This window comes from Kribbella sp. NPDC020701 (assembly GCF_055562215.1).
In genome coordinates this window covers 1-47566 of sequence record NZ_JBVHFT010000035.1, presented here as the reverse complement: position 1 = coordinate 47566, position 47566 = coordinate 1, and the positions used below count along the sequence as shown (strand labels likewise).

Genomic DNA, 47566 nt, shown 5'->3' with positions numbered 1-47566 from the left:
TGTCCAAGGGGGAGACACGCACCCGAACCACACGCCTCAACCTCGATGTCTGAGACGGGGCAGGGTGCCAACTCGAACCTCGAAGCCGCTGATTTGCAGCCGAGACTGAACCGTTGAGTGGCATGGGCTCGCGAAAGGGATTGTGACCTGCAGGTTTGTTAAGTCGGCCTACGCATCGCAGCGTGTGGTTGCGCGACGTTACCTGTTGATTGGGGTGCGTAAAGGGAGACCGCCTGCGGCCACGGCTGCCGATGTGGTGGCAATGAGCCGATGGGTCTGCTGCTGACGCCGATCCGGACAACTCGGCAGACCGCCACCAATGCCCGGAGCTCAGCGGCGGGAATACATGCGCAGTCATGTTGTTGAACTGCATGCGCAGTCATGCACTTGGCGGACGCGCCTGGTAGGAGGACGAGATGCAGTTCGGAGTGTTCTCGGTCGGCGACATCGCGCCGAACCCGACGAACGGATACACCTATAGCGAGGCGGAGCGGATCGACAACATCATCCGGGTGGCCCGGAGAGCCGACGAGGTCGGGCTCGACGTGTTCGCGCTCGGCGAGCACCACAACCCGCCGTTCGTGCCCTCGTCCCCGACCACGCTGCTCGGGTACATCGCCGCGCAGACCCAGCGGATCCTGCTGACTACGTCGGTGACGTTGATCACGACGAACGACCCGGTGAAGATCGCCGAGGACTACGCGATGCTCCAGCATGTGGCCAAGGGCCGGATGGACCTGATGGTCGGTCGCGGCAACACAGTGCCGGTGTACCCGTGGTTCGGCAAGGACATCAGGCAGGGCGTCGCTTTGGCGCTGGAGAACTACAACCTGCTGCATCGCCTGTGGCGCGAGGACGTGGTCGACTGGGAGGGGCGTTTCCGCACTCCGTTGCAGGGCTTCACCTCAACCCCGCGTCCGCTGGACGACGTACCGCCGTTCGTGTGGCACGGTTCGATCCGTACGCCGGAGATCGCCGAGCAGGCGGCGTACTACGGCAACGGCTACTTCGCCAACCACATCCTCGCGCCGAACTTCCACTTCAAGCCGCTCGTGGACCTGTACCGGCAGCGGTTCGAGCACTACGGCCACGGAACCGCCGACCAGGCGATCGTCGGCCTCGGCGGGCTGTCGTTCATCGCCAAGCGCTCGCAGGATGCGGTGAACACGTTCCGGCCGTACTACGAGAACTACCCGATGTTCCGGGGCTCGCGGCTCGAGGACCACATCGCCGCCACCCCGATCACCGTCGGCAGCCCGCAGCAGGTGATCGACAAGGTGCTCACCTTCCAGGAAGGGTTCGGCGACTACCAGCGGCAGCTGTTCGCGGTGGACGGGATCTCGCTGCCCGTCGAGCTCGCCCTCGAACAGGTCGAGCTGCTCGGCACCGAGGTCGTTCCCGTGCTGCGCAACGAGATGGAGTCGCGGCGGGCGCCGAACGTCCCCGATGCGCCGACCCATGCGTCGCTCGTGGCGGCGAAGTACGGCGATGCCGAGCCGCGGCAGCCCCGGCCGAACCCGAACCGCGGTGACAACCTGTCTGGCACCTCGCCGTACCAGGACAGCGACCCGGACGTCGAGGCGAACTTCCCGGCGGCGTTCTGATGGTGAGCACCACCAAACTGGCGAACGAGGCCTGGGAGGCGATGTTCCGCGCCCAGGCCACGCTGGCCCGTGAGTTCGAGTACGACGGTGAGTGGGGTGACCTGCTGCCCCGCGAGTACGGCGTTCTGTACGCGCTCTCGCAGGCACCGGACGGACTGCGGATCATCGACCTGTGTGACGACGCGCTGCTAACCCAGGCCGGCGTCTCGCGGCTGGTCGCCCGGCTCGAGCGGCGGGGCCTCGTCGAACGCGGCGGGGACCCGCACGACGGGCGGGCCTCCCGGATCCGCCTCAGCGCCGAGGGCGTCGACGTACAGCGCCAGGTAGGCCGGGCCCACGCCTGGCACGTGGCGACCGCGATGACCCGTGCGCTCGACCGCACCCAACTCGAGACCCTCCGCGACCTCGGCCTCGCCCTGACCGTGAGCGCCGAGGCCGCAACCCAGCACACCACCGAAAAGAGCTCCTCATGAACGCCTCCGGTACTGCGGACGCCGTGACCGTTGCCGTGATCAGTGCCGGCGTCAGCGACCCGTCCTCGACCCGGCTGCTCGCGGATCGGATCGCCCAGAAGACCATCGACACCCTCCGTGCGGCGGGAACCCAGGTCACGGTCAGCGTGATCGATCTCGCCCCGATCGCGGTGGAGATCGCGCGGTCGATCGTATCCGGCCTCCCGGACGAGAAGGTCCAGGCGGCCATCGAGCGGCTCGCCGCGGCCGACGCGATCATCGCCAGTACGCCGGTCTACAAGGCGGCGATCAGTGGTCTGTTCAAGTCGTTCGTCGACCTGATCGACAACGACCTGCTGGTGGCCAAGCCGGTCATCCTGGCCGCTACCGGCGGCACAGGCCGGCACGCCATGGTGGTCGACGACCAATTGCGGCCGCTGTTCGCGTTCCTCCGCGCCATCCCGCTGCCGACGTCGCTGTACGCGGCACCCGAGGACTGGGGATCGGCGGAGCTCGGCCGGCGGATCGGCCGCGCCGCGAACGAACTGACGATGCTGCTGCGCAGCGGCGCGACGCGGCGGATCGCCGACGAGAACTGGGACGGCTACCAGCACCAGTTCGCCGGCAACGCGACCCGCTCGGAGCGATCCGTCGCGGACGTCGACTTCGACAGCGACCTCATGCGCCTCGCCGCCGGCGGCAGACCAGACTGATTTGGCACCGCCCACGATCGGTGCGCGGCATCGACGAGACGTCAGGCCGGCTACCGGCGAAGACCGGGTGGGCCAGCCGATCGCGCTGAAGGCGGGCGAGAGTAGCCCGCCCAACGACTTCGATCGGGCTCTCAGACTTGTGATTCATCTCCTTCTCTTCCTGATGCCCAGGTGGCATCCGGATTTCTTGCTCACGGAGGGTCAGGAGATCCAGGGCGTCTTGTAGGTCCCGGTGTCGCGGAGAGGGCGGTGAAGTCGTCGGCGGCCACTCTTCGGCGATCTTGCGGTCCTAGAGGCGGTAGACGTCGATTGCGTCCCACTCGACGTGAAGACCGGTCGCGGGGATGCCGATGATGGGTCCGGTCGGCGTGCCGCTGACCACCAGGCGAACGACCACCTTGTCACCCTGGCCGAAGATGTCCTTGACCTCGAGCGTGAGGTCGGGGATGGCCTGGATGAGCCGGTCATTCCTTCGGCGTTGCCGAAGGCAACGACCTTCACCCCGTCGACCGATATCACTCCACCCACCGACCGAAGGCGGCACGGTGAGAAGGGTCGGCAAATCCCAACGGCACCAGAGCGTCGCGCGTCTACAGCTGATTCCAGTGCCTACACCCCGCGCACCTGCGCTCGGCTACGACGACGGTTAGGCGTCCGGGGTGACCTGACGCCTGTCTCTTCGGAGTCAGGGATGATCTTGTGGATGGCGCGGCGGGCGCGCTCGCCGGCTGCCCGGTCGCGGTGCAACTGGATTGCCTGGTTGGTGCTGAGGGCCACGCCGTCGAGTTCGAAGACGAGCTGAGTCACGTCGGTGTCTACCGGCAGTTCCCCGGTCTCGATGGCAGCCTGGATCTCCGCCGTTTGCAGGGCATGCCAACCACTCGACGCGGACAGTACCGCCGTACGCACGCCCGGACGCCCCTCGAAGTCCGCGGCAGCAGCGATCAACAGACAGCCACCCGCCGCCACCTGCTGCGCTTCGAGATAGGAGATCCACGCCTCACACAACCGCAACCGCGGGATCCGCCGCACCCTGGCCGCCAGCACCGCCTTCGGGCTCGCCCTGCTCGGCGCGATCCTCGGCGTCGGCGTCGCGTACCTGTTGGTGGCCGCGATCCTGGCCGAGGACATCGGTCTGCTCACGCGGGAGCCGGTCGTCGAACTCGCGGTCACCGTTGTCGGCGTGCCGCTGGTCGCCGCGGCGGCCACTGGTTGCTGGCCGGCCGAGAGCCCCGAAACCTGAACAAGCGGCCGTGACAGTACAAGAGCAGCGAGGGCGTTCTTAGCCGATGGCCGCTGCCAGTGTGGTCGAGCCGCCGACCACCGGGACCGTGAGTGAGCTGTGGGCCAGGTCGAGGGTCAGCTTCGTGCCAGGCCGCGGCCGGATCGTGAAGTCGCGGTCGCTGGAGATGACCATCAACGCGAGGCGATTCCCGGCCGGTACGACAACGTCCTTCGGCTGCAGGTCGAAGTCGATCCCGTACATCCGGCCCGGCTTGGTCGGTATGTCGGCCCAATCGGAATTGCGGTTGGCCGGGTCGGTCCAGCCCCGCGTGAGGATCGTGCCGTTGCCTGCTGGTGAATAGCTCACCAGCGCCGCGGTCAGATTCGCTCTCGGCTCGCTGAACGCCAACTGCAGCGAGACTGTCGGCGTTCCGCTGATGCGGACGGGCTGCGTGAGTGGCGGCGTCTGGTAGATCAGTCGCACGTTCGAGGAGGCCGTGTTCGCTGAGGTGAGCGCGGCGATCGACGCGTCATCGGTCAGCGTCTCCGTCGGGCTCCCCGGAACCGATGGTGCGATTGTCAGTCCGCCGCGCAATGGAGCCCCTGGTGTGAGGTGCAGTGCGACCTCGCTCGAGGCGGGATCTGGCCATTCCGCGTACGGGGTCGGGTTCGCATTCCCACAGACGAGGCTGACGACTGTGCCGTCAGCGACCTTCTGGCCGGTCCCGGTGGCCACCGCTGACGCCAGTACCAGGTGCGTTGCGTCCGGGATGTCCGTGATCAGGCGCGTCGTGTTCGTGATCGTGCCGTCGGCGTTCGTTTGCGGGACCGTGAGCACGAAGCCGATCTGGAAGGGGCCGGTGTCCGCGACCGTCAGCGTCGCGGTGTTCGACTGATCGCCGGCAACCGTCGTCTGGCGAGGTGGGCAGGACGCGGCCTCGCGGACAACCCAGGAGCGCGGCAGCGACTCGACGCCGTTCGGTACGCCGTAGAGGTAGCGAGTGAACCAGTAGTTGATCAGCACATCGGGCGGCATTCCGCCATGACCGCCCTGGTGGAAGTAGAACATGTGCGGCACGTCGCGCTTCTTGAGTGCGGTGTAGAACTGCGCCGCGTTCTTCGTCATGACATTGAAGTCGTTGTTGCCATGGGCAAGCAGGGTCGCGGCGTGGACGTTGTCGACGTCCTTCATGTAGTTGCGCTCCTGCCAGAACCCACTGCGGTTGCCGGTGGCTCGATCGATGTGCGCCTTGAGGTAGTCGATCTCGGGCTGACAGATCGTGCGCGGCCCGGCCTCGTCGAGACGTGAGTACACGACGTCCGCCAGTACGTCGAGATCCTCACCCTGGAACGCGTTGTTGTTGCCCGTCGGGTTGGATGAGGAGTGTGGGGCCCGCACCATGCCGTTGGCGCGGTAGTAGTCGTACCAGTCGGAGATGGCAGAGATCGGCACGATGGCCTCGAGCCCCTCGACACCGGTCGTCGCCACGGCCTCCGGGATCGTCCCGTTGTAGGAAGTGCCGATCATGCCGACCTTGCCGGTCGTCCAGGACGCGGCCGCAGGATTGTTGCCGGTGCGCGTCGTATACGCGGCCACCCGGCCGTTGAGCCAGTCGATCACAGCCTTGGCGGCCAGTGTCTCGTTCGTACCACCCGAGGTCGGGCAACCGTCGGAGTGGCCGGTACCCGGTGACTCGGCGTGGACGACGGCGAAGCCGCGCGGCACCCAGGTCGACTCGTATCTTGTACTGATCGTGGGGCTGGTGTTGAAGGCCGGCCAGAGCGGTGTTGCCGGCCGCGTCGCCGGAGGTGCGCCGAGCTCGTGGTCGACGGCCCAGTTGCTGTACTCCGACGCCGTTCCCGCGTAGTACGGGCTGTCTTCGAAGACGACCGGCACCTTCAGTCCGTCGGTGAGTACCTCCTGCGGCGCGGTGAAGTCGGTGTGGATCCGGTCCAGCTTGCCGTCATGGTCACTGTCGAACGACGCCTGGACCCAGACCTCACCGCTGTACCAGTCGGCGGGGTTGGTCGAGAAGACGGCCTGCGCAAGGCCATCGACGAACGTCGGGACCGCAGGCGTCGGGGCCTCGGTCCTGAGATTGCGCGTCCCCTGCGCCGACGCAGGGCTCGCCGCTACTGCTGCCACTAGGGCGGTCGCCGCCACGGCCGCCAGAAGAAGTCGAGCTCTCATCGCTGCTACCCCTCTGCGTTCCCCAGCACGTCGAACCTCAGCATCATGCGGCGCCAGAGTCGGAACCGCAACAGTCTGGCCGTGGATGGCTGCGCGCTGTCACCAGGCCCTGCCGGGAGCCCCGCCGGCGCTGACTCGCCGTCGCCAGGGCCGCCGTGCGGCAAGCCGAGAACCTCAACTCATACGTCGTAGCACGGTCTCAACGGCGTCGATCAGCGGATCACCTTCGGTCCGCGGGTGCCGTGCGAGACCGAGCTCAACGTCCGGCAGGGTCGGCAGGGCGTTCGCGTCGTGGCAGGCCATGGCCGGTTCGAGGTTCGCGGGCATGACTGCCGCGACGCCGAGCCCGGCCCGTACTGCGGCGAGCACACCGACAAGGCTGTTACTTTCGAACGCCAGCCGCCAGCGCCGATCGGCACGTGCCAGCGTTTCCAGCACTGACGTGCGAAAGAAGCAGGGATCCGAGAACAACACCACCGGCAGCGGATCGGTAGCCACGTCCACACCCTGGCCGATTGCCCAGACCAGCGGGCGGCGTGCCGTCCAGCGCGGCGGCGCAGGTACGTCTGGGACCTGGTCGAGCACGAGTTGGACCCGGCCCGCGTCGTAGGCCTCCCGCATCGCGGCGGTGGACAAGTTGAGCACCTCCAGCGTTGCGCCGGGGTGCACTCGGGCGAGGTCGGCGAGGGCCTGCGGCAGCTGGGACACAGTGATGTCTTCGAGCAACCCGACGCTGCAGCGGCCGGTCAGCGCGCGCCCGGTTTCGGTGAGTGCCTGCGCGGAGAGCGAAAGAATGCGTTCGGCGTACGGCAGGAGCTCCTCGCCCGCCCGGGTCAGCAAGACGCCGGACGGCGATCGGTAAAGCAGCGGACGGCCGGTGGCGCTCTCGAGTTTGCGTAACTGCTGACTGAGCCCGGGCTGGGTAAGTCCCAGCGCGGCCGCGGCGCGGCTGATGCTGCCGAGCCGTACGGCGGTGACGAACGACCGCAGCAACGAGGTCTGAAGATCTCTGGCCATAAGCAATTGTTATGTCATCCCCAACAAATTGGCCACTTCCTATGGGCGTGATGGCTGATCTAGCGTCACTAGGTGACCGGATACCGACAGGTGCTCGCGGTGCCAGGGATGGCACCGCTACTGGGCATTTCGCTGCTCGCCCGGGTGGCGATCACGGCTGACGTGATGGCGCTGACGCTGTATGTCGTGCTGGGCCTCAATAGGAGCTATGCGGCCGCGGGTGGCGTCGCGGCGGCGACGACCTTGGGGTTGGCGCTGGGCGGGCCGCTGATCGGCCGCATCATCGACTGGCGGGGCGCACGGATCGTAGTGCTGGTCACGGTCGTAGTGCAGGTCGTGTTCTGGCTGAGCGTGCCGATCCTGCCGTACGGGATCCTGCTGGGCGCCGCGTTCGTGGCGGGTCTGCTGATGGTGCCGGCCCAGCCGGTGACCAGGCAGGCGATCGCCGCGATGACGACGGCGGCACAGCGCCGGCCCGCGTTCGCGCTGGAATCGGTGCAGGGCGAACTGTCGTACGTGCTAGGCCCGCCGATCGTGATCGTCAGCGCGGCGAAGGTGTCCCCTGGTGTGGTGGCGTGGGGTGTCGGCGCGGCGATCGTGGCGGGTGGAGTCGGGCTCGCCCTGCTCAACCCGCCGCTGCGTTCCGACGACGAGGTGGATGCCGACACGGTCGGCCGCCCTCGTCGCCGGGAGTGGTTGGGTCCGGGCATGATCGCTGTGCTGGTGATGGCGTTCGGCACCACGATGCTGCTCGGCGGCACCGACCTGGCCATCGTCGCCACGCTCCAGGAAGCCGGCCAGGTGTCCTGGGCCGCCGTGGTTGTGGCGGTGTATGGCGTGGCTTCCATCGTCGGCGGGCTGGTATACGGCGTGCTTTCTCGGCCGCTGCCCACGTGGCTGCTGCTCGGTTTGCTCGGGCTGGCGACCATTCCCGCCGGGCTGGCCCCCGATTGGCACTGGCTCTGCGTGGCCGGTGTCGGTGCCGGGCTGCTCACCGCGCCGACTCTTTCCACGGTCGCCGACGCGGTGAGTCGGCTCGCGCCCGCCAGCGTGCGCGGTGAGGCGACAGGCCTGCAATCGTCGGCGCTGAGCGCGGGTTTCGCGCTCGGCGCACCCATCGTCGGGATTTCGATCGACGTCTCCGTGCCGGCAGCGGGCTTCGCGGCGGCCGGGCTGGCCGGTCTTGCCGCCGCGCTGACTGGATTCCTGCTGTCCTCCCGCTCGCTCGCGCGAACGCGGTCCCCGGTCAGCGATCTCAGCCTCGCCGAGGCATCGGACCGTGATCCGCCCGGGCACCGGCGCCGCTGCGGTGACGAACAATGTACGAGCGCGGAAACGGGATTAGGCGGTAGCAAGTAGTCGCCAGCGCGGCCGACGCCTGAGCGAAGTGGTTCGGGAAACGGCCGCGACTCAACCCGGGTCAGACGAGCGGTCAGGACTGCGGCGCATCGGCGAACGGGAACGGCTTGCGGGACCGGGCTTGCAGTTGGTAGCGCTGGTGGAGCACCATCGCGATCGCGAACACGACGGCGGCCACCAGGATCGACGGCCACAGGGGCCCGCTCGCGATCGCGGCGACCGCGAAGCCGCCGACGGCCCCGAGCAGGACGCTGTTGATCACGCCGATCATGCCGACGGCGCTCAGCGCGACCTGCCAACGCGACCGTAGGTAGCCGTCGAGCGCCAACACAGCGGCGATGTCGTCGGTGGGGGCGGCCACGCCGAGGTAGCCACTGAGGCCCGGGGCCGCTTCGTGGTAGAAGCGCCGGATCCGGTTGATGCGCTGCAGGTAGAGCGTGTCCTCGATCGAGGACTGCAGCACACGCTCGAACGTGACCAGGCCGAGGAAGGACAGCACCGGGAACAGCACCAGGCCGAACGTCAGCAGCGTGCTGCGCGACGTCTGCCCGGCGAACGCGAGCGCGACCAGGCCGGCGGACACGGCCCCGAGGAAGATGCTGGTCCGCCCGTTGGACTCCGAGATGGTGGCCGACCGGGCCGTCTGTAAGTTGAAGTGCTCGGTAGTCATGATCGTGACGGCTGCCTGCGGGTTCTGGGGCAGCGACTCGTACGGATGTTTCATGGCACCCATCCTCGCCGACGCCAGCCGCTCACCGTTCGTTCGCCGGTCACTCACCGGGCGGGCCTCTGCGTTGCCGGAGAGATCAGGATCCACACCCGCCGTACGTTCGCGCCTGAGCCTGGCAGGCCGTGGAGCAAGGGCGGCGGCGCCGCTCCACCTGGAGTCGGAGCGTAGCTCGGGCCCGTGGGCTGATGCGGAACCGCTCCGGCGGTGGCAGCGTCTGCGCTATGGCGAGGCCCGAGGTAATGACTGCTGAAAGGGGTTCTCGATGATCACTGGAGTCGCCAAGGTCGTCGTCCCGGTCGACGATCAGGAGCGTGCAAAGCAGTTCTGGACCGGAGCAATCGGGTTCCACGTTGTCATGGACGAGGTCTACGGTGACGAGCGCTGGATTGAGGTCGAGGCGCCGGATCGCTCGGTAGTGCTCGTGCTGAGCCGCCGTCCCAGCGACGAGCCGAGGCGTCAGGTGCCGGACGCGCTGCCGCACTCGAATGTGTTCTTGACGTGCGAGGACATCGAGCAGACCTACGCCGAACTGACTGGCCGTGGCGTGCGGTTCCCCGCGCCGCCCGCGGAAATGCACTTCGGCGTGTGGTCGATGTTCGAGGACTGGGAGGGGACGCGGTTCGCGCTCGGACAGTGGGGATCGCGGTCAGCGTGAACGGCGTTATGGACACGACGGTTCGACGAATCTCCCTACGCAGTCCCCGGCCAAGGTCCTGAGCTCACACCGCCCGCCGATCCACCATGATTGGGGCGGCGGGCTCCGCCCCGCGGATGATGTCGATGTCGAGAGTCGCGCAGTACAGTCTGCTTGTGGTAGCGGGTTCCGCTCGGGCTTGGTTCGAAGCTGACGGGCTTCGCCGCGTTGTGCCGTTCTTCTCTCTGGCGTTTGGCCTCGTCGCGGCGATCACGCAGCCGTCGTCGGCCGCCGACATCGTGCTGGCCGCGGTGCCGGTCGCCGCTTTCGGCCTGTGGGCTTTCGCCCCCAAGGTGCCGCTCGCCGCCGTATCCGTCGGCGTAGTCGTCCCGGTGGTGGTGGCACAGCGCTCCGGACAGCTCGAGCCGGTGATGTTCAATGCCGTTCTGCTCGCTTTCGCGGCCGCGCGTTGGTCTCGGCCGCTCGGAGCGGCCGCGTCGCTCGGTGTGCTCGCGGCGGCCACGCCGGTGCTGGTGGCCCTGGTCCAGGATCCGATGGAGGTCGCGGTCGGTATCTGGATCGTGGCCATCGTCTTCATCTGGGTCGTCGGTCGCGCGGTCGCGCGCCAGGAGCGACTCGTGGTCGAGCTCGAGGGCCTCCGGCGGCAGCTGGCCGAGCAGGAGCTGCTGGCCGAGCGGCGTCAGGTCGCTCGTGACGTCCACGACTTCGTCGGGCACGGGTTGGCTGCCGTGATGCTCCAGGTCACGAGTGCCCGGCACGTGCTGCGCCGCGACTTGGCGTCTGCTGAGGAAGCGCTGCGATCGGCCGAGGAGGTGGGCCGCCGCAGCATGGAGGAGCTGCGGCGTACGGTCACGTTGCTCCGTCACGACGACGAGGCAGCAGTGGCACCGCCGCCGTCGACCGCAGAGATCCCTGCACTCGTCGACCAGGCCCGGGCCGGGGGCCTGGCCGTCGAGCTGCGAATGCGAGGAGACCTCGCTCGGATTTCGCCGGGGACAGGCGTCGCGCTCTACCGGATCGCCCAGGAGGCGCTGGCGAACGCCGCTCGGCACGCGCCGCGCGCCCAAACCGTTCTCGGGCTCGAGCTGTCGGACGGCGACGTACGTCTCGTGGCCGAGACCTCGGGACCAGTCGCCACCGCCGGGGCGACTGATCCCGAGCGGCCCCGGTACGGCGTGATCGGTATGAGGGAACGGGCGAGTGCGCTCGGCGGCGACCTCGTGGCCGGGCCGACGCCGCACGGTTGGCAGCTGAGCTGCCGGCTGCCGCTGAAGGTGGACAACGAGCTACCAGAGGGAGATCCGCGAAGGTCATGATCCGTGTTGCTCTCGTCGACGATCAGGCGATCGTGCGCGGTGGCTTGGCGCGGATCCTCTCGCCTGCGGACGGGTTCGAGGTCGTAGCCGAGTGCGCCGACGGCAGGCAGGCGGTGGCGGAGTTGCCCGGCGTGCGCCCGGACGTCGTCCTGATGGACATCCGGATGCCGGACCTGGACGGAATCGCCGCGACGAAGCGATTACGTGCCGCCGAGAACCCCCTCGTCGTCCTCGTGCTCACGACCTTCGGTGAGGACGAAGTGCTCTGGGGGGCGATCGAGGCCGGTGCGGCTGGGTTCGTGCTCAAGTCCTCGTCCGCCGAGGATCTGATCGCGGCGGTTCGTGCGGTCGCCGGCGGCGGGGCCTGGTTCGACGCGGCGGTCGCGCCGCGGCTGCTCGACCGGTACCGGCGTGTCGTTGCACCGGCGGCACGGGACGCGGCGCGGATCGACCTGCTCACCAACCGCGAACACGACGTCCTGCGATTGATGGCGCGCGGTGCCACCAATGCCGAAATCGCCGCGGACCTGCACATCGGCGAGGCGACGGTGAAGACGCGGGTCGGCGGCATCTTCGCCAAGCTTGGTGTACGCGACCGGCCTGCCGCGATCGTGTTCGCGTACGACCACGGTGTTGTCACTCCGGGCCGGACGCCGTAGGACGGCCTCCACCCATGGTCGGAACGCAGTTCGAGCCCGTGGGGCGATGCGGCACCGGACGGGCGTGCTTAGCGTCGGCGATATGACCGAGAACCTCGCGTGGGCCTGCAGCCGCCGGCCGTGGCTCGTGGTCGGGCTGTGGCTCGTCGTCATTGTCAGCGCCTTCGGGGTGGTGGCGACGCTCCTCGCGTTCGAGGGCGAGACAGAGATCACGAAGACGACCGAGTCCAAGGAGGCCGACCGGGTCCTCGCCGCGGGCTTTCCCCGCGAGGTGGCGAGCGGAGAGGCGATCAGCGAGGTCGTCGTGGTGAGGGCCGAGGACGGCAAGGTCGAAGCGGCTGCTCCGCGCGCGCGAGTCGTCGCACTCGCAGCTGAGCTGCGCGCGGCCGGGGCGAACCGCGTCGTCACCTACGGCGAGGACCCGCGGCTCGTCTCGCAGGACGGTGACTCGACGGTGCTCCAGGTCGCACTTGGCCGCGACGGGGAGGACGACGTCGACGATGTGGTCGATGCGGTTCAGCGCCTCGATGACGAGCCTGGCTACCGCGCGGCGGTGACCGGCAGCAGGACGGCGGACGCCGATGAGGACACTGCTTCGCTGGAGGATCTGAAGAAAGGCGAACTCTTCTTCGGCGCTCCGCTCGCGCTCGTCGTCCTGCTGCTCGTCTTCGGCGCGGTCGTCGCGGGCCTCGTTCCGGTCCTGATCGCGCTCACCTCGATCGTGGTCGCCCTCGCGCTCGTGGCGCTCCTGGCACAGGCGTACGACGTCTCCGTTTTCACCCAGAACATGCTGATCGGCATGGGCCTCGCCCTCGGAATCGACTACTCGCTCTTCACCCTCTCCCGCTATCGGGAGGAGCGGCTGCGGGAGCGGACGAAGCATGAGGCCATCGCCACTGCAGGTGCCACCGCCGGCCGTGCCGTCCTCTTCAGCGGGATCGCGTTCGTGCTCGCGATGCTCGGGCTCCTGCTGGTTCCGAGCACGATCTTCCGCAGCCTCGCAGCTGGCGCGATCCTGGTCGGGATCGTCTCGGTGATCGCCGCGCTGACGCTGCTCCCCGCGGTTCTCGCACTGCTCGGCGACCGGGTGAATGCGCTGCGCATCCCCTTCTTCGGCCGCGCAACTGAGCAGCGGGCCGGGAGGGGCGCTTCTGGGGCGCGATCGTCCACCGGGTCATGCGCCACCCGGCCGCCAGCCTCGTGCTCGGCGCCGGCCTGCTGCTCGCGCTGGCGGCCCCGGTGCTGGCGCTCAACACAGGTACGTCGGGGGCTGCGACGCTTCCCGACACCTTCGAGTCGAAGCAGGGCTATCTCCTCCTCCGCGAGGAGTTTCCGAAGGAGTCGACCGAGCCGGTCGATATCGCGGTCGCCGGAGACGTCCGCGGGTCCGCCATCGTGGGCGCTGTGGCTCGCCTCAGGCGGGAACTCGCCCGCCGCCCGATCTTCGGGGAACCGGTCGTCGAGGCAAACGACGCGGGCACGGTCGCCCGCGTCACGGTTCCGATCGCGGCCAATCCAGACAGCGAGGGTGCGATCGAGGCCGTCCGCGGACTACGCGACGAGGTCGTCCCCGTTGCGTTCGCAGGTGTCGATGCCGCGGTGTACGTCGGCGGCGACACCGCGGAGGAACTCGATTACCAGGACACCGTCAACTTCTGGCTTCCACTCGTGCTCCTCTTCGTGCTCGGACTCAGCTTCCTCCTGCTCACGCTCGCGTTCCGCTCGATCGTCGTTCCAGCGACCGCGATCGCCATGAACCTGCTCTCGGTCGGAGCGGCCTACGGGTTGCTCGTGCTCGTCTTCCAAGAAGGCGTCGGCAACGAGCTCCTCGGGCTGAGCGAGGCCGAGACGATCGACGCCTGGGTTCCGCTCTTCTTGTTCGCTGTCCTCTTCGGACTCTCGATGGACTATCAAGTCTTCCTGCTCAGCCGCATCCGTGAGCGCTACACGGCGACCGGCGACACGGACGCCGCCATCTCGTTCGGCATCGGCTCGACGGCTCGCCTGATCACCGGCGCCGCACTCATCATCATCGCCGTCTTCTGGGGCTTCGCGATGGGCGACACCATCGCGTTCCAGCAGATGGGCTTCGGCATCGCTGTCGCGCTGCTGATCGACGCGACGATCGTCCGCTCCGTGCTCGTCCCGGCAACGATGAAGCTGCTCGGCGAGCGCAACTGGTACCTGCCCTCCTGGCTCACCTGGCTCCCCGACGTGCGCGTCGAGGGCTCCAAGCCGCCACCGAACGCTCACATTGGGCCGATGCCCGGCGGAAGCCTGTGACGGATGCTCAGCGTCTCGCGGCAGCACCCCATCGATGAGTCGAAGTGGACAGTACTGGATGACCCGGTGATGAGCGCGCGTCTGCCGGTCAGCTGCAGGTCCACTGCGCCCACTCGGGCCGCTGGGCCGGGTCGAATCTGCGTACGGCGCCGGCTTGGGCTGGTGATCGGGACGCCGGCCGCACCCGAGCGCGCCGGCGGCTGCCACGCTGCTGATGATCTTGCGCATGTGGTGTCTGCTCCTAGGTCCTGCTGGTCGACGATGACTCCGCCGGTCAGGTTGACGACGGTTCCGCCGAGCTCGCGCGAGGCTGGTCAGGAATCGAGAAGCGTGGGCGATGGCGGACTCGTAGCGTCATTGGCAGAGCGGTCCGGCGTACGAGACGTTGCAGACGCTCGAGCGCGGTGGGGTGACGACTGGCAGCCTGACTCCGATCGAGGTGCTGGTGCCGACCGCCCAGGCCCGGCCGGTGGCCGACGCGCTCGCACAGGTCGACGGGTCGAGCGAGCAGTGGTCTCGCGGGACGGGTCGAGCAACCGCGACGGCCGCAGCGTCGTCGTGCTGATACCCGACCGCGAAACTGTGAACTCCCGCAGTGTCGACGTCGTACGGTGAGTGCAGGAGCGTGCTGTGCAACTGCCGGGCGTGCTCGGCGTGACCGGGATCGGCGCCGCGCAGATTGACTTCCTCCGCGCGCGTTCCTGTACGGGCTGTCCATGGCTACGAGGTATTCATCCTGGCCCGGACACGGGAGGTGTACGACGCCGGGGCGGCACGGACCACGCGGTGATCGAGGGCCTGGCACGGACCGGACGACTCGTGACCAGCGCCGCGTTGATCCTGTTCCTGGCGTTCGCGGCGCTGGCGTCCGGGCCCGGCACCGACCTGAAGGTGATGGCGACCGGACTCGGACTCGGCATCCTGCTTGACGCGACGATCATCCGGGCATTGCTGGTGCCCTCGCTGGTCTCGCTGTTCGGCCCCTGGAACTGGTATCTGCCCGGCTGGGTCGCCCGGGTGCTGCGTATCCCGCAGCCGAAAACCGCCGCGGATAGGGAACACGAGACAGTAAGCGTCTGAGCACGCGCGGAGTCGCCCGCATCGGGGCGGCTCCGCCCAGTCACCCCTCTTGCCGGGGCAGCAGGACGCCGTGATCCTTGGGCTCCTCTCGAGCTGGATCACGACCTACAAGTGCGTCCAAGCCGAAACCAAACCGGATTCAAAGGATGCCGAGCTGGCTGGCTCGTGAGAGAGCCTCGACGCGGTTGCGCGCCCCGAGCTTCTCCAGCGTGCGTTGAAGATAGATCTTGACCGTGTTGCGGGTGAGCCCCAGTGCGGCCGCGATCTCGGGGTTCGTCTCGCCCATCGCGACACGCCGCAGGATGTCGTACTCACGCCGGGTCAGACCGTGCTCGCGGAGCTTGCGGCTCAGAGCCGCACCGCTGCTGCCGGCGGCGTTGATGCTCAGGACCCGTTCGCCGGCCATGACGCGCCTGATGGCGTCGACCAGGTCGTCGCGTTCGGTGTCCTTGACAACGGCGCCGTGCGCGCCGGCCGCGAGCGCCGCGTCCAGGGCCGCGTGATCGGGATAGGCGGTGAACAGGATGATCTTCACCGCGGTGTCCCGGGCGCGCAGCGCTTGCACGACTTCGGGGCCGAGCATGTCGGGCAACCGCAGGTCGAGGAGGACCACGTCCGGTTTGAGCCGCTCGACAGCAGCGATCGCCTCACGCCCGCTGCGCGCGTAGCGGGCCACCTGAAGCCACGGTGTGTTCTGGAGGGCGAGCGTCACCCCGTCGAGCACGATCGGGTGGTCATCGGTGACGAGCACCGGACCGTGCGCGTCGGCGTACACGGGCAAGCATTGGCGCGCGCTGGCCGATTCTTGCCCGGGCGGCTCGGTGCGTGGTGGGATGCCCGGATGGGTGAGTTCGACTTCCTGGTCGGGGTGTACGACGTCCGCAACCGCCGCAAGGCCGTGCGGTCCCTGATCGCGGATCTCGAGTTGACCGAGAAGGCGGACTGGGAGGAGTTCCCCGCCGTCAACACCGGCACCCGTTACCTCGACGGCCAGGTGGTCGTCGACCAGTACGAGGGCGTCTTCCCCGGCGGGCGAATAGTCACCCTGGTCGATGTCCACGCGTACGACCCGGGCACGCACGAATGGTCGAACGCGATCCACGCCGGCGGCAGCGCGCCGGACTGGGAGCCGTACCGCGGCCGTTTCAGCGGTGGCGCCGGAGAGTTCTTCCAGGTCATCGAGACCCCGGACGGTAAGCCGCTGCACGTGCGGCATACCTGGGACCGGATCACCGGTGAGTCGGCGCGGTTCCAGCAGGCGTTCTCCCGCGACGGCATCGCCTGGAGCACGAACTGGGTCATGGAGCTGACCCGGCGCGGCTGACTGCTCCCGTGAGGTTGTCGAGCTGGTCGGCGTACCAGGTGTTCTCGCCAGATGGTGTCGAGGTGTTCGGCAAGGGAACCACCAGTTGCCGCGCCGGTGCCGTACGGCGACCAAGACAGTAGCCAGAACTCGGCGCACGCTGACCTCGGCCAGCGGCCGCGTGCGTGCGGAGTTCGGCTCCGCACGCACGCGGTGGTGCTCAGTTCGCCTTCAGGACCGCGGTAGGCGGCCGCGCGGTGTTCGGTGGTACACGTACGGCGCGGTGGTCGGTGTCCCCCTTGATCAACCCACGTCCGTGAGCCGTCCCTCCCATTGGCTCAGGTTAGGACGGTTCGGCCCGGCTGAACATGACGGCCGCCCCCTAGTGACGTGCGATTGGGGTGGATGATCGGCCGAGTTGGCAACCGCCTGGCTGTCAGGTGTGGGGGTACAGCCAGCCGCGGAGCAGTCGGGTCACGCGGGGCATGACGACCCAGGTCATGAGCGGGACGGTGACGGCGGTGGTGATCGCCAGCCTGAGAACGAGGGGGAGCCCGTTGAGCAGCGGGTTGAGGATGACGACCACGAGCGTGATCAAGGGAAAGATGGTGATCCAGGTGACGAGGGCCATCTTGTAGGGCGGGGGTGGTGGGGTGCCGGGCCGGGACGGATCGGTGAACCAGGTCTCGAGTCCGGTCAGGTACTGGCGGCGAATCGGGCCGGTCACGTGCGGCTCGGCGCGCTCCAGCCAGGCGGCGTGCTCGGCGGAGTCGAGCCAGGCGTGCAGGTGCTCGGCGGTGTCGAAGCGGTAGACGACGCGGTATTCCCCCGCGGACGCGCTTTCGGGGCGGAACACCTCGACGCCCAGGTGGCCCGGGAACCGGGTTGCCGTCGCGATGATGCCCTCGAGGAACAGTTCGTAGAACTGCTCGTGGCCGGGCTTCACCCGGCGGGTCACCACGGTCGTGACCGGACCGCGGGTGCCGTCCGGGATGCCGAGGCCGCCGTCTCGTCCGGCGGAATCCGGTCCGTCTCGATCTGGCCCGTCGTGGCCTTTGGCGTCCTGGTGGCTCACGCCAATCCCTGGTCCTTGAACTGGAGCAGCCCGATGGTGTTTCCGGCCGGGTCGACGAACCACGCCGCCAGCGCGAAGCCGACATCGGCGACGCCGTCCACCGTCCGGAGACCGGGTACGTCGTACTCGGCGACCTCGACGCTGCGAGCGCGTAACTCGGTGATCTCGGCGGCGACGTCGGCGACCCGCCAGCTCGCCTTCGTCTGCTGCTCGTCGGTCCGCACGGTGCTCCGGGTCAGCACCAGTCGGCTGTCCCCGCCGCAGCCGAACGTGACGAACTCTTCGGTCTCGATCAAGACCTCGAGCCCGATCATGTCGCCGTAGAACCCCTTCGCGACCGCGAGATCAGTGGCGGTCAGCATCACGTCGATCGGGCATTTCGCGAGCATGAGATCTCCTTTCGCCGGTCTTCGACCGGTGGACTGCGGTGAGGACCGGGTCATTGGCCCAGAGCCTCGATGACCAGCCGTGCGGCGGCGGCTCCGGAGTACTGCTGCTGTCCGGTAATCAGCAGACCGTCCCGCACCGCGTGCGGCCGGAAACGGCCATGCACGATGAAGTTGCTCTCCGCGATGGCCCGTGCCTGGTCCTCGATGTACCCGTGTTCGGTGAACTCCCAGTACGGGTGGCTGAGCTCGGCCCACCAAAACCCGATCGGCCATCCGGTCTGGCCGGAGATGGCCGGATTGGAGGCCAGCGGCAGGATCCGGCGGCTTGTCAGTAGATCAACGGTGCCTGTCACGCGGAGACGCTATACGGGATCAAGCGTCCTCGTAATGTACGTTCTTGCGATCGACGCGTAGCCGCCCGGGGAGACGCCGACATGCCGCTTGAAATGCCGGCTGAAGTGGCTCAGGTCGAAAAAACCGGTCTCGCCGGCGACGCGGCTCACGGGCAGGCCTTGCAGGAGCAGTCGCTTGGCGCGTGCGATGCGCAGCTGGAGTTGGTATGCGTGCGGAGGCATGCCCACCTCCGTGTGGAACAGCCGCGCCAGATGGAACGGGCTCAAGCCCACCAGCTCAGCCAATCCGTCCAGCGTCACGTCCTCGGCGTAGTTGTCGTCCAGGTAGGCACGCGCGAGCAGCGCGGCCCGGCGCGGCCCCGGCTGCGACTCGCGATCTGTTCGTACGTCGGCGTGACGGCCCACCAGCGCCACCAGCATCGCCAGCAGATCGACGTCCCGGCCGAGTTGCGACCCACCAGCGAACCCGGCGTGCAGTCGCTGGTACCGCACGGCGAGCTCGGGATCGCGAAGTACCGCTTCGGCGAAGAACGGCAGCCCTCCCCGCCGGTCAGCACCGATCGCCGCCGCTACGTCTCGGAGTCGGTCCGGACCGACGTACAGCACCTCGTACCTCGTCGTCATCCGACGGTCATCGGGTTCCTCGGTCGCATGCACCTCGTCCGGCATCAAGACACTGAGGCTGCCAGGCGGCACGACAATCCATCCGCCCCGATACCTATACCTGCTCGCCGACCCGGAGGCGAGGCAAAGCTGGTACTCCGCGTGGGAGTGGCTGGGAGTCACACCCGCAGGGCCGGGAGGGTAGCGGTACCACTCCACGAGCACGTTGCCATCCTGGTGAGCTCGGACATCGTAGGTGGCGCCACCGGTGGGCGGCCGACGCCGACCTCCCGTGCGGTCGACCATAGCCCAATCGTACCGGCGGCCCCGCCCCCGGGACGGCGACCTAGCGGATGGATATCGGCCAGTATCGTCATACCCGCTACCCAGCATCTAGCCCTTGATCAGTTGCTTGAAGGCGGGTTCGTTGCGGATCGGGTCCAGGTCGGAGTCGGTCTGTGCGGATGCGCGGAACTCCGCTGACATATTGATGGCGTGCTTGAGGTGATTGAGTGCGTCACTGGTCCGGCCGGAGCGGCTCTCGCAGCAGGCGAGGTTGAAGAACAACATGGGGTACTGCGTACTGGCTGCCACAAGATCGCCGAGGCGGTCGGCAACCTCGGCGTACCTGCCGGCTTGATAGAGCGGGGCGAGTGGCGCCCACAGTTCCCATCCTCGCGCGTCGTACGGCCGCCCTGGCGTGCCTTCCAGTGCGATGACAGTCGTCCCTGCCTGCTTGGCGGAGGCGGTTCGCTTGGTGCGAGGAGGGGCGGAGACGAGAGTTCCGGCCGGGGCGTCGACCTGGTCACCGTCAATCTCGAACACTGCGTGGCCGCGCAGGACGAGAAAGAGTTCCTGGTCGGCGGTGGGATCGTCCTCGTCGTGCTCGTTGATGACGACGTCGCCCGCGGAGTGGGCCGTCCAAGCAGTCACACCGAACGCCGTGATGCCCAGGTGGTGCCGGATCGGCCGATAGTGACAGCCTGCGTCGTCGAATTCCTCGATAGCGTCCAGATGCGCAACCATGTAACCGGCCACGGGTCCCTCCGTCCTTCTCGTCAGCACCGGAAGTTCGCCCTCATCCTAGGAGCGGTTCCGGACGTTCTACGTCCGGTTGATCACCGAAGCTCGCCACGACCTGTGTCGGCCTGATCTCGCGGCATCTCCCGCTGCTGTTGCGGCGGCCGGGCGCACCGTGTGACTGAGCGCGAGCCCTGCGATGTCGAATGCCGGTGGCTGACGACCTGGCCCGTAGCGGGGTCGTGTTCGTGACCGGCGTACCGCTCACGCCCCGCGCAGCGGGACCGAGGTGCTTGAGGTGACACCCCGGCGCTGCCCGTACAGGTGGCTCGCAGACGCCAAGACTGCAGCCGCGCTGGTACGACCGGACTTCACGATGCCGGCCGGCCACGGCATCGCAGCGGTGTGCGAAGCAGCAGCAAGGTTGCTGTTGCGTGAGAACGTGCCCGCTCGCGGAACGGAAGCTCGCTGTCCATGATCGTTGCTCCGGGCAACTGCTGTGGGGTGCCCGTGGGCGGTCCGTGCGTTCGGCGGCCGCGGGCCAGTGGTGGTGCGGACCATATCTGCCGGCCGCCGAACGCTCGGGCCAGGTGTGGCTACATGCCGGAGCGGTAGGTGTTGTCGTAGTAGCCGCCGAGCCGGGTCCGGTAGTCGTCATCGACCCCGGCGTCGGGGTCATACTCGGGGGCGTCCTTGATCTGATCCTTCGTCCGGTCGACGTAGACCTTCTCGTCGTCGTGGTCGACCCTCTCGACCACGCCGACAGGCAGCAGCACCTTGCGCCCGAAGATCCACGGTCCGGTGTCGACCACCAAGCTAGAGGTGCCGGTCTCGCCGGTGGCCTTGTCGACCTTGCCGATATCGCCGTCAACGGCGGCGATCTTGTACCCGGTCAAGTCGGTGCCCTCGGTGTAGCCGGCTGTCTTTCGGTAGTTCCAGGGGTCGAATGCACTCATCGACATGGCGGTGTGCCTTTCGTACAGGTGGGCAGTCAGCCCAGCAGTGAACCCGTGACACACGCGCGCCAGCCCGAGACCGGCACCCGGTGTCTCGAGCATGGTGCAAGCTCGGTACCCACCATTCGGCGGATCAAGCAAGACACCGCAGGCTCGACTCCAAGTCGCGAACGGCGTGCATGGGCTGGTGTGGCGCGGGGCACCCTGGGTCCTGTCCATCGGAACCAGAGGAGGACAGACCAATGACCACACCAAGGCGAACCTCAAGCAGGCCGGCGAAAAGGTGAAGGATGCCTTCAAGGATTGACGCGTTGAGTAGGGGTCGGTCCCTGGTGCTGTCGTCTCAACACCGGGGACCTGGGATCATGCGGCGGAACCAGACCGCCTCCGGTCGCTTCCGCCTGGTGCAACATCCATCAGCTGTCGGCCTCGCTCTGCAGCTTCTTCTGCAGTTTGTCCTTGCTCAAGCCGGACGTCCCTGAGATGTCGGCGTTGCTCGCTTGCTGCGCGAGCTGGTCGCGGGTGATGTCGCCAGGTTGTTCACCGAGGTGATGTTTGCGACTGGCAATGAAGGCCTCGCCCAGCTGGGTACGGCGCTCGTCCGACAGATTCGAGCGCATCCCGGGCAGAACCTTGGTCTCCTCCTCCTCGACATGGTGGGACACGGCGTCGACGAGGTTCTGCAGGGCCCTGTCGAATTCGGCCGACGTCGGATCGGTCTTGGCGAGCTTCGCGAGCAGCTGGTCGGCCTCGATGTGCTCCTGCTGGCTGTGCGACACCTCTTCTTTCTCGCCGGCCTCTGCCGCGGCCACCGGGTAGACCTCTGCCTCTTCGGCTCTGCTGTGAGCGGTCAGCAAGGTGGTGAGCACCGGAAGCAGGTTCGGGCGCTTCTCCGGGTTCTCCTTGAGCTCCTCGAACAACCGCTCGACCTCGCGATGGTCCTGCATGATCAGATCGACAACATCAACGGGCATTTCAAGTTCCTCTCGCCTGGTCTGGTGCCGGGCCCGGTACCCCGGTGCAATCCCGTCTGTCACTCCCATCACGGGAGTGCGTGGGGTCGTTCGGGCGAGTGAGGGGAGGACTGGTGGGTACCTGGCGGCCATAGGCGTGGCGGGATGGTGCTGATGCGTTGGGTTCGGCTGCGGGCCTTGTTGCTGGTGAATCTGGGGTTGTTCGCGTTGTTCATGGTGGGGGCTGACCGGGCACGCGCACGAGAACGAGGACTTGTCCGATCACGGTCAGCCGACTGAGTCGCTGGCCGCGTATGCCGGGTCGTCGTCGTTCGGTGAGACGGTCTTCGAGAACTGGGAGTCGGAGTTCTTGCAGATGGGGATGTATGTGCTGCTCACGACGTTCCTGGTGCAGAGGGGGTCGGCGGAGTCCCGGCCGATCGGGGAGCCGGCCGAGCAGGACGAGGATCCGCGGAACCATCGCAACGATGCCAGGGCTCCGTGGCCGGTGCGGCATGGATCAGAACTGGTGCTGAAGTTGTACGAGAACTCGCTGGCAATCGCCTTCGGGATCGTCTTCTTCCTGTCTTTCTGGCTGCATGGCGTAACCGGCGCCGGTGCGTACAGCCAGGATCAGGAGCTGCACGGCTGCCAGGCCGTCACCGCGTGGCAGTACGTGCGTACGTCGCAGTTCTGGTTCGAGTCGTTCCAGAACTGGCAGAGCGAGTTCCTCGCGGGCGCGGCGATCATCGGCGGCTCGGTCTACCTACGCCCGCGTTCCTCATCGCAATCGAAGCCTGTGCACGCCCCGAACGACCAGACCGGCGATTGACTCGACGGTCCCAGACAGCGGCCGCACCCACCGAAGCCTCTGACGATTGGGGGATTCGGGCGTACCGGCGAGTGACTGAATCAGGTAATAGGCGATGTCAACGCCGTGAATCGCCGCCCGCAGTTGCCGTGGGTCCCCGGCATCCGCTTCGACGACGTCGACCTCGTCGTACCAGGCCCGAGCATTTCCGGCACGAGGCGGCCGCCGAGGTAGCCGGTCGAGTTGCTTGGTTTGGGTGTTTGGTGGCGGGTACCGGGCGGCTAGTTTCAGTGGTGGTACGGAAGAGTGCCATTTCGGTAAGTCCTTGTTGCGAGGCAGAGATGCTGCGCCTTTCGGCCTGAGTAGGCCACTCCCCTCCAAATCCTCTTGCCGTCCTCTCGGACGGCGGGTCAGGCGCGGGCCTCGCGACGTCAAGCAATGCTCCTGGAAGGAGCCGTCACATGACGCACACCACGAATCATCGGATGGACGCCACCGAAGGGGTCGCCGAGACAGCCCGTGACGAGGCCGGGCAGCTGAAGGAGACGTCGACGGAGGCCGCTGGTCACGTTGCGGGGACCGTCAAGGACAAGGCATCGGACGTGACGTCCGATGTCCGGGAGCAGACCCGGCGGCTGGCCGATCAGACGCGGGACGAACTGGTCGGGCAGGCGAGTCAGCAGAAGGACCGGGCCGCGAATGGTCTTCGTTCGGTGAGCGATGAGCTGCGCGGGATGGCCGAGCACGGTCAGTCCGGGCTGGGGGCTCAGCTGGCACGGCACGGTGCGGGTTTCGCGGATCAGGCTGCGGACTTCCTGCAGCAGCGCGAGCCGGGCGATCTGCTGGACGAGGTCCGAGGGTTCGCGCGGCGTAAGCCGGGCACGTTCCTGCTGGTGGCCGCGGCCGCCGGCGTGGTGGCCGGGCGCCTCACGCGTGCTTTGGCTGCAGGTGGCACGAGTACGTCGACCAGCTCCAGTCTGCGAGGTAGCAACGGATCGCCGAGCCGAAACGGTCAGTCGGTCGGTGGCGCAGATGTCGACGACTATCTCGTCCCGCCGCCGGCGGCGCCGATGAGTGCGCCGCCTGTCACCCCGACCTCGCCCGATCCGGATCCCGGTTCGCCGGTGACGCCGAGGTTCACGCCCGGACCGGGGCTGTGACATGACTGTCAACGGATCACCGCCCGGGAGCGGTTCGCACCGGTTGTCGATGGACGAGTCGGTGGGTCAGCTGGTCTCCCAGCTGACCACCGACCTGGGACAACTCACGCGCCAGGAACTCGCGCTGGCCAAGGCCGAGCTCCAGGCGGAGGCGAAGAAGGCCGGCAAGGGCGCGGGCATGCTCGGCGGTGCGGCGTTCGCCGGCTGGATGGTCGCGCTGTTCGTCTCCTTGACGGTGATGTGGGCTCTCGATGAGGTCATGGATCTCATCTGGGCAGCGCTCATCGTTGCCGCCATCTGGGCGGTCGTGGCCGCCGTACTGGCGACGACGGGACGCAAGGAGCTCCAGGAAGTCAATCCGAAACCCGACCAGACGGTCGAATCACTGAAGGAGGACGCGAAATGGCTGAAAGCCCGGAAGAGCTGAAGCGCGACATCGAGCAGACGCGGCGCAACGTCGGCCGCGACGTGGACGCCTTGACGGAGAAGGTCAGCCCGGGTCGCGTCGTCGGCCGCCGGGTCGACCGAGCCCGTAGTGGAGTCCGCCGGCTGAAGGAGCACGTGATGGGCTCGGCGGAGTCCGTGGGCGGATCCATGAGCGACACCGCCGGTTCGGCGGTGTCGACCGTGCAGGACGCGGGCAGCAAGGTTGGTGACGCTGTCAGTTCAGGGCCGGACATGGCTCGGGCGCGGACGCGCGGTACGCCGCTGGCCGCCGGGCTGATCGCCTTCGCGGCGGGATGGGTCGCGGCCGCTGCGCTCCCGGCGTCGACACGGGAACGCGACCTGGCGCAGGACACCAAGGACAAGGCAATGGAGGCCGCGGGTCCGGTGAAGGAGCAGGCCGCCCAGGTGGCCCACGAGATGAGGGACAACCTCCAGGAGCCGGCGCAGCAGGCTGTCGAGAACGTGAAGCAGTCCGCGTCCCAGGCAGCAACCGAGGTGGCCGACGAGGGCCGCTCGGCGGCTCACCAGGTCGCAGACGATGCCAAGGACTCGGCGGACAACGTCCGGCAGGCCGGTTCCTCGAGCTGATGAGCGACGGACGGCGGGACGTTCCGGGACTGGTTGCCGAGAAGCCGACCGAGATTCCGGCGACCGGCTGGTGGCAGGTGATCCGGCGAGCCTGGGCTGAGGCCAAGGCCGACCAGGTGCCGCTGCTGGCGGCCGGTGTCGCGTTCTTCGGCTTCCTCTCGCTGTTTCCCGCCGTCGTCGCCGGGGTGCTCACCTACGGACTGGTTGCGGATCCGGCCCGGATCCGCAACCAGGTCAAGGACCTGACCGCGGCCATGCCGGCGTCAGGGCGTGATCTGCTGCTCCAGCAGCTCGACGCTCTCACCTCGGCGCCACGGCAGGGGCTGGGCATCGGCGTCGCGATCGCGGTAGCGGCCGCGTTGTGGAGCGCGTCAGGGGGTGCGGGGTACCTCCTGACCGCGGTCAACCTCGCGTACGACGAGGACGAGACGCGCGGCTTCGTCCGCCGCAAGCTCCTGGCACTGGGCATGACGCTGGGCGCGATCGTCTTCGTCCTCCTCGCGATCGCCCTGTTCACGGCCGGCGCGGCGATCGGGAACGATGTGGCCACGCCGGTCCGGATCCTGCTCGAGGCGGTACGGCTGGTGCTCGCCGTCGTACTGATCACAGTGGCGCTCGCCGTCACCTACCGGCTCGGGCCGGATCGCGACGCGCCGCGCATCCGCTGGGTGTCCGCGGGTGCTGTCGTCGCGACCGTCATCTGGCTGATCGCGTCGGTCGGGTTCTCGATCTATGTCGAGACGTTCGGCAACTACGCCAAGACCTACGGCAGCCTGGCCGCGGTGGTGGTCCTGATGTTGTGGCTGTGGCTGACCGCGTACGCCGTACTGCTCGGAGCCAAGATCAACGCCGAAACCGAGCAGCAGACGGCTCGAGACACCACGAAAGGTGAGCCACGTCCCCTCGGTCAGCGAAACGCCGTCAAGGCCGACTCCATCCCGCGGCAGTAGGTCAATTGTCGTTGTCGAAGGTCGCGTTGAGATCCTCCCGGCACCCACTGCGACCGCTGCATAGCGGAGGAATCGTGAATCTGCCGCCAAGTTCGGCGAGCTGACGTGCACGGCGTCCGTAGCGGCGTCGTAGCAGGGGCCTTCCTGCACCTCGTACTGCGCTGCGTCGAGTCTCAACAGCATGTCGTCAGTCGGTGCCGCCGTTTCCAGCCGGCCGTCGGCACGCTTCACGGTGATACTCGCATAGTCGACGTCGGGCAGTACTTCGACCGCAGCCGCAGTGATCCGACCCAGCGTATGGTCCAGATCACCCGGAGTCAGCGACTTCGAGAGCCGACGTGCGGTTTCGAGCAAGCGTTGCTCATCCACGCTCGATCGGTACCCCCTCGGCAAACGTGAACCGCCCAAGGACACTCACTTCCGGCCACGTGACGGACAACGGCTTTGACTCCGGTCGTTTGACGTTGGGTACAGAGGCTCTGGCACGGGTAACTCGCCGGCAAGCATCGATCCGGCCCAAAGTGATGGGAACTACCGTGGGTCTCATTCTGTGGATCATCGCGGCGATCCTGGTGATCGCCGGCATCTTCTCGATCGTTCGCGGTCAGCTGATCTGGGGTATCGCTTTGATCATCATCGGCCTCCTCGTCGGTCCTGGCGGCGTCAGCATCTTCACCTGACGCCAGCCGCTGGCCGGATTCTGATCAGTCATCCGTCAGACGTGGACCTGCATGTCCGGCGAGACAGAGCCATCGGCGGGAACCGCCCCGGGCCGTAGATGTTGGTCTCGACGACCGCGCCGGCGGCGTCGCGGATGATGTGCTGGGCTTGCGCCCACCGGGCGACTTCGGCCCCGATCGCGACCTGCCGCAGCCGTGGGCCGCCGCTGGAGAACGGCTCACACCCGGGTCGGCGGTTCTTCCAGACCCCGTTCTCGCAGTAGGTCTCGACATCTTGAGCGTCCATCGCCAACCCCCTCGTGCTATTTGGCCCGCCGGCTGGCAAGGGACATGTCCGCCGACGACGTAGCACCTGTACCCCGCCACAATCGTTCGTCCTCGCCACCAATGGCTCTCGGTAACGATGCGAGTGCGCTCGTGACGATGTCCTCGCCGTTGTTCGAGGGTCCGGTCGACTCGTGATCGGCCCGCGGCCGCCGCCGGGGAAGCGAACTGGATTCGATCGCCGTTCTCGTCGACGACAACCAATCAGGAAGGGGAAACGCGTTCGGCGTGCAACTGGGTGCAGGACGTCGGGGAGAAGGGCCCAGCGGTGGGTGGGGGAGTGACGCACCAGGCCCGGGCCCTTCGGTATGCCCCACAACTCTTAGCGTATTCCGATACGGACCAGTCCGGTACTTCGCAGCGCGGTGTGCATCGCTCGGAAGTGGAGGCAACTCCTGGAACCCCTAGACAGACGCTTGACTCATGTCACCCGACGCGGTCGTACCGTCCGCGTTGAGGAGACCGTGAATGGACGGCAGGATAGGTGTCATGATCGGTGGCACGGATCACACAGGTCGGCGGAGGCCTCGAACCGAGGCGCCCCAGGAGACCGAGATTGCGACCATCAGCCTTGTCGGCGCGGACGCCGCCGAGGCGTTCGCCCGGTTGGCAGTCGAGTTGCATGGCGCGGAAGGGCTCGAGGAGACCGTCGATGCGGTGGTGGACTTCGCGCTCCAAGCCCTGAACTGCTCGCATGCCGGCATCGCCCTCCACAGTCGCGGACGGCCACAGGTGCCGGCAGCAACCCACCCACTGGTGTGCGAGATCTTCCACCACGCCATGGCGACAGGACACGGACCCCTCGTCGAGGCGATGCGAACCGGCCAGGACGTCTTGGTACGGGACACAGCCATCGACCCGCGCTGGCCCCAATGGGCCGCGGAGGTCCGCGAACTCGGCGTCCGCGCCGTCCTGGACGTGCCGCTCACCACCGCCACGGACAGCGTCGGGATGCTGGGCCTGTACAGCACCGCACCAGACGCCTTCGGACCCGATGACATCGCTGTCGCGCACATACTGGCGCGGCACGCCTCGGTCGCGCTCGCCAACGCCCGCCACGAGGCGAACCTCGCGCAAGCGGTCGACGCCCGCAAACTGGTCGGACAGGCGATGGGGATCCTGATGGAACGCTACGACCTCGACGGCGACCGGGCCTTCACCGTCCTCAAACGCTACTCGCAAGACACCAACACCAAACTGCGCGACGTAGCTCAGCAACTGATCGACACACGCAAACTGCCCCGCACCGAAGCCCGGCGATTGAACACCGAAGCCGCTGCGGCGAATCGGGACGGCCACCAAGTCCCGGCACACGGTACAGCGGACGTCTAGATCCGGCCCCCCGTACGGCGAACTGCTGCCGTGCCCGTGGTGCTCACCGGCGGCGCTGGCGTCCGCAACTCGAACGCGTAGACCGCCTTCACGGCGTTCCCAGAGACCCTGCGCACGTCATCGAATGGATGACGGATGATGCTTGTCATCCATTCGATGACGTGTTAGAACGGTGCTGCGTATTGACACCGAAGTCGACAGTCTGGAGGTGGAACGATGTTGATGCGCACCGACCCGTTCCGGGAGTTGGACCGGTTGACCCAGCAACTCAGCGGTGCCTCGTCGCCAGGGACCTGGTCGAGGCCGAACCCGATGCCGATGGATGCCTATCGGGCCGGCGACGAGTACATGGTGGTCTTCGACCTGCCGGGCGTTCCGCAGGACGCCATCGATCTTGACGTTGAGCGCAACGTGCTCACCGTGAAGGCGGAGCGGCGGCCGCTGACGGTGTCCGAGGGAGTCGAGATGCAGGTGGCCGAGCGCCCGCTCGGGGTGGCTTCCCGGCAGTTGTTCCTCGGCGACACCCTCGACACGGAGCGGATCACGGCGGAGTACGAGAACGGCGTACTGACGGTGAAGATCCCCGTCGCCGCACAGGCCAAGCCGCGCAAGATCTCCATCAGCGGCGGGGATTCCGAGCCGCGTCAGATCAACGCCTGACCGGCCCGCGACACAGGAGAACCTTGATGCACCGAGCTGAGCCGCCCGATGGACTCGACGAGGCGACCGATGCGCTGGCATTCGTCACCGGCGTACTGCGCGAGCTCGATGCTGACGGCAACGATTCCGCCCGGTTGCTCGAGGCACTGGTCCGGATCCGCGCGGTGCGGGACCACCTGGCCGAGTGGGAGCCGAGGTTGATCGACCAAGCCCGGGCCGCCGGCACCAGCTGGGCGCAGCTGGCGCCGGCGCTCGGGGTGGCCAGCAGACAGGCGGCCGAGCGGCGGTATCTGCGGATCAATCAACAGTTGGACAGCGCCGCGATGACCGGCGAGCAGCGTGTCCAGGCCGCCCGGGACCAGCGTGCGAGCGACCGGGCTGTGGCCACTTGGGCGCGGGACAACGCTGCCGATCTTCGGCGGCTCGCGGGGCAGGTCACCGCGTTGGACGGGCTCGACCGGACCACGCAGGAGAGCGTGGACCGTATCCACGGCGCCCTCGGCGACAACGACTCCGCGGCCCTGCTCGGCCCGTTGGCCGACGCCGGCCCGCGACTCACCCGCGATCATCCGCAGATCGCGGACCGGATCTCCGAGCTGGGTGACCGGGCCGACGAGGTCCGCCGAGCAACGACACAACGGCCGGGCGAGACCCGGCAGAGCCAGGAGGAGGGACTCTGATGAAGTTGCTGTTCGAACTCCGGCCGGTCGACCACCTGGACGCCAGCGTGGACGACTACCGCAGCCTCGGGCTCGAACCCCTCGGATGGCCCGACGACGACACGGCCATGCTCGGGCCGCGCGGCGGCGTAGCGACGATCGTGCTGGTCCGTGATCCCGCCGAAAGCGCGCTCGGCGCCGGGGGCGTGTACGACGTGGGCGACGTCGAAGTCTTCTTCGGCAATCACCCGGAGCTGGACTGGTTGATGGCCCCGGTCCGGTCGTCGCTCGGCTGGTACGCGGTGTTCGCCGACCGGACCGGCACGTGCATCCGGCTGCTGGACCCGTCCCCACACCTGCCGTGCGCCGCGGGGTCATCGCCGAACCTGGTGGCCGTCGCCAGCTGAGACGAGCCAGCACTTTGACCGTGGTCCAGGGATGTGGCCACGCCGTGACTCGAGAGTCGCGAGGTCAATCATGCTTTCTGGTAAGACCGATGGGACAGTACCGACGCAATGCTCGACACCCGAACAGCGGGCAGTGCGAGAAGCCGCTACCCAGGAACTGCTGCGGCGCCGGGAGCGAACGTCCGACGACGTCGAGCGGCAGGCGTTGATCGATCAGGTCGTCGAGCTCAACATCGAGATCGCGCGCGGGATCGCTCGCCGGTTCCGCGCACGTGGCGCCGAGGCCGATGATCTCGAGCAGGTCGCCTACCTGGGCCTGGTCAACGCGGCCCACCACTACCGGCTCGACGCGGATACGCCGTTCATCGGGTTCGCGATCCCGAGCATCCGCGGTGAGGTGAAGCGGTATTTCCGCGACTGTGCGTGGACTGTGCGGATCCCACGCCGGCTGCAGGAGGTGCAGGGCTCGATCATGGCCAGGCTGCCCGAGTTGCAGCAACAGCTGAACCGCGACCCGACCCGGGCCGAGGTCGCGGATTACCTCGGCCTGGAGGTGGACGAGGTCGAGGAGGCGATGGCCGCGAAGGGGTGCTTCAACGTGCTGTCCCTGGACCGCCCGTCAGACGCGGACGCGAATCTGACACTGGCCGATCTGGTCGCCGCCGAGGACGACGGGACGGTCGACCAGTTGGAAGCGGTTGACATGCTGCAGCCAGTGCTGGAGGAGTTGGGGCCGCGTGAGCGGCGCATCCTGGAACTGCGCTTCGTCGAGGGCTGGACCCAGACCGAGATCGGCAGAGAGATCGGCATGAGCCAGATGCAGGTGTCTCGCGTACTACGCAAGCTCCTTGACGATCTCCGCACAAAACTCACCCCCACACAGGCGATCGCCTGACGGTCAGCGGTCAACTGTGATGATGCAGATTCGTTGCCCCAGTGATGCCGAGTACATCCGCAGCTCCTGACTGCGCGATTCGGGGATGTGTCGTTCTCGCCCCGGTCCGAGGCTCTTTGAAGGGCCAGTACCAGAAGGGATCACGGGTATGAGCAACACGTTCAGCACCACGGTGGAGAAGACGAACAGGATCCTGAAGGACATCGAGAAGGCCTACGGTTGGCCCAAGGAACGCCGCAACCAGTCGTATGCCGCCCTGAGGGCGGTTCTGCACTCGCTGCGCGACCGGCTGACGGTTGACGAGTCCGCTCAGCTCGCGGCTCAGCTTCCGCTGCTGGTCCGCGGAATCTACTTCGACGGGTGGAAACCTAGCTCCGTGCCGGTGAAGATGAACAAGGAGCAGTTCCTGGAGCGGGTGCGGCACGAGTTTCGCTACGAGGTCGAGGGTGGGGTGGAGCCGCTGGTCCACACCGTCCTGCAGGTTCTGAGACGCCACGTGACCGACGGTGAATGGGACGACATCATGTCAAGCATGCCGAGGGATCTGGCGGCCGCCCTGGCCTAGCGGGTCCTGTGCCACAGCTACAGCAGCAGGCCGAAGATGCGGAAGGCGTCTGCCCAGTGTGCTGTCTGCGGGTTCTTGACATCGGGGTCGATGACCTTGATGGTGCGAGCGAGTGCGACACTCAGCCCTCCCACCACTTCGGGCAACCGGGATTCGGTTTCCTCGCTGACGGTCACGTCGAGCGGTGGCCATATCGTCAGCTGCGCCAAGATCGGCCGCAGCTCGATCTCCTCGTCTAACTCGCGGAACACATGAATGCTCTGCTGCAAGCCCTTGGTGATGGGCAGGTCGCGCGGTTGGAGGATGTCCCGGCCGTTCGCCTTCGCCGTGCCCTGGCCGATCACCAGGAGATCGTGGAGCTTGTCGCTGACGAAGTCGCTGTACCGCTTGAGGTCATCCTTATCGACGTCCAGACTCGCCGCGGTGCGGAAGAAGCGCTCGAACCTGTGCACACCCATGACTGTCATGCCGTCTCTCCTCTTGGTGCGGGTGCTCGACGACCGAGTGGGCGACGCAACCACGCCACCGTCGCCATGTTGCCGCGACGAGATGTCCGCGTCACCACGCAAACGTGTAGAGCAGCCGCCCTGACACCTAGCCTTCGCGGTCCTCTCCTTCAGCCGGCAATCCGACCGCGCCGCCCCTCCGCGCTCGCAGAGACCTGACAGCTCTGCGGCGGTAGGTGGTGAGCTGCAGCTCAGCCATCCGGACTGCCAGCGGTCCTGCGATGGCCAGGATGAGGACGTAGGTCGCGGACAGTGCTCCGAACCGCGCATCCACGCTGGTCGTCGCGGCGAGCCCCGCGATGACGATGGAGAACTCGCCGCGAGGGATCAGCGCGATTCCGACCCGCAGCCGCCCGCGCGGGCTGAGCGCGGATCGCCCGCCCGCCCACCAGCCACTGGCTATCTTCGTGACCGCCGTGATGACGGCGAGCAAGCCGGCGAGAAGGGCGACATCGGGGATCGTGGCGGGGTCGATCCGGAGTCCGACGAACAGGAAGAAGACGGCCGCGAACAGGTCGCGCAGCGGCCGGAGCAAGGTATACGCACCTTCGGCGATCTCTCCCGACAGGCTCAGCCCGACCAGGAACGCCGCGACGGCAGCCGAGGCGTTCAACTGCTGGGCGAAGCCGGCCGCGAGCAGGGCCAGTCCAGTACGCGGAGCAGCAGCACCTCGTCGTTCGGCGAGAACATCGTCCGCGCGACCGCCTGCGGGAATCGCAGCGCGACGAAGAAGGACGCCACGACGGCTCCCAGTGCGACGAGCATACTGGTCGCGGCACTCACCCAGCCGAGGCCGAGAAGCAGTGCGGTCAGGATCGGCATACTTCGCCGGGACCTGAGGGGTAATGGACGGGACCGGATCGTCAAGCGTTGGGTGCTACGGACACTGTTTGAAGGAGTTGCGGAAGCAGCCGGTTGCAACGGGGAAGGTGAGCCGATTCCGGGGCCTACCCTTGCAAGAATCAATCCCGAACATCGGCTGTGAAGCCGTAGGCGCCGCGTGCGGTCGGCCCACGAAAGATCCGGGCTAGGGATGGGCTAGGGACTGCTCCGCAAATGTGTTGCCCTCAAAATGGCCGAGGACAGCGGTGCTGTCTTCGATGCGGCGCTGCTCTCTGCGATCCTGCCGCTCGTGCCCGGGTTGCCTGCCCGGCTGCAGGACGGCATTGATGTCGCCGACATCGGTTGCGGGAGTGGGCATGCCATCAATCTGATCGCCGCTGCCTACCCGCGCAGTCGGTGCGTCGGCTACGACTTCTCCACCGAAGGCATCGCCGCCGGCCGGGCCGAGGCCGTCGCGCTGGGATTGGAGAACGCGCAGCTCGTCGTACGTGATGCCGCCGAACTGGCGGAGACCGAGCGGTTCGACTTCGTCACCGCCTTCGACGCGATCCATGATCAGGCGCATCCGGCGCAGGTCCTGGCCGGAATCGCGGGGTCGCTGCGACCGGGCGGTGTCTTCCTGATGGTCGATATCCAGGCCTCCAGCAATTTGGAGGATAACGTGGACCACCCGTTCGCCACCTTCCTGTACGGCGTCTCGACCATGCACTGCATGACGGTGTCGCTGTCCCTCGACGGCGATGGGCTCGGAACGGTGTGGGGCGAGCAGAAGGCACGGCAGATGCTGGCCGACGCCGGCTTCTCGTCGGTCGACGTCGCCCACGTCGAGGCCGACGCCTTCAACGCCTACTACATCGCCCGTAAATAGAGATGGCGCTGGCCCTGCCGTTCAGCGCATGAAGTACGGCGAATCCTTGACGTCACCGGATGATCGCCGGAGGGTGACGAAGAGAGCGCTCCACTCCTTTCTCGCCCAAGGAGAACGTCATGCGTTTGAGTAGTTCATCTCATCGCACCTGGGCCGCGTTCGTTGCCGCCGTCCTGGTGCTGGCACTGGTCTCCGTCCCGTCCTCGGACGCCGCCCCCGACCGGACGCCGTACTCCGTCGATGCCTCGGGCCACACGCTGATCCACAACAGCGGGCAGGCCTACCTGAACGCCAGACTTCCGGTCCGGACGCGGGTCGAGGACCTGCTGCGCCGGATGACGCTGGAGGAGAAGGTCGGTCAGATGACCCAGGCCGAGCGTGGCGCCGTCACGAACGACGCGACGCTGGTCACCACCTGGCGGCTCGGCTCAGTACTGTCCGGCGGTGGCTCGGTGCCGACCCCCAACACGCCGCAAGCCTGGGCGGACATGGTCGACAGGTTCCAGGCTGCTGCCTTGCAGACCCGCCTGCAGATCCCGATCCTGTACGGCGTCGACTCCGTGCACGGCCACGGAAACCTGCTTGGTGCGACGGTCTTCCCCCACAACATCGGCCTCGGGTCGACCTGGGATCCCCAGCTGGTGCAGCGGATCGAGCACGTGGTAGCCGAGGAGACCCGTGCCACCGGACCGCAGTGGGCGTTCGCGCCGTGTGTCTGCGTCGCTCGCGACACCCGGTGGGGTCGCACGTACGAGAGCTTCTCGGAGAGCCCCTGGCTGGTGAGCCGGTTCGCGTCCGCGATCGAAGGATTCCAGGGCACGAACCTCGCCGACCCGGATCGGGTCCTCGCCAGCGCCAAGCACTACGCGGGTGACGGTGACACCGAGTTCGGATCAGCGGCCGGTGATTACACGATCGACCAGGGCATCACGGTGACGAACCGCCGGGACTTCGCCCGGTTCGACCTCGCTCCGTACGTTCCCGCCGTACGCACGTACGACGCCGGCACCGTGATGCCGTCGTTCTCCAGCATCGACTGGACCGAGGACGGTGTCGGCAACCCGATCAAGATGCACGCCAACCGCGAGCTCATCACCGACGTCCTGAAGGGCAAGCTCGGGTTCGACGGTTTCGTCATCTCCGACTGGGAGGGGATCCACCAGATCCCGGGCGACTGGGCGACACAGGTCCGGACCGGGGTCAACGCTGGTATCGACATGTTCATGGAGCCGAACGCGTACCAGTCCTTCGAGACCACGCTGCTCGACGAGGTCCGGGCCGGCCGAGTGTCGCAGGCGCGGATCGACGACGCCGTACGGCGGATCCTGACCAAGAAGTTCGAGCTCGGTCTGTTCGAGAAGCCTTACACCGACCGTACGCATCTCGCCGACGTCGGCTCGGCTCAGCACCGCGCGCTCGCGCGTGAGGCAGTCGCCAAGTCACAGGTGCTGCTGAAGAACTCCGGCGGCCTGCTGCCGTTGAAGAAGAACGCCAAGGTCTACGTCGCCGGCCGCAACGCCGACGACATGGGGAACCAGACGGGCGGCTGGACCCTCAGCTGGCAGGGGGCGTCGGGGCAGCACCGGGTGCCCGGCAACACGATCCTCGACGGCATCCGGCAGGTTGCTCCCCAGGCACAGGTGACCTACAGCAAGGACGGTTCGGCACCGACGGCAGGCAGTGACGTGGCTGTGGTGGTCGTCGGCGAGACTCCTTATGCGGAGGGCTTCGGTGACGTCGGTGGTCCACAGTGGGCCTACGATCCCGAAGACGCCGGAGTACCGCGCGAGCCGAAGAGCCTGGATCTGCAACCGGTGGACAGCGCGGTCGTCGACAAGGTGTGCGGGGCGATCGCCAAGTGCGTGGTGCTGGTCGTCTCCGGCCGCCCACAGGTCATCCCGCCCGCGCAGCTCGCCACGATCGACGCCCTGGTCGCGTCCTGGCTGCCTGGCTCACAAGGCGAAGGCGTAGCCGACGTGCTGTTCGGGAAGCGCACCTTCACGGGCAAGCTCTCCCACAGCTGGCCACGTAGTGCCGACCAGGAGCCGATCAATATCGGCGACGCGAACTACCACCCGCTGTACCCGTTCGGGTGGGGACTCCGCACCAAGGGTCACTAGCCACTGACCCCAGCGCGTCGCGGTCAGCTGCTTGCGTAGCTGATCGCGACGACGCTCGAGCTGCTGCTGATCCGGCCGCTGTCCACCTTCTTGCCCTTGACAACGAGTACGACGGTGAGGCCGTCGGCACCCTTGGTCTTGCGCAGGTTGACGGTGTAGGCGCCGTTCGAGGCTTTGACCTGGAAGCTGGCGGATCCGCAGCCCTTCTTGGTCGTTGCGCCGATCCGACCCGCCCAGCAGGTCTTCTTGGACGCGGTGATCCGCACGCTGGCACCTGTCTGCGTGGTGGTCGTGGTCGTCGTTTTCCCCTTGCCGCCGGCGCTGGGTGTGGTCTTGGGCGGTTCGCAACCGGTGACCACCAGCGAGAACAGCAGTGCGATCGCGAGGGTCGCCCATCGGCGGACAGACATCGGGGACCTCCCGTTATCCGGTCTTGACGGTGAACTGTGGCTTCACGCTGCTCGGCTGCAGTTCCTTTCGAACCAGCGCATCGATAGCCGCCAGCTCGGTCTTGTCCTTGGTCGCCGCGAGTCGAGCTGCCTTGGTCCGAGTCGACAGCTGGGCCTGCAGTTCACTCGCCAGCGCCTCGAGCTGCTGCCGGCCCTTGTTCGAGAACGCGCGGTGCTTGCTGGTGACAACCACGAACTGCACCGCGATCGCCGCGGTCGTGCAGCCCGAGCAAGAGGCGTTGACCGCGAGTGCGCGGTTCCGAGTGGTGAGAGTCGTACCGGGCCGGACCACGACGACCTGCACGGACACACTGGTCGCCTTGCAGTTGCTGCAACTCGACCATGCGTTGGCGAGGTTGTCCGCCGTAGCCTTCTTCGCCTTGCTCACATAGATGACCTGTACTGCGGCGGCGGTGCCTGTGCACGAGTCGCAGGTGGCCGTGGCGCTCGCCACGGCGTCAGCCTGAGCCCGCTTGCCCCGGGCGCGTTCGAACATGGCGGTCCGGTCGGTGTCCGTACTACCTGGCGTTCCCGGGTTGGCGGACGCGACCAGGTCGAAGTCCCGGCCGCTTCGGAACGTAAGCATGCTCGCGGTTCCTGTCGCACCCGTGACGAGAGACGCGATCACCAGGATTGCTTCGAGCCGCCGGCGTATGGTCATGACACTCCTTTGACTGGCAGGGACGGGTCAGCCACCGAGACAGGACTCCAGCGGTTCGCGGTGAAGCCACCGGCGACCAGTTCGGCGAGTTCCAGGTAGGCGTCGCGGGTGCCCGAACGCAGGTCGTCGAGGTCGACGGCGGCACCGCTGTCCAGCGCCGGGTCCCACGGGATGCGGACCGTACCGGCGCAGCGACTGGAGAAGTGGTTCTCGATCTCGTCGAGCTGGACCCAGCGCGACCTGCCTCTGGTCGTGTTGATGACCGCGACCGCGGATGACACCAGATCCGCGTGCCCGTGCTGGTCCAGCCAGTCCAGCGTCCCGGCAGCGACCCGGGCGCCGTCGAGCGCCGGCGGCATCACCACGACGATCTGATCGGCCTCGCGCAGGATGCCCTGGATGGCGTTGTCGAGGATGCCCGTGCCGGTGTCGACGAGGATCAGGTTGTAGTGCTGGGTGAGTAGGTCGAGCACAGTGCGGTAGTCCCGATCGCCCAGCGCCTGGCTGATGGTCGGATCGTCGTCGGACGCGATGACCTCGAGCCGGCTCGGTGCCTGCGAGGTGTAGGAGCGCAGGTCGGCGTACTTGGTAATGAGGTCGCGCTCGCCCAGCAGGTTGGTCACGGTGGCGGGGGACTCGCGCCGTACCCGATAGATGAGCGAGCCTGCGTCAGGGTTCGCATCGAGCGCGACAACGCGGTCTCCGCGATGCATGGCGAGCGTGTGGCCGAGCATCAGAGTCGTCGTGGTCTTGCCGGCGCCGCCCTTGCGGCTCAAGGTGACCACCCGCCGGGGACCGCTCAACGTCGTACGGACACGGGCGATCCGCTCCTGCTCGCGTTGCTCGGCCAGACTGGGGCCGACGTTGATCCTGCCGCTCGAGACGTAGTACAGCCCGTGACGCCATCCGTGCCGCGACGGTGGTACCCGCCGACGGAGCATCTTGTCCTCGGTGAACTCAGCCGCGCTCGGAGGCTCGTCCGCGGCACCCTTGACGACATCCATCGATTCCTCCTCGGCCGGCGACGATGCGGTCTGCCGGGCTCGAACCGCCCGTACGACGTGGAGTACAGATCTGGCTAGGACGACGCTGAGGCCGACGATGGGCACGGTGATAGCCAGCAGTGAAAGCAGCATGAGTATTGCGGCGCCGAGCTCGCCCACAGCGATGAGCTCACGTGCACCGGCCCACAACTCACCCGAGCGATCCCAGAAGCCTGCGACGTAGCGAGGGGCGTTCCAGGTCAGAATTCCCAGGCCGATGAGCAACGCGGGTACGGTGACGAGCACCCATCCCGTGACGACCACCCGAGTGCGGAGGCGAAGCTGCCCCACGCCGGGATCGCTGCGGCGACCTGGCAGGAGGCTCCGCAGGATGGGCCGTACGTGTCCGAAGAGGTTCGGCACACCTGCCAAGTCGCCGAGAATGTAGTAACCGTCGAACCGCACCACTGGCAGCAGTTGTTGGATGATTTCCAGATGGGACAGGGCGATCACCGCCAGCAGGGGTGCCCATCCGGTCCACAGGTACATCGCCGCCGCGGCCACGATGAAGACCGCGTTGAAGTACACGCCGCCCAGATCGGTCCGCAGCCGGCCGGCGCGGTTGAGCCGGTACGCGCTGGTCACGTTCGTGTAGAAAGCGGGGATCCACAGATAGATCCCCGCGCCGATCGGGCCCGGCTTGGCGCCGCCGTAGCTGCAGCCGGCCGCGTGGCCGAACTCATGGAAGAGTGTTGCTGCCAGCAACAGGGCCAGGACGGCCAGCACACCGATGGGATCGACCAGGGCGCCGAACACGGCCGTGGCGGGCCGGGTGCTCACCACCCACACGTCGAACGCGATCACGCTCGCCAGGACCGCGAGAATGATCGGGCGATGGAACAGCGGCGCGAAGGTACGTGCGATCACGCGAACCGCGCTGGCCGGCAGCAGCACGCCCCGGACACTCAACGCCAACAGCGGGTCGGCTTTTCGTTGCCCTACCCGCGCGCCGTTCCAGAGTGCGACCAGTCCGGACGGCCCGAGTTTCTCGTGGATGAGGCGGACCAGGTCATCGGGATCGAGCTGGTTGCCGTACGCGCGGCTCACCCGATCGGCCAGCAGATCGGTCGACGTCCGCCCATCGGCGTTCTCGACGATCAGGTAGAGCAACCGGGTCAACAGCACCATCTGCCGGTCGGACCGCTCGACCAGGTAGCGCTCGTCCCGGAACCCGGAGCCCTCGTACCGCCCGAGCAGGCGTACGCCGGCCACCCGGCTCGGCCTCGGGCCGCCGCGCACCGGGACTACGCGCGAGTCGGCTTCTGCCGCCGTCACGATGCGGGCTTCCAGGCAATGCGGGGGGCACAGGCCCCCCGCCAGTCCCGTGCGCCGGCAGAACTAGCGCTGGAACGCAGCCACATGCTGCAGTGCGGCGGCAGCCGCGGTCGAGCCGATCGTCCCCGCGTTCACCGCGATCGCCAGGTTGACGGCGGTGATGTTGGTGATGTTGATCAGCGCCAGCGCCTCGCGTGTGGGCAGCAGCTCGGCCGACTGGCCGGCGACCTCCGTCTGGGAGATCCTGCCGAGATCCGTCATCGAAACCCCCTCATTTCTGCTGCGTGCGGACGGCGCCATCGTTCATCACCGCCCGCACGCCCGATTCGCCCCTAGTGCTGCTTGATCACGATCGTCTGTACGGCCGCGGCCTTGGCCACGGACCAGTACGACGCCGCGTTCAGCGCGACCGCCGTGTTGGATGCGTAGACGTTCGCCCAGTTGTAGGAACCCAGCGCCTCCCGCTCCGGCAGCACCTGGATCTCCTCCAGGTCGAGTTCGACCGCCGTCAGTTTCTCGTTCATGAGTCACCCCCTCCGCCCTGTTCGGTGCTCACTGCCAGTGGAGTCCCGGTCGCGTGCTCACTGCGTTGTCACAGCGTTGTCCCGGCGTTGTCACAGCGTTGTCAGGACTCGGGTAGTCGACGTAACGGCGTACATCGGGGATCGTTGCTTCATCGTGGGTCTTCCGGTTGTCCGTTTCTGCGGGCGTGAGGAAGCGGATCCGTCCGTCCGCGGGGGAGTGGAAACATGACTGATCAGGCGCAGTCCGGGTCGGTGCCGGATGCTGCGGCTTTGGTCATCCGGGTCTGGCGGGAGACGGCCGGCTCGGGCGGCATCCGGGCGCGCATCACCCAGCGGCCCGATCTCGGCGCCGAAGCCGAGACGACCTCGGTGGTGACGTCGCCGGAGGCCGTCTACCGCGAGGTCCGGGCGTGGCTCGAGGAGTTCACCGGCCGAACCGCGGGTCAGGCTTGACATCCGGCGCTTCCTGCCCCACCGTGCAATGAGGTGCGTGGCGGTTGGTGGTTCCGCCGTCACACACAGCGGGGATATCTGCGAGCAACACAGCCGGGGGGCAGGCTCGCCCTGAAGCGCGCCGTCGCCTCCATGAGGGGAGGCCGTGCGGTGCGGGCATTCTCGCGGTGTGATCTTCGACTTCAACTGCTCGGTGACTGGCTCCTGACAGCCGCCGACGGCCGGGCCGCGTCAGAAGCACAGATCGAACTGCCGGGCGGTCCGCAGCGCCTGGTTGCGCTTCTGGCCCTCAACGGCCGCTGCGCCCGGACTCACGCGGCGGCGATGCTGTGGGCGGACTGCACCGACGAGGTCGCGGCCGCGCGCCTTCGTGCGATCTTGTGGCGGCTGCGACACCGGCATGTCGGCGTACCGCCGCTACTCGACATCGGCGACGCGTGGCTCGCTCTGGCTGACGAGGTCGTTGTGGATGTCGACCGGTTCTTGGACGGAGCGGAGTTGCTGATCCGCGATGACCCGGACGTCGGGACCGCGGAAGCCGACGACGCCGCTATCGCCGTACTGCACTCCTCCGAGCTGCTTCCCGGCTGGTACGACGACTGGGTGCTGGCCGCCCGTGAGCGTCTGCAGTACTTGCGCCTGGGCGCCCTCGACGCGCTCGCGACTCGGCGCCGGCGGCAACGGCGCACCCACGAGGCCCTCCAGGCGGCGCGGGCCGCGATCAGCATCGAACCGCTCCACGAGAGCGCGCATCGCGCGATCGTCGAGACGCACCTGGACAGCGGCGATCTTGTCGAGGCCGTCCAGCACTACCAGAAGTTCCAGACCATGATCGACCGCGAACTGGGCCTCCCACCCAGCGACCTCTTCCGGGAGATGGTCAGCCCCTACCTGACCGTCGCCTCCCGCAGGACAGTCCGAGCCCGCTGAAACCTTGTTGGCGGCTCGGTTCCGTCAGTTCGCCGCGCCGTTGGGTCATACGCTCGAGCTGTCAGTGGCTCGACCTGTCAGTCGCTCGACCTGTCAGTGGCCGGCGCGGTCGGAGTCGGCGGCGGGCTTGGCGGTGCCGTCGAGAGCTGACAGCGCGGACAAGTCGGCGTCGGTCAGGTCGAAGTCGAAGACTGCCAGGTTCTCCTCGAGGCGTCCGGGGTCGGCCGACTTCGGGATCGGCACCACACCTTGCTGCGTCTCCCACCGCAGGACGACCTGGCCCGGCGTCCGTCCGTGTGCCTTGGCGATGTCCTGCAGCGTCGGATGGCTCAGCAATTCGGTCCCCTTTCCGAGCGGACTCCACGCCTCGGTCACGATCCCGTGTTCCGCATGGAACTCCCGCTCGGCCGCCTTCGCCCACACCGGACTCAGCTGAACCTGGTTCACCTCCGGCGCAGCACCGGTCTCGTCGATCAACCGCTGCAGATGCGTCGGCTTGAAGTTCGACGTACCGATCGCCCGCACCAGCCCCGCTTCCCGCAGTGCGAGCAGCCCGCGCCACGCGTCGACGTACCGGTCCTGCGCCGGATTCGGCCAGTGGATCAGCAGCAGATCGATGTACTCGACGCCGAGCTTCTCCGCGCTCGCCTCGAATGCGACCCGCGGACCCTCGAGGCTGTGCCACCGCGCGTTGAACTTCGACGTCACGAATACCTCGTCCCGAGGCAGACCTCGCAGCGCCCGCCCGACGCCGACCTCGTTCCGGTAGTTCTCGGCCGTGTCGACCAGCCGATACCCGAGCTCGAGCGCCACACTGACCGCCCGCTCGGCATCCGCGTCGTTCATCGGGGACGTCCCCAACCCGACCCGCGGCATCATTGCGCCGTGACTCAGAGTGATCGTCGGAACCTGGCTCATCCGTCTCCTCCTTCGGCAGCCGCTGCCCGGCCACCGTACGTCGATCACGGTCCGCGCCCGCCGCCAGGGCGGCCCGATCCCGGCGTACGACGTACGGTCCGGACCGGCGATCTCAGCTTTAGTGGACAGGGGCGCGAACTGTCGGATCCGTGGTTCATCATGGTTCCCCGGGGCTCGGAACACGTGGGAGGGATGGGCGAATGAAGAATCGGCTGATCACTCTGGTGGATCTCGGTCTGGACAACTCCTTCGACGCGTCGATGACCTTCGTCCAGGGCATCACCGGGAACATCAACGCCGGCTGGGACCAGCCCGTGATCGACGTGAACTTCGTCCGCACCCGCGACCACGAGACCGCCTTCTCGGCCCTCACCACCCCTTCGACGGTCCTGCACGTGATGGCACACGGTGACCACAGCGAGGAGCCCTCCTTCCTGTCGACCGACGGCAAGACCCAGGTCTCCCTGCGCTCGCTGGCCGAATGGTTCCTGGATCGGCAGTGGGGAATCGCCAGCGGTGTCGTCATCGCCGACGGCTGCAAGACCGGTATCGGCAAGTGGCAACGCGCCATTCGCGACTGCCTCCAGGACGACATCACCTACATCGGCACCAGCACCGTCATCGGCTGGTACGAGGCGACGGTTTTCTGCTCGGCGTTCTACGGCGCTCTGGTCCGCAACCGCGGCCTCGGCCGCACCCCCGCCGAACAAGGCTGGGATGCCGCCAACCGAGCCATTCGCGCCTACGAAACGCTGACCGACGCCCGCTGCCCCTACAGACCCGTCCTCCTCACCCCGTCCCGCCGAGCCCTCCGCTCCCTCACCGGGTGACCCATCCCGCGGTCGGCGCCCGGCCGCATGGAGTGCGACCGGCCGGGTGCCGTCCGCGGGCTGAGAGCCGACACGCGTGTGGCGGCTACTTTGGGTTAGGCATGTGAGACTTTTCGTGGGCTCGTCGCGCGGCGCAGTCTGTGGTCTGGGTTGCCGGTGACCTGGATGGTGTCCGGACGGGGAGGCCGTCCGGTTCGCATTGGCCGATCTGCTGATGTCCGCTCGACGTGGTGAAGGAATGCCGCCATGAAGCTTCACCGGAACTCCCTCCTGACGGCTGCCGCGATTGTCCTGGTCCTGTACGTCGTGTCGCTCATCGTCGGCTTGCCGGGATGGGCCGCGGTCGTGCTGACGGTGGTGTTGCTCGTGCTGCTGGCCGTGGTCTGGAAGCAGCCTGACGAACCCCGTCCCGTCCTGACCAAGCCGGCACCGGCGCCATCCGTCGTACTGCCGGATCGGGAGCCTGTGTTCTCCGGGCCGCCGACACGCACGGTCGCCGACGTCCGGCTGCCGTCTGCTTCGCCGGACTTCCAGTTCAGCTTCTCGGCGGTGGTGCAGTGGTCGACGGTCTTGTCCGGCTCGCGGCACGCTGACCTCGGCGCGGTCGCTGTCGATGCCTTGATCGAGCGCGCTCGCGGACTGACCGCGAGGCAGCAGGTCACTGAGGAGTCGCTCAACCAGCACCGCCTGGCCGCGCTCCTCGGCGAACCCGCGCTCGACGAGAAGGGGCAGGTGCGCAGCTGGGCCACCGAAGTGCGGCTCCGGCTGCCGGATGCGGACCAGAAGCACCTCCAGCACCTCGCCGCCCTGCACCGCCGGGAGCAGACGACTCTGCTCGAACGCCGGATGGAGCAGGACAAACGCGCCTACTTGAAGGATGACGTCTTCGCCACGCCTGGGTCGGCCGCGGTCTGGTGGCTCGTCAATCACCCCGGCGAGGTCGAGACCGCGCTCGGCCTGCTCGACACCCTCTCCGAGCTGTCCGCCGCCGCCAACGATCTCCCGGTACGACGTTCGTCCGCGGAAGCGATCGAAGGCCCCAAGTCGACTCGCGCTGAGCTCGCCTTCAGCGCCGCGGTCGACGAGCTCGCCGAGGCAGACGGGACCAAGGCTGGGTCGGAGACCAAGGACGCTCGCGGGGAATACCGAGAGCAGTTCTTTTCGGAGTAGGCCGGTGAGGCGGGCCGGCTGCAGGGAGGGCCCGCCCCACCGAGTTCGGGTGCGCATGGTCACTCGTCCAGCCATCGGATGGTGGTCGCGCCGTTGTGCCCGTGGATGCTGAGGAGAGCGTCGACACCATCGGGCCAGACTGTGGTCGTCGGATATCGCCCGCCCCAGTGCAGGGCGATCGTCCCGTCGGACCACTCGACTCCCTCCGCGACGACGCCCGTACCGCTGATGCCGGAGACGTCGACATGACGGACCAGCTGGAAGCAGCGTGGCCCGGACTTGTTCGCGACTTTCAGGTGACGCCGTCGCGGGGTCCGCGGCAGCGTCGCGGTTCGACCGCTGATCTCGTCCATGGGCAGCAGTCAACCCGTGGTTCGTCGGCCTCACCAGGAACTCAACCGGTATCCACAGGGCAGAAATTCTGCCCACCGACGGTCACCGATCGCCATATTCTCATTGCAGGGAGTAGCCGACAGACGCAAGGAGCGACAGCGATGACAGTCATCGACGAATGGACCGGCCGGCACGCACACGCCTTGCGTACGGCGCTGCGGTTGACCAACGAGGCGTTCGCGGACCGCCTCGGCGTCTCGCCACGCACCGTCACCAAGTGGCGCGAGCGTCCGGAGATGGTGCCCAGCCCGCATCTTCAGGACGCGCTCGACACCTCACTCAGTCAGGCGCCGCCCGACGCCCAAGTCAGGTTCGCGGCCAACCTAGGCCTCGATCAAACCCGATTACCCGTCGATCATGCGGTTCTGAGCCAGCTCAACGCGGCGCTCGGCGACCTGGCCCGTGCCCTCGCGCGCCTGGAGTCCGATGGCCCGGAGCGATCACCGGCGCACTGATCGCCGGGTGCACACTGGGTGATCGCGGGTGCACACTGGGCGGCGCAGCACGACGTACCGAAAGGAGCTGGGGATGAGGCGACGCCCGGTGAAATCGTCGAGTGTGCGATCGGTCGGCTGGTCCGACGGCACGCTTGAGCTCGAGTACGTCAACGGCTACATCTACCAGTACGACGAGGTCCCGCAGCCGACCTATGCGGCCCTGCTCGCCGCGCCGAGCATCGGCGCCTACATCAACAAGCACATCAAGCCGTACTACGAGTTTCGCGAGGTGTGAGTTTCTTCCGGGACTCCGGCGGGCACCGGCTGGGACGGTCCACACGGGGGTGCGCCCAACCAGGAGGTGGAGATGCGCACTCGTAGAGCCTCTACGACTCGTTCCCGCGCCATCACGATCGTTGTCGTCATCTGGCTGCTCATCGGTCTAGCGGCCGCTACGCAGCGGAACTACTTCGCGGGATCCGACGCGACCTGCGCCAAGGTGGGCACGACGCTGGTCACGATCGTCGCCGGCCCACTCAACTACATCGGTGCCAATCCGAAGATCGACTGCAACGCGCCTGAGCCGTCGAGGTAATCGCTCTCGCGGCGAACCATGTCCGCCGTACTGTCCCTCCTGAGGCTCCGGGCCACCGAGCCGAGGGAGGGACATAGACGTGCTACGCAAAGGGATCGAGGCGGATCTCGAGAGGTTTACCGTGCCCGGCGCGAGCTGGGCGGTGATCGAGAACGGTGAGATCAACCAGATCGGGTCGGCTGGGTTGGTGGAGGCTGGCGGGTCTGCGGCCGTCACTCCGGACACGTTGTTCCAGGCGGCCTCGATCAGCAAGCCGATCGCCGTACTCGCCATGCTCAGGCTGGTCGATCGCGGAGTGCTCGACCTCGACGAGGACGTGAACCGGAAGCTCACGTCCTGGCAGGTCCCACCGACGGGCGCATGGCAACCGGTCGTGACATTGCGGCAGTTGGCCAGCCACAGCGCTGGGCTGACGGTGCATGGGTTCCCTGGCTATCGCGCCGATGCTGCGGTGCCGACAACGGTGCAGATCCTTGACGGCGTGCGCCCGACGAACACCTTCGGCGTCCGTGTCGACCTCGTCCCCGGGACGCAGTTCAGGTACGCCGGCGGCGGAACGATCGTCATGCAGCAGCTGCTCGAGGACGTGACAGGCAGGCCGTTCCGCGAGCTGGTCCGTGAGCTCGTGCTGGAACCATTCGGCATGTCTGACAGCGACTACGCGCAGCCGCTGCCACCAGAACTCCACGCGAGAGCTGCGACCGCGCATGACGAACTCGGTTGCCCGCTCGACGGCAGGTGGCACGTCTATCCGGAGCTGGCCGCCGCAGGGCTGTGGACAACGCCGACGGACCTCGCCAGGTTGGCCATCGGTGTCCAGCGGACGTACGCAGGGACGGCCGACGCACTCCTGTCGCCCGAGCTAGCCCGAGAGATGCTGACGTCTCAGATCGCCGCAAGCCAGCGGATCGGTGGGCTGGGTCATCTGGGACTTGGATTCTTCCTCGATGACAGTGGCCAGCGCTTCGGGCACAGTGGCGGCAACGCGGGGTTCCGCTGTCACCTGCTGGCGTATCGAGACACGGGACAAGGCGCCGTCGTGATGACCAACGGCGACAACGGTGCGTGGGTGGTAACGCGGGCGTTCGCCGCGATCGCGTCGGCGTACGGCTGGGAGGGATACCCCCAGGACGTCGAGCTCCCTGACCTGCCGACTGACGACGTGCTGGCTGAGCTGGTCGGCGCGTACCGCTTGGACGGCAGGATGGCGTTCACGGTCGAGCGGCGGGGAAGCGGCCTGGAGGTGACGTTCGACGGTCAGCCACCGCTGCGGTTCATGGCGCGGTCGGCGACGCGGTTGGCGGTGGGCACTGGCACCGAGCTCGAGGTGCGCGAGGGGGGACTCGTCTTCCACCAGGAGGGTGCGGAGCTCGACTGCACCCGGGAATAGGTGCGGGGGTCGCTGGGTTACACCTCATGCCGCTCGGTTCAAGACCCCGGGCCCCAACCTAAGCCGCTACGAGCGGCCACTCGCCGAGAGGCGTCTGCTGGGCGGTGCAGGACGTGACAAGTGGGAGCCAGTCGACTGCTCCCACTTCGTCAATCGACGTACGACGCTCAGTGCCGGGTTCCGGTACGACGTCGTGCACGGGATCTCGTATGGGGCGGGACCGCACGGGCTGCGGATCGCTCGTGAAAACCGCTTGAGTGGTGCGGGATGATGGGAGTGTCGCTCGCGGAGACGCGAGTGAGTGCTGTGACCAGAGGGACGATCACTGCTTCGCGTCGGCGCCGGCTCACCGGTTCCGAAGGTGGTCTGCAGGGAGCCCGGACAGGGTCCGGAACCCCGATTTGCATCTTCACCGCGAATGTCAGTAATGTTCTTCTTGTTGGAGCGAGGCGCGGGACGCGAAAGCGGCCGGCAGCTCCGACAAACTCCCTGAAGGACAAGGTAGCCGAAACACGCCTCGGCGGGTTTTCGGTCACTGAGTCGCGCAGGGGGACTGGGACGAAAGAGGCCGATTTGACCGGCCCCGGACGAAACAGTAAAGTTGGGCGAGTTGCCCCGGAGCTTCAAGCGAAAGTCTGAAGCGCGGTGTGCGTCCGATTCTTGAGAACTCAACAGCGTGCCGAAAGTCAATGCCGAAATAAGCATTAACCCCGTACATGGGCTTCGGATGATGATCTGCCAGGGCCTT

At 67.4% G+C, this 47566-nt stretch carries 58 protein-coding genes and 1 pseudogene; 35 read left to right on the top strand and 24 right to left on the bottom strand.

The features are described from left to right. Positions 1-416 precede the first annotated feature (416 nt). Genes ACZ3HV_RS43275 through ACZ3HV_RS43265 form a run of 3 tightly spaced genes read left to right on the top strand, consistent with a single transcriptional unit; the run spans position 417 to position 2769 of the window. Positions 417-1604 (top strand): CE1758 family FMN-dependent luciferase-like monooxygenase, encoded by a 1188-nt coding sequence (locus tag ACZ3HV_RS43275; protein WP_465693642.1) that lies wholly within the window; start codon positions 417-419, stop codon positions 1602-1604. Further along, complete coding sequence (locus ACZ3HV_RS43270; protein ID WP_465693641.1) at positions 1604-2077, top strand: MarR family winged helix-turn-helix transcriptional regulator; 474 nt, start codon at positions 1604-1606, stop codon at positions 2075-2077. Before ACZ3HV_RS43275 ends, ACZ3HV_RS43270 begins: the two co-directional genes overlap by 1 nt. Next, positions 2074-2769, top strand: coding sequence for a CE1759 family FMN reductase (locus ACZ3HV_RS43265; RefSeq protein WP_465693640.1), 696 nt, complete (start codon positions 2074-2076; stop codon positions 2767-2769). Before ACZ3HV_RS43270 ends, ACZ3HV_RS43265 begins: the two co-directional genes overlap by 4 nt. A gap of 289 nt (positions 2770-3058) precedes the next feature. On the opposite strand, the gene ACZ3HV_RS43260 is transcribed toward ACZ3HV_RS43265, so the two are convergent. Together ACZ3HV_RS43260 and ACZ3HV_RS43255 are read right to left on the bottom strand one after the other, a co-directional pair. Beyond that, a complete protein-coding gene (locus ACZ3HV_RS43260) occupies positions 3059-3313 on the bottom strand; it encodes an ester cyclase (RefSeq protein ID WP_465693638.1) in 255 nt (84 codons plus the stop codon). Positions 3314-3378: 65 nt separating this feature from the next. Continuing rightward, positions 3379-3900, bottom strand: coding sequence for a TetR family transcriptional regulator C-terminal domain-containing protein (locus ACZ3HV_RS43255; RefSeq protein WP_465693637.1), 522 nt, complete (start codon positions 3898-3900; stop codon positions 3379-3381). Here ACZ3HV_RS43255 and ACZ3HV_RS43250 point away from each other — a divergent pair. Further along, complete coding sequence (locus ACZ3HV_RS43250) at positions 3875-4012, top strand: hypothetical protein (protein WP_465693635.1); 138 nt, start codon at positions 3875-3877, stop codon at positions 4010-4012. The two genes, ACZ3HV_RS43255 and ACZ3HV_RS43250, sit on opposite strands and share 26 nt — an antisense overlap. A gap of 39 nt (positions 4013-4051) precedes the next feature. Here the strand turns inward: ACZ3HV_RS43250 and ACZ3HV_RS43245 are convergent, their stop codons facing one another. Both ACZ3HV_RS43245 and ACZ3HV_RS43240 read right to left on the bottom strand, forming a co-directional pair. Then, positions 4052-6184, bottom strand: a complete 2133-nt coding sequence (locus tag ACZ3HV_RS43245; protein WP_465693634.1) for a Xaa-Pro dipeptidyl-peptidase — start codon at positions 6182-6184, stop codon at positions 4052-4054. Positions 6185-6358: 174 nt separating this feature from the next. Then, positions 6359-7201, bottom strand: coding sequence for a LysR family transcriptional regulator (locus tag ACZ3HV_RS43240; protein WP_465693633.1), 843 nt, complete (start codon positions 7199-7201; stop codon positions 6359-6361). A gap of 72 nt (positions 7202-7273) precedes the next feature. Here ACZ3HV_RS43240 and ACZ3HV_RS43235 point away from each other — a divergent pair, with 72 nt between their 5' ends. Further along, a complete protein-coding gene (locus ACZ3HV_RS43235; protein WP_465693632.1) occupies positions 7274-8560 on the top strand; it encodes an MFS transporter in 1287 nt (428 codons plus the stop codon). 73 nt (positions 8561-8633) lie between these two features. On the opposite strand, the gene ACZ3HV_RS43230 is transcribed toward ACZ3HV_RS43235, so the two are convergent. Then, positions 8634-9284, bottom strand: a complete 651-nt coding sequence (locus tag ACZ3HV_RS43230; RefSeq protein ID WP_465693631.1) for a hypothetical protein — start codon at positions 9282-9284, stop codon at positions 8634-8636. A 268-nt stretch (positions 9285-9552) separates the two neighbouring features. On the opposite strand from ACZ3HV_RS43230, the gene ACZ3HV_RS43225 reads away from it, so the two are divergent. The 7 genes and pseudogenes from ACZ3HV_RS43225 to ACZ3HV_RS43195 all read left to right on the top strand — a co-directional run bounded on the left by ACZ3HV_RS43225 (position 9553) and on the right by ACZ3HV_RS43195 (position 15283). Beyond that, entirely contained in the window at positions 9553-9945 is a 393-nt protein-coding gene (locus ACZ3HV_RS43225; RefSeq protein ID WP_465693630.1) for a glyoxalase superfamily protein, read from the top strand. Positions 9946-10154: 209 nt separating this feature from the next. Continuing rightward, a complete protein-coding gene (locus tag ACZ3HV_RS43220; protein WP_465693629.1) occupies positions 10155-11261 on the top strand; it encodes a sensor histidine kinase in 1107 nt (368 codons plus the stop codon). Beyond that, positions 11258-11920: a response regulator transcription factor gene (locus tag ACZ3HV_RS43215; protein WP_465693627.1), complete on the top strand. Its 663-nt coding sequence runs from the start codon at positions 11258-11260 to the stop codon at positions 11918-11920. The genes ACZ3HV_RS43220 and ACZ3HV_RS43215 overlap by 4 nt, the downstream gene beginning before the upstream one ends. Positions 11921-11966: 46 nt before the next feature. Then, positions 11967-12950 (top strand): annotated as a pseudogene (locus tag ACZ3HV_RS43210) (MMPL family transporter); the annotation flags it as partial. Between the two features lie 146 nt (positions 12951-13096). After that, the gene (locus tag ACZ3HV_RS43205) at positions 13097-14203 is read left to right on the top strand and encodes an MMPL family transporter (protein ID WP_465693625.1); all 1107 of its coding nucleotides are present in this window, start codon (positions 13097-13099) and stop codon (positions 14201-14203) included. A gap of 409 nt (positions 14204-14612) precedes the next feature. After that, entirely contained in the window at positions 14613-14768 is a 156-nt protein-coding gene (locus tag ACZ3HV_RS43200) for a hypothetical protein (protein WP_465693624.1), read from the top strand. Between the two features lie 65 nt (positions 14769-14833). After that, complete coding sequence (locus ACZ3HV_RS43195) at positions 14834-15283, top strand: MMPL family transporter (RefSeq protein WP_465693622.1); 450 nt, start codon at positions 14834-14836, stop codon at positions 15281-15283. A gap of 139 nt (positions 15284-15422) precedes the next feature. On the opposite strand, the gene ACZ3HV_RS43190 is transcribed toward ACZ3HV_RS43195, so the two are convergent. Further along, the gene (locus tag ACZ3HV_RS43190; RefSeq protein WP_465693620.1) at positions 15423-16058 is read right to left on the bottom strand and encodes a response regulator; all 636 of its coding nucleotides are present in this window, start codon (positions 16056-16058) and stop codon (positions 15423-15425) included. 66 nt (positions 16059-16124) lie between these two features. Between ACZ3HV_RS43190 and ACZ3HV_RS43185 the strand changes: the two genes are divergently transcribed. Then, on the top strand, positions 16125-16607 hold the full coding sequence (locus tag ACZ3HV_RS43185) for a hypothetical protein (protein ID WP_465693618.1): 483 nt from the start codon (positions 16125-16127) through the stop codon (positions 16605-16607). A gap of 415 nt (positions 16608-17022) precedes the next feature. Here ACZ3HV_RS43185 and ACZ3HV_RS43180 read toward each other — a convergent pair whose 3' ends face one another. The 7 genes from ACZ3HV_RS43180 to ACZ3HV_RS43150 form a co-directional block, all read right to left on the bottom strand. Next, entirely contained in the window at positions 17023-17661 is a 639-nt protein-coding gene (locus tag ACZ3HV_RS43180) for an antibiotic biosynthesis monooxygenase (protein ID WP_465693617.1), read from the bottom strand. Next, a complete protein-coding gene (locus ACZ3HV_RS43175; RefSeq protein ID WP_465693615.1) occupies positions 17658-18050 on the bottom strand; it encodes a VOC family protein in 393 nt (130 codons plus the stop codon). The genes ACZ3HV_RS43180 and ACZ3HV_RS43175 overlap by 4 nt, the downstream gene beginning before the upstream one ends. 50 nt (positions 18051-18100) lie before the next feature. Continuing rightward, the gene (locus ACZ3HV_RS43170) at positions 18101-18403 is read right to left on the bottom strand and encodes a hypothetical protein (protein WP_465693614.1); all 303 of its coding nucleotides are present in this window, start codon (positions 18401-18403) and stop codon (positions 18101-18103) included. 9 nt (positions 18404-18412) lie between these two features. Beyond that, positions 18413-19312 carry a helix-turn-helix domain-containing protein gene (locus ACZ3HV_RS43165; protein ID WP_465693613.1) on the bottom strand — a complete coding sequence of 300 codons (900 nt, stop codon included), beginning with the start codon at positions 19310-19312 and terminating at the stop codon, positions 18413-18415. Positions 19313-19399: 87 nt separating this feature from the next. After that, positions 19400-20044, bottom strand: a complete 645-nt coding sequence (locus tag ACZ3HV_RS43160; protein ID WP_465693612.1) for a TPR end-of-group domain-containing protein — start codon at positions 20042-20044, stop codon at positions 19400-19402. 578 nt (positions 20045-20622) lie between these two features. Beyond that, a complete protein-coding gene (locus ACZ3HV_RS43155; protein WP_465693610.1) occupies positions 20623-21084 on the bottom strand; it encodes a PRC-barrel domain-containing protein in 462 nt (153 codons plus the stop codon). Positions 21085-21398: 314 nt separating this feature from the next. After that, positions 21399-21956 (bottom strand): hemerythrin domain-containing protein, encoded by a 558-nt coding sequence (locus ACZ3HV_RS43150; protein ID WP_465693609.1) that lies wholly within the window; start codon positions 21954-21956, stop codon positions 21399-21401. A 253-nt stretch (positions 21957-22209) separates the two neighbouring features. Here ACZ3HV_RS43150 and ACZ3HV_RS43145 point away from each other — a divergent pair, with 253 nt between their 5' ends. From ACZ3HV_RS43145 to ACZ3HV_RS43120, 6 genes are all read left to right on the top strand, one after another. Then, complete coding sequence (locus tag ACZ3HV_RS43145) at positions 22210-22767, top strand: DUF6766 family protein (RefSeq protein WP_465693608.1); 558 nt, start codon at positions 22210-22212, stop codon at positions 22765-22767. Between the two features lie 440 nt (positions 22768-23207). Beyond that, positions 23208-23906, top strand: a complete 699-nt coding sequence (locus ACZ3HV_RS43140) for a hypothetical protein (RefSeq protein ID WP_465693606.1) — start codon at positions 23208-23210, stop codon at positions 23904-23906. Between the two features lies 1 nt (position 23907). Beyond that, a complete protein-coding gene (locus ACZ3HV_RS43135; protein WP_465693604.1) occupies positions 23908-24333 on the top strand; it encodes a phage holin family protein in 426 nt (141 codons plus the stop codon). Then, positions 24309-24941 carry a DUF3618 domain-containing protein gene (locus ACZ3HV_RS43130; protein ID WP_465693603.1) on the top strand — a complete coding sequence of 211 codons (633 nt, stop codon included), beginning with the start codon at positions 24309-24311 and terminating at the stop codon, positions 24939-24941. The genes ACZ3HV_RS43135 and ACZ3HV_RS43130 overlap by 25 nt, the downstream gene beginning before the upstream one ends. Continuing rightward, entirely contained in the window at positions 24941-25891 is a 951-nt protein-coding gene (locus ACZ3HV_RS43125) for a YihY/virulence factor BrkB family protein (protein ID WP_465693602.1), read from the top strand. The genes ACZ3HV_RS43130 and ACZ3HV_RS43125 overlap by 1 nt, the downstream gene beginning before the upstream one ends. A gap of 536 nt (positions 25892-26427) precedes the next feature. Next, positions 26428-26571 (top strand): GPGG-motif small membrane protein, encoded by a 144-nt coding sequence (locus ACZ3HV_RS43120; protein ID WP_329477912.1) that lies wholly within the window; start codon positions 26428-26430, stop codon positions 26569-26571. Between the two features lie 28 nt (positions 26572-26599). Here ACZ3HV_RS43120 and ACZ3HV_RS43115 read toward each other — a convergent pair whose 3' ends face one another. Continuing rightward, complete coding sequence (locus ACZ3HV_RS43115) at positions 26600-26857, bottom strand: hypothetical protein (RefSeq protein WP_465693600.1); 258 nt, start codon at positions 26855-26857, stop codon at positions 26600-26602. Positions 26858-27363: 506 nt separating this feature from the next. On the opposite strand from ACZ3HV_RS43115, the gene ACZ3HV_RS43110 reads away from it, so the two are divergent. From ACZ3HV_RS43110 to ACZ3HV_RS43085, 6 genes are all read left to right on the top strand, one after another. Beyond that, positions 27364-28227 carry a GAF and ANTAR domain-containing protein gene (locus tag ACZ3HV_RS43110; RefSeq protein ID WP_465693599.1) on the top strand — a complete coding sequence of 288 codons (864 nt, stop codon included), beginning with the start codon at positions 27364-27366 and terminating at the stop codon, positions 28225-28227. 216 nt (positions 28228-28443) lie between these two features. Next, positions 28444-28887, top strand: coding sequence for an Hsp20/alpha crystallin family protein (locus ACZ3HV_RS43105; protein WP_465693598.1), 444 nt, complete (start codon positions 28444-28446; stop codon positions 28885-28887). Between the two features lie 26 nt (positions 28888-28913). Then, on the top strand, positions 28914-29567 hold the full coding sequence (locus tag ACZ3HV_RS43100; protein ID WP_465693597.1) for a hypothetical protein: 654 nt from the start codon (positions 28914-28916) through the stop codon (positions 29565-29567). Then, positions 29567-29953 carry a hypothetical protein gene (locus tag ACZ3HV_RS43095; RefSeq protein WP_465693595.1) on the top strand — a complete coding sequence of 129 codons (387 nt, stop codon included), beginning with the start codon at positions 29567-29569 and terminating at the stop codon, positions 29951-29953. Before ACZ3HV_RS43100 ends, ACZ3HV_RS43095 begins: the two co-directional genes overlap by 1 nt. Before the next feature lie 133 nt (positions 29954-30086). Further along, on the top strand, positions 30087-30848 hold the full coding sequence (locus ACZ3HV_RS43090; protein WP_465693594.1) for a sigma-70 family RNA polymerase sigma factor: 762 nt from the start codon (positions 30087-30089) through the stop codon (positions 30846-30848). A 148-nt stretch (positions 30849-30996) separates the two neighbouring features. After that, the gene (locus tag ACZ3HV_RS43085; RefSeq protein WP_465693592.1) at positions 30997-31413 is read left to right on the top strand and encodes a DUF2267 domain-containing protein; all 417 of its coding nucleotides are present in this window, start codon (positions 30997-30999) and stop codon (positions 31411-31413) included. 17 nt (positions 31414-31430) lie between these two features. On the opposite strand, the gene ACZ3HV_RS43080 is transcribed toward ACZ3HV_RS43085, so the two are convergent. From ACZ3HV_RS43080 to ACZ3HV_RS43070, 3 genes are all read right to left on the bottom strand, one after another. Continuing rightward, positions 31431-31865, bottom strand: a complete 435-nt coding sequence (locus ACZ3HV_RS43080) for a DUF1931 family protein (RefSeq protein WP_465693591.1) — start codon at positions 31863-31865, stop codon at positions 31431-31433. Between the two features lie 142 nt (positions 31866-32007). Further along, positions 32008-32532 carry a cation:proton antiporter gene (locus ACZ3HV_RS43075; RefSeq protein ID WP_465693590.1) on the bottom strand — a complete coding sequence of 175 codons (525 nt, stop codon included), beginning with the start codon at positions 32530-32532 and terminating at the stop codon, positions 32008-32010. Continuing rightward, positions 32529-32741, bottom strand: a complete 213-nt coding sequence (locus ACZ3HV_RS43070; RefSeq protein ID WP_465693588.1) for a hypothetical protein — start codon at positions 32739-32741, stop codon at positions 32529-32531. The genes ACZ3HV_RS43075 and ACZ3HV_RS43070 overlap by 4 nt, the downstream gene beginning before the upstream one ends. A gap of 250 nt (positions 32742-32991) precedes the next feature. Here ACZ3HV_RS43070 and ACZ3HV_RS43065 point away from each other — a divergent pair, with 250 nt between their 5' ends. Both ACZ3HV_RS43065 and ACZ3HV_RS43060 read left to right on the top strand, forming a co-directional pair. Next, complete coding sequence (locus tag ACZ3HV_RS43065) at positions 32992-33630, top strand: class I SAM-dependent methyltransferase (protein ID WP_465693587.1); 639 nt, start codon at positions 32992-32994, stop codon at positions 33628-33630. 119 nt (positions 33631-33749) lie between these two features. Then, the gene (locus tag ACZ3HV_RS43060; protein WP_465693585.1) at positions 33750-35750 is read left to right on the top strand and encodes a glycoside hydrolase family 3 protein; all 2001 of its coding nucleotides are present in this window, start codon (positions 33750-33752) and stop codon (positions 35748-35750) included. Positions 35751-35773: 23 nt separating this feature from the next. On the opposite strand, the gene ACZ3HV_RS43055 is transcribed toward ACZ3HV_RS43060, so the two are convergent. The 5 genes from ACZ3HV_RS43055 to ACZ3HV_RS43035 all read right to left on the bottom strand — a co-directional run bounded on the left by ACZ3HV_RS43055 (position 35774) and on the right by ACZ3HV_RS43035 (position 39702). Further along, positions 35774-36160: a hypothetical protein gene (locus ACZ3HV_RS43055; RefSeq protein ID WP_465693584.1), complete on the bottom strand. Its 387-nt coding sequence runs from the start codon at positions 36158-36160 to the stop codon at positions 35774-35776. 13 nt (positions 36161-36173) lie between these two features. Further along, a complete protein-coding gene (locus ACZ3HV_RS43050; protein ID WP_465693582.1) occupies positions 36174-36860 on the bottom strand; it encodes a hypothetical protein in 687 nt (228 codons plus the stop codon). Further along, on the bottom strand, positions 36857-39178 hold the full coding sequence (locus ACZ3HV_RS43045) for a MinD/ParA family ATP-binding protein (RefSeq protein ID WP_465693580.1): 2322 nt from the start codon (positions 39176-39178) through the stop codon (positions 36857-36859). Before ACZ3HV_RS43045 ends, ACZ3HV_RS43050 begins: the two co-directional genes overlap by 4 nt. Positions 39179-39241: 63 nt before the next feature. Then, positions 39242-39439, bottom strand: a complete 198-nt coding sequence (locus ACZ3HV_RS43040) for a hypothetical protein (RefSeq protein WP_360380757.1) — start codon at positions 39437-39439, stop codon at positions 39242-39244. Positions 39440-39510: 71 nt separating this feature from the next. Beyond that, positions 39511-39702 carry a hypothetical protein gene (locus ACZ3HV_RS43035; RefSeq protein ID WP_328519545.1) on the bottom strand — a complete coding sequence of 64 codons (192 nt, stop codon included), beginning with the start codon at positions 39700-39702 and terminating at the stop codon, positions 39511-39513. A 225-nt stretch (positions 39703-39927) separates the two neighbouring features. On the opposite strand from ACZ3HV_RS43035, the gene ACZ3HV_RS43030 reads away from it, so the two are divergent. Then, positions 39928-40155 (top strand): hypothetical protein, encoded by a 228-nt coding sequence (locus ACZ3HV_RS43030; protein ID WP_360380754.1) that lies wholly within the window; start codon positions 39928-39930, stop codon positions 40153-40155. 150 nt (positions 40156-40305) lie between these two features. Then, positions 40306-41085 (top strand): AfsR/SARP family transcriptional regulator, encoded by a 780-nt coding sequence (locus ACZ3HV_RS43025; protein WP_465693578.1) that lies wholly within the window; start codon positions 40306-40308, stop codon positions 41083-41085. 93 nt (positions 41086-41178) lie between these two features. Here ACZ3HV_RS43025 and ACZ3HV_RS43020 read toward each other — a convergent pair whose 3' ends face one another. Continuing rightward, entirely contained in the window at positions 41179-42003 is an 825-nt protein-coding gene (locus ACZ3HV_RS43020; protein ID WP_465693577.1) for an aldo/keto reductase, read from the bottom strand. 200 nt (positions 42004-42203) lie between these two features. Here ACZ3HV_RS43020 and ACZ3HV_RS43015 point away from each other — a divergent pair, with 200 nt between their 5' ends. Beyond that, the gene (locus tag ACZ3HV_RS43015) at positions 42204-42833 is read left to right on the top strand and encodes a hypothetical protein (RefSeq protein WP_465693576.1); all 630 of its coding nucleotides are present in this window, start codon (positions 42204-42206) and stop codon (positions 42831-42833) included. A gap of 246 nt (positions 42834-43079) precedes the next feature. Then, positions 43080-44003, top strand: a complete 924-nt coding sequence (locus ACZ3HV_RS43010) for a hypothetical protein (protein ID WP_465693575.1) — start codon at positions 43080-43082, stop codon at positions 44001-44003. 59 nt (positions 44004-44062) lie between these two features. Here the strand turns inward: ACZ3HV_RS43010 and ACZ3HV_RS43005 are convergent, their stop codons facing one another. Further along, a complete protein-coding gene (locus tag ACZ3HV_RS43005) occupies positions 44063-44356 on the bottom strand; it encodes a hypothetical protein (protein WP_465693573.1) in 294 nt (97 codons plus the stop codon). A gap of 141 nt (positions 44357-44497) precedes the next feature. Here ACZ3HV_RS43005 and ACZ3HV_RS43000 point away from each other — a divergent pair, with 141 nt between their 5' ends. The 4 genes from ACZ3HV_RS43000 (at position 44498) to ACZ3HV_RS42985 (ending at position 46818) form a co-directional block, all read left to right on the top strand. Continuing rightward, the gene (locus tag ACZ3HV_RS43000; RefSeq protein WP_465693572.1) at positions 44498-44851 is read left to right on the top strand and encodes a helix-turn-helix domain-containing protein; all 354 of its coding nucleotides are present in this window, start codon (positions 44498-44500) and stop codon (positions 44849-44851) included. Between the two features lie 73 nt (positions 44852-44924). After that, entirely contained in the window at positions 44925-45128 is a 204-nt protein-coding gene (locus ACZ3HV_RS42995; protein ID WP_360380737.1) for a KTSC domain-containing protein, read from the top strand. Positions 45129-45200: 72 nt separating this feature from the next. After that, complete coding sequence (locus ACZ3HV_RS42990) at positions 45201-45428, top strand: hypothetical protein (protein WP_360380735.1); 228 nt, start codon at positions 45201-45203, stop codon at positions 45426-45428. Between the two features lie 79 nt (positions 45429-45507). Further along, positions 45508-46818, top strand: a complete 1311-nt coding sequence (locus tag ACZ3HV_RS42985; protein ID WP_465693571.1) for a serine hydrolase domain-containing protein — start codon at positions 45508-45510, stop codon at positions 46816-46818. Positions 46819-47566 lie beyond the last annotated feature (748 nt).

Bases quoted from the DNA above. Each gene is read 5' to 3' on its own strand.
- ACZ3HV_RS43275 (WP_465693642.1), top strand. From the start codon at position 417: ATGCAGTTCGGAGTGTTCTCGGTCGGCGACATCGCGCCGAACCCGACG.
- ACZ3HV_RS43270 (WP_465693641.1), top strand. From the start codon at position 1,604: ATGGTGAGCACCACCAAACTGGCGAACGAGGCCTGGGAGGCGATGTTC.
- ACZ3HV_RS43265 (WP_465693640.1), top strand. From the start codon at position 2,074: ATGAACGCCTCCGGTACTGCGGACGCCGTGACCGTTGCCGTGATCAGT.
- ACZ3HV_RS43255 (WP_465693637.1), bottom strand. From the start codon at position 3,900: ATGTCCTCGGCCAGGATCGCGGCCACCAACAGGTACGCGACGCCGACG.
- ACZ3HV_RS43245 (WP_465693634.1), bottom strand. From the start codon at position 6,184: ATGAGAGCTCGACTTCTTCTGGCGGCCGTGGCGGCGACCGCCCTAGTG.
- ACZ3HV_RS43240 (WP_465693633.1), bottom strand. From the start codon at position 7,201: ATGGCCAGAGATCTTCAGACCTCGTTGCTGCGGTCGTTCGTCACCGCC.
- ACZ3HV_RS43230 (WP_465693631.1), bottom strand. From the start codon at position 9,284: ATGAAACATCCGTACGAGTCGCTGCCCCAGAACCCGCAGGCAGCCGTC.
- ACZ3HV_RS43225 (WP_465693630.1), top strand. From the start codon at position 9,553: ATGATCACTGGAGTCGCCAAGGTCGTCGTCCCGGTCGACGATCAGGAG.
- ACZ3HV_RS43215 (WP_465693627.1), top strand. From the start codon at position 11,258: ATGATCCGTGTTGCTCTCGTCGACGATCAGGCGATCGTGCGCGGTGGC.
- ACZ3HV_RS43205 (WP_465693625.1), top strand. From the start codon at position 13,097: ATGCGCCACCCGGCCGCCAGCCTCGTGCTCGGCGCCGGCCTGCTGCTC.
- ACZ3HV_RS43185 (WP_465693618.1), top strand. From the start codon at position 16,125: ATGGGTGAGTTCGACTTCCTGGTCGGGGTGTACGACGTCCGCAACCGC.
- ACZ3HV_RS43175 (WP_465693615.1), bottom strand. From the start codon at position 18,050: ATGCTCGCGAAATGCCCGATCGACGTGATGCTGACCGCCACTGATCTC.
- ACZ3HV_RS43165 (WP_465693613.1), bottom strand. From the start codon at position 19,312: ATGGTCGACCGCACGGGAGGTCGGCGTCGGCCGCCCACCGGTGGCGCC.
- ACZ3HV_RS43155 (WP_465693610.1), bottom strand. From the start codon at position 21,084: ATGCTCGAGACACCGGGTGCCGGTCTCGGGCTGGCGCGCGTGTGTCAC.
- ACZ3HV_RS43150 (WP_465693609.1), bottom strand. From the start codon at position 21,956: ATGCCCGTTGATGTTGTCGATCTGATCATGCAGGACCATCGCGAGGTC.
- ACZ3HV_RS43140 (WP_465693606.1), top strand. From the start codon at position 23,208: ATGACGCACACCACGAATCATCGGATGGACGCCACCGAAGGGGTCGCC.
- ACZ3HV_RS43135 (WP_465693604.1), top strand. From the start codon at position 23,908: ATGACTGTCAACGGATCACCGCCCGGGAGCGGTTCGCACCGGTTGTCG.
- ACZ3HV_RS43130 (WP_465693603.1), top strand. From the start codon at position 24,309: ATGGCTGAAAGCCCGGAAGAGCTGAAGCGCGACATCGAGCAGACGCGG.
- ACZ3HV_RS43125 (WP_465693602.1), top strand. From the start codon at position 24,941: ATGAGCGACGGACGGCGGGACGTTCCGGGACTGGTTGCCGAGAAGCCG.
- ACZ3HV_RS43115 (WP_465693600.1), bottom strand. From the start codon at position 26,857: ATGGACGCTCAAGATGTCGAGACCTACTGCGAGAACGGGGTCTGGAAG.
- ACZ3HV_RS43110 (WP_465693599.1), top strand. From the start codon at position 27,364: ATGGACGGCAGGATAGGTGTCATGATCGGTGGCACGGATCACACAGGT.
- ACZ3HV_RS43105 (WP_465693598.1), top strand. From the start codon at position 28,444: ATGTTGATGCGCACCGACCCGTTCCGGGAGTTGGACCGGTTGACCCAG.
- ACZ3HV_RS43100 (WP_465693597.1), top strand. From the start codon at position 28,914: ATGCACCGAGCTGAGCCGCCCGATGGACTCGACGAGGCGACCGATGCG.
- ACZ3HV_RS43095 (WP_465693595.1), top strand. From the start codon at position 29,567: ATGAAGTTGCTGTTCGAACTCCGGCCGGTCGACCACCTGGACGCCAGC.
- ACZ3HV_RS43085 (WP_465693592.1), top strand. From the start codon at position 30,997: ATGAGCAACACGTTCAGCACCACGGTGGAGAAGACGAACAGGATCCTG.
- ACZ3HV_RS43070 (WP_465693588.1), bottom strand. From the start codon at position 32,741: ATGCCGATCCTGACCGCACTGCTTCTCGGCCTCGGCTGGGTGAGTGCC.
- ACZ3HV_RS43065 (WP_465693587.1), top strand. From the start codon at position 32,992: ATGGCCGAGGACAGCGGTGCTGTCTTCGATGCGGCGCTGCTCTCTGCG.
- ACZ3HV_RS43060 (WP_465693585.1), top strand. From the start codon at position 33,750: ATGCGTTTGAGTAGTTCATCTCATCGCACCTGGGCCGCGTTCGTTGCC.
- ACZ3HV_RS43055 (WP_465693584.1), bottom strand. From the start codon at position 36,160: ATGTCTGTCCGCCGATGGGCGACCCTCGCGATCGCACTGCTGTTCTCG.
- ACZ3HV_RS43050 (WP_465693582.1), bottom strand. From the start codon at position 36,860: ATGACCATACGCCGGCGGCTCGAAGCAATCCTGGTGATCGCGTCTCTC.
- ACZ3HV_RS43040 (WP_360380757.1), bottom strand. From the start codon at position 39,439: ATGACGGATCTCGGCAGGATCTCCCAGACGGAGGTCGCCGGCCAGTCG.
- ACZ3HV_RS43035 (WP_328519545.1), bottom strand. From the start codon at position 39,702: ATGAACGAGAAACTGACGGCGGTCGAACTCGACCTGGAGGAGATCCAG.
- ACZ3HV_RS43030 (WP_360380754.1), top strand. From the start codon at position 39,928: ATGACTGATCAGGCGCAGTCCGGGTCGGTGCCGGATGCTGCGGCTTTG.
- ACZ3HV_RS43020 (WP_465693577.1), bottom strand. From the start codon at position 42,003: ATGAGCCAGGTTCCGACGATCACTCTGAGTCACGGCGCAATGATGCCG.
- ACZ3HV_RS43015 (WP_465693576.1), top strand. From the start codon at position 42,204: ATGAAGAATCGGCTGATCACTCTGGTGGATCTCGGTCTGGACAACTCC.
- ACZ3HV_RS43010 (WP_465693575.1), top strand. From the start codon at position 43,080: ATGAAGCTTCACCGGAACTCCCTCCTGACGGCTGCCGCGATTGTCCTG.
- ACZ3HV_RS43005 (WP_465693573.1), bottom strand. From the start codon at position 44,356: ATGGACGAGATCAGCGGTCGAACCGCGACGCTGCCGCGGACCCCGCGA.
- ACZ3HV_RS43000 (WP_465693572.1), top strand. From the start codon at position 44,498: ATGACAGTCATCGACGAATGGACCGGCCGGCACGCACACGCCTTGCGT.
- ACZ3HV_RS42995 (WP_360380737.1), top strand. From the start codon at position 44,925: ATGAGGCGACGCCCGGTGAAATCGTCGAGTGTGCGATCGGTCGGCTGG.
- ACZ3HV_RS42990 (WP_360380735.1), top strand. From the start codon at position 45,201: ATGCGCACTCGTAGAGCCTCTACGACTCGTTCCCGCGCCATCACGATC.